This window comes from Flavimarina sp. Hel_I_48, assembly GCF_000733945.1.
Taxonomy (GTDB): domain Bacteria; phylum Bacteroidota; class Bacteroidia; order Flavobacteriales; family Flavobacteriaceae; genus Leeuwenhoekiella.
Map to the genome: position 1 here is coordinate 1,977,742 of NZ_JPOL01000002.1, position 57,671 is coordinate 2,035,412.

At 40.9% G+C, this 57,671-nt stretch carries 47 protein-coding genes and 2 tRNA genes (1 of these 49 running past the window's edge); 22 read left to right on the top strand and 27 right to left on the bottom strand.

The features are described 5' to 3' along the window. A protein-coding gene (locus tag P162_RS08750) for a hypothetical protein (protein ID WP_031426932.1) crosses the window boundary here: on the top strand, positions 1 to 361 show its end. Its footprint begins 3,056 nt before the window's first position; 361 of the gene's 3,417 nt are visible here — the last part of the coding sequence; its start codon lies beyond the left edge, outside the window; it ends in the stop codon at positions 359 to 361. 156 nt (positions 362 to 517) lie between these two features. Here the strand turns inward: P162_RS08750 and P162_RS17690 are convergent, their stop codons facing one another. The 4 genes from P162_RS17690 to P162_RS08770 form a co-directional block, all read right to left on the bottom strand. Continuing rightward, the gene (locus P162_RS17690) at positions 518 to 670 is read right to left on the bottom strand and encodes a hypothetical protein (protein WP_164076239.1); all 153 of its coding nucleotides are present in this window, start codon (positions 668 to 670) and stop codon (positions 518 to 520) included. A gap of 81 nt (positions 671 to 751) precedes the next feature. Further along, positions 752 to 3,748: a T9SS type A sorting domain-containing protein gene (locus P162_RS08755; RefSeq protein WP_051907836.1), complete on the bottom strand. Its 2,997-nt coding sequence runs from the start codon at positions 3,746 to 3,748 to the stop codon at positions 752 to 754. 614 nt (positions 3,749 to 4,362) lie between these two features. Beyond that, the gene (locus P162_RS08765; protein WP_031426935.1) at positions 4,363 to 5,898 is read right to left on the bottom strand and encodes a glycine--tRNA ligase; all 1,536 of its coding nucleotides are present in this window, start codon (positions 5,896 to 5,898) and stop codon (positions 4,363 to 4,365) included. 83 nt (positions 5,899 to 5,981) lie between these two features. After that, positions 5,982 to 6,863, bottom strand: a complete 882-nt coding sequence (locus P162_RS08770; protein WP_031426936.1) for a hypothetical protein — start codon at positions 6,861 to 6,863, stop codon at positions 5,982 to 5,984. A 39-nt stretch (positions 6,864 to 6,902) separates the two neighbouring features. Between P162_RS08770 and P162_RS08775 the strand changes: the two genes are divergently transcribed. Together P162_RS08775 and P162_RS08780 are read left to right on the top strand one after the other, a co-directional pair. Continuing rightward, positions 6,903 to 7,595, top strand: a complete 693-nt coding sequence (locus tag P162_RS08775) for a ComF family protein (protein WP_031426937.1) — start codon at positions 6,903 to 6,905, stop codon at positions 7,593 to 7,595. Between the two features lie 88 nt (positions 7,596 to 7,683). Then, positions 7,684 to 9,372, top strand: a complete 1,689-nt coding sequence (locus tag P162_RS08780; RefSeq protein ID WP_051907837.1) for an Ig-like domain-containing protein — start codon at positions 7,684 to 7,686, stop codon at positions 9,370 to 9,372. On the opposite strand, the gene P162_RS08785 is transcribed toward P162_RS08780, so the two are convergent. From P162_RS08785 to P162_RS08810, 6 genes are all read right to left on the bottom strand, one after another. Next, entirely contained in the window at positions 9,329 to 10,102 is a 774-nt protein-coding gene (locus tag P162_RS08785) for an amidohydrolase (RefSeq protein WP_031426940.1), read from the bottom strand. The two genes, P162_RS08780 and P162_RS08785, sit on opposite strands and share 44 nt — an antisense overlap. Before the next feature lie 91 nt (positions 10,103 to 10,193). After that, positions 10,194 to 10,391 (bottom strand): cold-shock protein, encoded by a 198-nt coding sequence (locus P162_RS08790; RefSeq protein WP_031426942.1) that lies wholly within the window; start codon positions 10,389 to 10,391, stop codon positions 10,194 to 10,196. Positions 10,392 to 10,478: 87 nt separating this feature from the next. Beyond that, entirely contained in the window at positions 10,479 to 10,739 is a 261-nt protein-coding gene (locus P162_RS08795) for a hypothetical protein (RefSeq protein WP_031426943.1), read from the bottom strand. Between the two features lie 41 nt (positions 10,740 to 10,780). Continuing rightward, on the bottom strand, positions 10,781 to 11,449 hold the full coding sequence (locus tag P162_RS08800) for a hypothetical protein (protein ID WP_031426944.1): 669 nt from the start codon (positions 11,447 to 11,449) through the stop codon (positions 10,781 to 10,783). Positions 11,450 to 11,453: 4 nt separating this feature from the next. Beyond that, positions 11,454 to 13,241: a chloride channel protein gene (locus P162_RS08805; RefSeq protein ID WP_031426946.1), complete on the bottom strand. Its 1,788-nt coding sequence runs from the start codon at positions 13,239 to 13,241 to the stop codon at positions 11,454 to 11,456. A gap of 141 nt (positions 13,242 to 13,382) precedes the next feature. Further along, positions 13,383 to 13,793 carry a BrxA/BrxB family bacilliredoxin gene (locus P162_RS08810; protein WP_031426947.1) on the bottom strand — a complete coding sequence of 137 codons (411 nt, stop codon included), beginning with the start codon at positions 13,791 to 13,793 and terminating at the stop codon, positions 13,383 to 13,385. 329 nt (positions 13,794 to 14,122) lie between these two features. Between P162_RS08810 and P162_RS08815 the strand changes: the two genes are divergently transcribed. Together P162_RS08815 and P162_RS08820 are read left to right on the top strand one after the other, a co-directional pair. Next, the gene (locus tag P162_RS08815; protein WP_031426949.1) at positions 14,123 to 14,863 is read left to right on the top strand and encodes a TerB family tellurite resistance protein; all 741 of its coding nucleotides are present in this window, start codon (positions 14,123 to 14,125) and stop codon (positions 14,861 to 14,863) included. A 309-nt stretch (positions 14,864 to 15,172) separates the two neighbouring features. Further along, a complete protein-coding gene (locus tag P162_RS08820; protein WP_031426951.1) occupies positions 15,173 to 19,336 on the top strand; it encodes a T9SS type B sorting domain-containing protein in 4,164 nt (1,387 codons plus the stop codon). Between the two features lie 115 nt (positions 19,337 to 19,451). Here P162_RS08820 and P162_RS08825 read toward each other — a convergent pair whose 3' ends face one another. The 4 genes from P162_RS08825 to P162_RS08835 all read right to left on the bottom strand — a co-directional run bounded on the left by P162_RS08825 (position 19,452) and on the right by P162_RS08835 (position 22,451). Next, positions 19,452 to 20,216: an SDR family NAD(P)-dependent oxidoreductase gene (locus P162_RS08825; RefSeq protein ID WP_031426952.1), complete on the bottom strand. Its 765-nt coding sequence runs from the start codon at positions 20,214 to 20,216 to the stop codon at positions 19,452 to 19,454. A 111-nt stretch (positions 20,217 to 20,327) separates the two neighbouring features. After that, positions 20,328 to 21,098, bottom strand: coding sequence for a helix-turn-helix transcriptional regulator (locus P162_RS08830; RefSeq protein WP_316931597.1), 771 nt, complete (start codon positions 21,096 to 21,098; stop codon positions 20,328 to 20,330). After that, on the bottom strand, positions 21,065 to 21,265 hold the full coding sequence (locus P162_RS17995) for a hypothetical protein (RefSeq protein WP_316931598.1): 201 nt from the start codon (positions 21,263 to 21,265) through the stop codon (positions 21,065 to 21,067). Before P162_RS17995 ends, P162_RS08830 begins: the two co-directional genes overlap by 34 nt. Positions 21,266 to 21,305: 40 nt before the next feature. After that, entirely contained in the window at positions 21,306 to 22,451 is a 1,146-nt protein-coding gene (locus tag P162_RS08835; RefSeq protein ID WP_031426954.1) for a lycopene cyclase family protein, read from the bottom strand. A 144-nt stretch (positions 22,452 to 22,595) separates the two neighbouring features. On the opposite strand from P162_RS08835, the gene P162_RS08840 reads away from it, so the two are divergent. After that, positions 22,596 to 23,372, top strand: coding sequence for a transporter (locus tag P162_RS08840; RefSeq protein ID WP_031426956.1), 777 nt, complete (start codon positions 22,596 to 22,598; stop codon positions 23,370 to 23,372). 28 nt (positions 23,373 to 23,400) lie between these two features. Here P162_RS08840 and P162_RS08845 read toward each other — a convergent pair whose 3' ends face one another. From P162_RS08845 to P162_RS08855, 3 genes are all read right to left on the bottom strand, one after another. Beyond that, positions 23,401 to 25,851, bottom strand: coding sequence for a glutaminase family protein (locus P162_RS08845; protein ID WP_031426958.1), 2,451 nt, complete (start codon positions 25,849 to 25,851; stop codon positions 23,401 to 23,403). Between the two features lie 204 nt (positions 25,852 to 26,055). Next, on the bottom strand, positions 26,056 to 26,526 hold the full coding sequence (locus P162_RS08850) for a thioredoxin family protein (RefSeq protein ID WP_031426960.1): 471 nt from the start codon (positions 26,524 to 26,526) through the stop codon (positions 26,056 to 26,058). Between the two features lie 9 nt (positions 26,527 to 26,535). Further along, positions 26,536 to 28,899 (bottom strand): TonB-dependent receptor, encoded by a 2,364-nt coding sequence (locus tag P162_RS08855; protein WP_031426962.1) that lies wholly within the window; start codon positions 28,897 to 28,899, stop codon positions 26,536 to 26,538. A gap of 88 nt (positions 28,900 to 28,987) precedes the next feature. Here P162_RS08855 and P162_RS08860 point away from each other — a divergent pair, with 88 nt between their 5' ends. From P162_RS08860 to P162_RS08870, 3 genes are read left to right on the top strand one after another with little or no spacing between them, the layout of a single operon-like run. Continuing rightward, positions 28,988 to 29,638, top strand: a complete 651-nt coding sequence (locus tag P162_RS08860) for a metal-dependent transcriptional regulator (RefSeq protein WP_031426964.1) — start codon at positions 28,988 to 28,990, stop codon at positions 29,636 to 29,638. A 57-nt stretch (positions 29,639 to 29,695) separates the two neighbouring features. After that, positions 29,696 to 31,579: an Nramp family divalent metal transporter gene (locus P162_RS08865; protein ID WP_031426965.1), complete on the top strand. Its 1,884-nt coding sequence runs from the start codon at positions 29,696 to 29,698 to the stop codon at positions 31,577 to 31,579. 12 nt (positions 31,580 to 31,591) lie between these two features. Continuing rightward, positions 31,592 to 32,413, top strand: coding sequence for a ZIP family metal transporter (locus P162_RS08870; protein ID WP_031426966.1), 822 nt, complete (start codon positions 31,592 to 31,594; stop codon positions 32,411 to 32,413). A gap of 1,504 nt (positions 32,414 to 33,917) precedes the next feature. Here the strand turns inward: P162_RS08870 and P162_RS08875 are convergent. From P162_RS08875 to P162_RS08890, 4 genes are all read right to left on the bottom strand, one after another. Next, the gene (locus P162_RS08875) at positions 33,918 to 34,064 is read right to left on the bottom strand and encodes a FeoB-associated Cys-rich membrane protein (RefSeq protein ID WP_117434199.1); all 147 of its coding nucleotides are present in this window, start codon (positions 34,062 to 34,064) and stop codon (positions 33,918 to 33,920) included. Between the two features lie 11 nt (positions 34,065 to 34,075). Beyond that, positions 34,076 to 36,178 (bottom strand): ferrous iron transport protein B, encoded by a 2,103-nt coding sequence (gene feoB, locus P162_RS08880; protein WP_031426967.1) that lies wholly within the window; start codon positions 36,176 to 36,178, stop codon positions 34,076 to 34,078. Then, the gene (locus P162_RS08885) at positions 36,171 to 36,407 is read right to left on the bottom strand and encodes a ferrous iron transport protein A (RefSeq protein ID WP_031426968.1); all 237 of its coding nucleotides are present in this window, start codon (positions 36,405 to 36,407) and stop codon (positions 36,171 to 36,173) included. The genes feoB and P162_RS08885 overlap by 8 nt, the downstream gene beginning before the upstream one ends. A 141-nt stretch (positions 36,408 to 36,548) precedes the next feature. Beyond that, positions 36,549 to 37,223 (bottom strand): SCO family protein, encoded by a 675-nt coding sequence (locus tag P162_RS08890; RefSeq protein ID WP_031426969.1) that lies wholly within the window; start codon positions 37,221 to 37,223, stop codon positions 36,549 to 36,551. A gap of 363 nt (positions 37,224 to 37,586) precedes the next feature. Between P162_RS08890 and rseP the strand changes: the two genes are divergently transcribed. The 6 genes from rseP to P162_RS08920 all read left to right on the top strand — a co-directional run bounded on the left by rseP (position 37,587) and on the right by P162_RS08920 (position 44,254). Further along, positions 37,587 to 38,921, top strand: a complete 1,335-nt coding sequence (gene rseP / locus P162_RS08895) for an RIP metalloprotease RseP (RefSeq protein ID WP_031426970.1) — start codon at positions 37,587 to 37,589, stop codon at positions 38,919 to 38,921. Between the two features lie 197 nt (positions 38,922 to 39,118). Further along, positions 39,119 to 39,192 (top strand) — tRNA-Asn (locus P162_RS08900). Positions 39,193 to 39,530: 338 nt separating this feature from the next. Continuing rightward, positions 39,531 to 40,361: a DNA adenine methylase gene (locus tag P162_RS08905; RefSeq protein WP_081868402.1), complete on the top strand. Its 831-nt coding sequence runs from the start codon at positions 39,531 to 39,533 to the stop codon at positions 40,359 to 40,361. Beyond that, positions 40,361 to 41,554, top strand: coding sequence for a metallophosphoesterase family protein (locus tag P162_RS08910; RefSeq protein ID WP_031426972.1), 1,194 nt, complete (start codon positions 40,361 to 40,363; stop codon positions 41,552 to 41,554). The genes P162_RS08905 and P162_RS08910 overlap by 1 nt, the downstream gene beginning before the upstream one ends. Then, positions 41,547 to 43,334 (top strand): hypothetical protein, encoded by a 1,788-nt coding sequence (locus P162_RS08915; RefSeq protein ID WP_031426973.1) that lies wholly within the window; start codon positions 41,547 to 41,549, stop codon positions 43,332 to 43,334. Before P162_RS08910 ends, P162_RS08915 begins: the two co-directional genes overlap by 8 nt. A gap of 8 nt (positions 43,335 to 43,342) precedes the next feature. Then, complete coding sequence (locus P162_RS08920) at positions 43,343 to 44,254, top strand: hypothetical protein (RefSeq protein WP_031426974.1); 912 nt, start codon at positions 43,343 to 43,345, stop codon at positions 44,252 to 44,254. A 511-nt stretch (positions 44,255 to 44,765) separates the two neighbouring features. On the opposite strand, the gene P162_RS08925 is transcribed toward P162_RS08920, so the two are convergent. Continuing rightward, a complete protein-coding gene (locus P162_RS08925; protein ID WP_031426975.1) occupies positions 44,766 to 45,467 on the bottom strand; it encodes a DUF481 domain-containing protein in 702 nt (233 codons plus the stop codon). A gap of 268 nt (positions 45,468 to 45,735) precedes the next feature. Here P162_RS08925 and P162_RS08930 point away from each other — a divergent pair, with 268 nt between their 5' ends. Together P162_RS08930 and P162_RS08935 are read left to right on the top strand one after the other, a co-directional pair. Continuing rightward, positions 45,736 to 46,425, top strand: coding sequence for a TVP38/TMEM64 family protein (locus P162_RS08930; protein ID WP_031426976.1), 690 nt, complete (start codon positions 45,736 to 45,738; stop codon positions 46,423 to 46,425). Positions 46,426 to 46,557: 132 nt separating this feature from the next. Continuing rightward, positions 46,558 to 47,877 (top strand): M20/M25/M40 family metallo-hydrolase, encoded by a 1,320-nt coding sequence (locus P162_RS08935; RefSeq protein WP_031426977.1) that lies wholly within the window; start codon positions 46,558 to 46,560, stop codon positions 47,875 to 47,877. 199 nt (positions 47,878 to 48,076) lie between these two features. Here P162_RS08935 and P162_RS08940 read toward each other — a convergent pair whose 3' ends face one another. Both P162_RS08940 and rbfA read right to left on the bottom strand, forming a co-directional pair. Next, positions 48,077 to 49,276 carry an ABC transporter permease gene (locus P162_RS08940; RefSeq protein WP_031426978.1) on the bottom strand — a complete coding sequence of 400 codons (1,200 nt, stop codon included), beginning with the start codon at positions 49,274 to 49,276 and terminating at the stop codon, positions 48,077 to 48,079. Between the two features lie 10 nt (positions 49,277 to 49,286). Further along, positions 49,287 to 49,679 carry a 30S ribosome-binding factor RbfA gene (rbfA, locus tag P162_RS08945; RefSeq protein ID WP_031426979.1) on the bottom strand — a complete coding sequence of 131 codons (393 nt, stop codon included), beginning with the start codon at positions 49,677 to 49,679 and terminating at the stop codon, positions 49,287 to 49,289. A 142-nt stretch (positions 49,680 to 49,821) separates the two neighbouring features. Between rbfA and mce the strand changes: the two genes are divergently transcribed. The 3 genes from mce to P162_RS08960 all read left to right on the top strand — a co-directional run bounded on the left by mce (position 49,822) and on the right by P162_RS08960 (position 51,877). Beyond that, positions 49,822 to 50,247: a methylmalonyl-CoA epimerase gene (gene mce / locus P162_RS08950; RefSeq protein WP_031426980.1), complete on the top strand. Its 426-nt coding sequence runs from the start codon at positions 49,822 to 49,824 to the stop codon at positions 50,245 to 50,247. 85 nt (positions 50,248 to 50,332) lie between these two features. Further along, a tRNA-Ile gene (locus tag P162_RS08955) sits at positions 50,333 to 50,406 on the top strand. A 310-nt stretch (positions 50,407 to 50,716) separates the two neighbouring features. Next, positions 50,717 to 51,877 carry a P1 family peptidase gene (locus P162_RS08960; protein WP_031426981.1) on the top strand — a complete coding sequence of 387 codons (1,161 nt, stop codon included), beginning with the start codon at positions 50,717 to 50,719 and terminating at the stop codon, positions 51,875 to 51,877. A 411-nt stretch (positions 51,878 to 52,288) separates the two neighbouring features. Here the strand turns inward: P162_RS08960 and P162_RS08965 are convergent, their stop codons facing one another. The 3 genes from P162_RS08965 to P162_RS08975 all read right to left on the bottom strand — a co-directional run bounded on the left by P162_RS08965 (position 52,289) and on the right by P162_RS08975 (position 55,639). Beyond that, complete coding sequence (locus P162_RS08965) at positions 52,289 to 53,017, bottom strand: FKBP-type peptidyl-prolyl cis-trans isomerase (protein WP_031426982.1); 729 nt, start codon at positions 53,015 to 53,017, stop codon at positions 52,289 to 52,291. Positions 53,018 to 53,100: 83 nt separating this feature from the next. Next, positions 53,101 to 54,465: an acyl-CoA dehydrogenase family protein gene (locus P162_RS08970; protein WP_031426983.1), complete on the bottom strand. Its 1,365-nt coding sequence runs from the start codon at positions 54,463 to 54,465 to the stop codon at positions 53,101 to 53,103. Positions 54,466 to 54,535: 70 nt separating this feature from the next. Further along, positions 54,536 to 55,639, bottom strand: coding sequence for a M23 family metallopeptidase (locus P162_RS08975; protein WP_051908044.1), 1,104 nt, complete (start codon positions 55,637 to 55,639; stop codon positions 54,536 to 54,538). A gap of 167 nt (positions 55,640 to 55,806) precedes the next feature. Here P162_RS08975 and P162_RS08980 point away from each other — a divergent pair, with 167 nt between their 5' ends. Both P162_RS08980 and P162_RS08985 read left to right on the top strand, forming a co-directional pair. Continuing rightward, the gene (locus tag P162_RS08980) at positions 55,807 to 56,298 is read left to right on the top strand and encodes a very short patch repair endonuclease (protein WP_031426985.1); all 492 of its coding nucleotides are present in this window, start codon (positions 55,807 to 55,809) and stop codon (positions 56,296 to 56,298) included. 345 nt (positions 56,299 to 56,643) lie between these two features. After that, a complete protein-coding gene (locus P162_RS08985; RefSeq protein ID WP_031426986.1) occupies positions 56,644 to 57,630 on the top strand; it encodes a ribonucleotide-diphosphate reductase subunit beta in 987 nt (328 codons plus the stop codon). Positions 57,631 to 57,671: the final 41 nt, after the last annotated feature.

Below are 57,671 nucleotides of genomic sequence, written 5' to 3' on the forward strand. Positions count from 1 at the left end.
CAATGAACAATCGCGTATTGAAGCTTTTTATGGTTTTGGAAAGAAAGAAAACCAGTTGGGCGATAGGGAACAGCTTACGCAGCAGGATCTGGGCGTTGCCTTTAGCGTTGCGAATGCCGCAAAACTTTCATTGAACGGTGAACTCAAATACATTAACAATGATTTTAGCGGAAGCGCTTTTTCACCCGTATCCTATCAAATGCTGGAAGGTTTGCAACCGGGCACGAATTTCACCTGGAACCTTATCGCCCAGCGCCGTTTGACACAATTTCTGGACTTGAATATTTCCTATTTTGGCCGAAAAAGCGAAACTACCCGAACGATTCATACGGGAACGGTACAGTTGCGGGCGTTTTTTTAAAAGCAAGTTTATAATTACTTTTATTGAACATGGAATAAGTAATCCCTAGTTCTAATAATAAAAAATTTGAGATTTACTTCAAAATCCTTCTAATTGGATTCAAGTTACGGCAGGTTTATTAATACTGGCTATAAAAAGCGACACTTTGTATCTAATTCACTTTTTATCTGGTAATTTACCAGTTTCAAGCATTTTATTTGCCTTTTCTAACTTTTTGGGAAACCTTATTTTATCGCGCAATTTGTTTAGATTTTCATCTATGACTACAAGTGGACGATTTTTGTTTGCTATGTTATCTACAGTTTTCATTATTGCTTTTCAGCAAATAAGATATGAAATTTGGTTTTAACAGTAGGTTTTTAAAAGCATAGTTTATTATTCAACTCCATATTACTTCACAAAAATCTTCCTGACAATACCTTCCTCATCAGTACCTATGCGCACGATATAAATTCCGGTAGCGGCGTAGGACATATCGAGATCGTATATAAAGTTTCCATTTATAGGTTCGATACGATTCTGAACCAGTTTTTGACCGGTAATAGTGAATACATTAACAATCATGTCCTCTTCAAAATCAGTATCGCGCAATAGGATTCCGTAGTTTTTGTTGTCTTCGGTAAGAATGACGAGTTCGCCTTCTTCCAGCGGGATACCACGTACGATCGAAGAATCAAATAAGGTAAGGGTAAAATCATTGGTACGGCCAAATTCTAAAAATCCACAGGGATCATTTAAGTTTCCGGGCTCGTTGACATCTTTTCCGCGTACGCGCATGCGGTACTTGCCCATAGCGACATTTTCAGGAAGGTCTAAAGTAAATGCTTCATCACTATTGGCCGCCCCCACCGATCCTGCTGCAACCCGTTCACCAGCTTCAAAAGCACCATTGTTGTTGAAATCCACAAAAATGATGTAAGCCGAATTTTCATAACCCATTTGCAGCGTACCGCTTCGTATATTTTCTTCGGCGAGATCAATGGCAAATTCCACTTCGGTATTATTAGCATAACCGTCTGGAGTGCATTCGGTTTGTATACTGATGTCAGCAAAATCGATTTGTATGACCCCGTCGTTATAATCACGACAGTTAGAGCCCGGGCTGCAATAAAAATTGCTCACCGTTTTGTATATGGAATCATTACCGGGAATGGCATCATTTTCAAGTGCGGTTGTAGTAAATAAGCGATAATCACCCAGCGCAGCAAGATCTGCCGTCTGATCAAATGTATAATTGATCGTTGCGGCCGGTTCTAATGTAACAGGTGCTACCTCTTCTACATTTTCACCATCATTTAAAGAAAACCGCACAGGAATATCCTGCTGCGGCAGCCCACCGTAATTGGTTATTGCAACGGTCACACTCTCACTACTGGTCTGTCCCCCTCTTGTTATGGGGGAAACAATTTCTGAGATACCTACATCGCGTCCGGGTATATGAAGCACCTCTACGGTTTGTAGATCATTATCAGGGTTCTCGTCGCCATTCAGTAGGGTGGTTGCAGTAATTTGGTAGGTTTGTCCCACCGTAGCGAGGTCTGCCGTCTTGGCAAAAGTGAATTCGGCAGTTTCATTGAAGGCGATTGTGCCCGTGAATGTTTCGGTAAAAAACTCGCCGTTGTCAATCTGGTAAGAAATATCAAAATTTCCCTGCGGAAGTAGGCCTGCGTTTCGAATTTCAACCCTGATTTCTTCGGTTGAGGTAAGGGTGCCCTCCTGCGGACTCAAAATTTCTGAAATCTGAACGTCTGTATTGACCCCGGGCTGCAGCTTAAAAACACCTACAACGTCAATCAATCCCGGCCCAAAATATTCTGACACAAACCACATGGTTTCCTGATCATTGGGATCAAGGGTCATGTGCGTGTAATCTGCATAACGCGAAAAAGGATTGTTTGCGGTGCTTTGCGCAATAAGTGTTTGCGGCACAGACATGGTGCCGCGTGCATCGTTAGGGTAACGGCCGGTATAGTTTATGGCAAGCATATTTTCTGTATCTACGGTAGTAAATCCCATACCTATATTGGCATTTTTGTCCTGCACCATACTTGCGGCAAATGCGTTCTGCCCGTCTGGCGAAACGTAGGTTCCCTCCTGAAAAATGCTCCACGGTTCTCCAGCCGAGCGTTGTCTCAGCTCGTACCAGCGCACGCCGGCCTGCTCTTCCGCGTCTGCGGAAACATCAACCACAAAATTAAAAACAGCGGAATTATAACCGGGAAATGCCCTAAACTGTGCCTGGTTCATGATCGTGGCCTGTAGTGCATCTATATCTGGGCCAGAGGGTTGCCTTAAATTTTCAAAACTTCCGCCGTCAAAAACACTTTTGAATGGTACTGTGGGGATGATTTGTGGTGCGGAAACGCTGGAATTTTCAGGCGTTTGCCAGTCAGTACTTACCGTCCATACTTTAAGATGGTCGTCAGCGATGCCCTGCCAGGCATCATCCTGCATAAAAACCAGTGAAGCGCCGCCGTTTTCCGGAAGTTCATCATAACCCACATTAAAAAACTGCGGACTGTAAAAGCTATTGCGCTGCAGGCCGGGTAGGGCAAAAGAGAGAAAACCGGGCGCGCCGCCCACTAGCATACTATCGCGCTGCATCACAAAAACATTGGCGCCAGTGGCATCAGGATCACGGTTGGGATTGGTCTCAATATTTGAGGTAATGTAATATCCATCCCGCCAAATGGAGTATTTGGGGTAATCTGGGAATGCGCCGGTCTCAAAACCTGCCGTATAAATATACCAACCACTATTGACCGGATCTGGCCCCATGGAAATGGCTACGTTAAGACCATCCTGAAAACCCTCTTTGTCGTCTTTATCTTCAAACTGGGTAATCATAAAGCGATCTGCGGCAGCATCGTATAAAACAATGGGATCACCAGCGGTATTGTCAGGAAACAAGGTAGAAAGGGAAGCGTCATCTATAAGCTTATTGCCGTTTTTATCAAAAATACTAAAAGCGGTATTCCAGGCGGCCACATAATGATTAGGGCCTACAGCACCCGTGGGATCTGAGGGCACGGGGTCTGAACTGGTAGAAACGTGTGCATCAAAAACCCGTATGGGGCTGGAGTCATACAAACGATTTACACTTTTCTTAGAAGGCTCTGCCAGAGGATCACCATTCTTAGGAAATCCTTTTCCGGGAATGGTTGTGTTCGCTCCGCGGCGTTTGGGATTTACTTCTTTTTTCTCACCTTGTGTATTGCTTTTTATAAATGTACCCTGCTTGATTTGTTGAGATAAGCTGGGAACTTTAGCTACAAACCTGAGTTTACTAATCCGGGAGGGAGCATTCTTTTCCTGGCCGTAAGAAAATTGACCAAAAAAGCTGAAAAACAGTAAAAAAACGATGAAAAATAAGGATGTAGGCTTCATGAACTATACAATCAGATAACTAAAAATGCTGTTTGAGGCGTATGTCTAAAAATACGTAAGCTTGTCAATTATAGTTCAAAAAGCACAGAAAACACGATGATTGACGTTAAAAATCGATTTTTAATTTATTTTTAGAAAATTACTAGGATTCTAGGAAAAGGGGAAATACTGGAATCTGTTCTTTATACTTAATAATTTCATATTTGATAACGATTGATCGTAAGAATTGATCCGATAGTTTTATTTAAGTAGTATCCTTAATGAAACAGTTCGTAAGTTCTAACTATAAAGTATAAAATATAAAATTTCTCTAAATATACACGTCATTTTTTGGGTTGGGAGTAGTGGTAATAAAACCAAAATCATGATCTGGAAACACATTTTGCGTTAGGGATTGAAGTGGAAATCCTTTTTGCGAGGCACGAGCAAAAAGATTACAGTGCAAAGCCCTACCCGTAGGGAAACGCCCCAGAAATAACTCAAATAGACAAAAAAGCCGAAAAATCATGCAATTCTCGTAACTCTTAAAGCTATTTATAGTTATGTTCTAACACTTTCTGGCCATTAAGCAAATTTAAACCATACCGCATCAAATCTCATTATTTACCTCAAAATCAGCTCATCCAGTGCTTAAAATCAACTTTTTCATGTAAAAACTGACTCAGTTTGTCAATTGGGATACGCACCTGTTCCATACTATCGCGATCCCTAACGGTCACCGCGTTATCCTCTTTTGTCTCATGGTCTACGGTGATACAAAAAGGAGTTCCTGCCGCATCCTGCCTGCGGTAACGACGGCCCACGGCGTCTTTCTCATCATAATCGACATTAAAATCCCATTTGAGGTCATCTACAATTTGCTGTGCGATTTCTGGAAGTCCGTCTTTTTTGAGCAAAGGAAACACTGCCGCCTTAAAAGGAGCAAGCACTGATGGGATTTTTAGCACGGTACGCGTACTGCCGTTCTCAAGTTCTTCTTCTTCCAGAGCCTTAGAGAATACAGCAAGGAACATGCGGTCCAGACCTATGGAAGTTTCCACCACATAAGGGACGTAGCTTTCATTGAGTTCATGGTCAAAAAACTGCAATTTCTTGCCAGAATGCTCTTCATGCGCTTTTAGGTCAAAATCGGTACGGCTGTGAATACCTTCCAGTTCTTTAAAGCCAAAAGGGAAATTAAATTCAATATCTGCCGCCGCGTTCGCATAATGTGCCATTTTCTCATGGTCGTGAAAACGGTAATTTTCTTCGCCCAGACCCAGGGAAAGATGCCATTTCATACGTGTTTCCTTCCAGTGCTCATACCATTTCAATTCCTCGCCGGGGCGAACGAAAAACTGCATTTCCATCTGTTCAAATTCCCGCATGCGGAAGATAAACTGCCTGGCGACGATCTCGTTTCTAAAGGCTTTTCCCGTCTGCGCGATACCAAATGGAATTTTCATCCTTCCGCTTTTCTGTACGTTGAGAAAGTTTACAAAGATACCCTGGGCGGTTTCTGGTCTTAAAAACAAATCTGTCGCATTTTCTGCGGAAGCGCCCAGTTTTGTGCCAAACATGAGGTTGAACTGGCGCACATCAGTCCAGTTCCTGGAGCCGGTATCAGGATCTGCGATTTCAAGTTCTTCAATAAGTGCTTTTACATCTGCAAGATCTTCGGCTTCCAGCGAGCGCGCCATACGTTTTATGACGCGATCCTGTTCTTCGCGGTAGCGTACCACGCGCGGGTTTGTATTTACAAATTCGTTTTCATCAAAGGCATCCCCAAAGCGTTTTTTGGCTTTTTCGATCTCTTTTTGGGCTTTTTGGTTCAGTTTTTCAGCATAATCTTCAATAAGCACATCAGCACGATAGCGCTTTTTAGAATCTTTATTGTCAATAAGGGGATCGTTAAAAGCATCAACGTGGCCAGAAGCCTTCCACGTGGTAGGGTGCATAAAAATGGAAGCATCAAGGCCCACGATATTTTCATGCAAGTGCACCATACTTTTCCACCAGTATTCCCTTATGTTTTTCTTGAGTTCTGCACCATTCTGGCCATAATCATACACGGCACTTAGCCCGTCATAGATCTCGCTGCTGCTAAAGATATAGCCGTATTCTTTTGCGTGGGAGATTACTCTTTTAAACTGATCATCTGGTTGTGCCATGTTGCTGTTGTGGTATTTATTGCGTAAAACGAAAGGCAAAAATAGCTAAAACAGCGTGAAGACCTGTAGATAATGAATAACTTTTAATCCAATTGCAATAAAGTGGTGGCCATAAGATGATCCCTCTGGAAAATATTGACACGGTAGATGCCTTCCTGAAATTTTGAATTATTCGGTTCAATGAGCAAACACTGGGAACTATTTGTTTGTACGCTTTGAGGATCAACCTTTTTTGTAGCACTATAGGTAAGTACTTTTTCATCAAAGGTGATCGTAGTCCGGTCGCCTATGACATTGTTTTGAGGATCTATAATCTGAATGTAAAGTGTTGACTCAGAAGTGTCCAGATCGCCATGCAGCAAGTAACAGACTTCAATGTTATCTATACGTTTTGCAAGATCATTGACCAGGTGTTTGCCACTGCGCCGTATAATTATACCGCTGGCATTCAGGCTATCTACACTAAGAACCACCTTTGCATTGAGCTCTTCCTTTAAAGCCTGGTTTTGCAAGCGCAGGGAATCGCGTTCCACTAAAGAGCTGTCAAAAGCCTTTTTAACTGCGGTCCTCTCGTTTTGAAGGTTCTGGGTAAGAATGGCAAGGCTGTCATTTTTTTGCAAAAGCAAATCCCGTTGATCGCGCAACTTGATGATCTCTATACGGTAATTGCGCAGTACCTCCCGTGTGTTTTTTGATGTAGCCAGGCTGTCAATAAGTTTTGTGATCCTTGTCTGGGCGCTGGCAAGTTGCTGACGCACCGCGCTCGTCGCTGCACTTTGTGCATCATATTTGCGCAGTATGTTGCGCAGTTCTACCTCAATCATTTCCTTTTCCCGTACAAGTTCAAGCTCGTTGTCCTGTACCGTATTGTAAAACTTAATGGTATAAATACCCAGCCCCAGAAGTAGGAATACGAGTACCGTTGTCAATACTTTAAGTGCTTTGTTGTTTCCTATTGTATTCAAACGTTTCTTTTAATTATCTTGTAAAAATCAAAATATTTTATGGCAAACCCACTGCAGCACCTCTTTAACCTGTTCTTTCCCGCGAGCTGTCTTGCCTGTGATGCCGTGCTTCAACCCGGTGAACGTTTAATATGTACGCAGTGCAGGCATGACCTACCTGTTACTGGATTGCATTATACAACGCAAAAACCTATTCACGAATTGCTTTATGGCCGTGTGGAAATTGAACATGCAAGTGCATTATTTTATTTTGATAAAAAAAGCAAGGTACAGCAGCTCATCCACAATCTAAAATATAGAAACTATGAGGAATTGAGTGGTTTTTTAGGAAAGTGGTTGGGTTTTGAACTGTCGGAATTAGAAGCGTATCAGGACATAGATTGCGTTATTCCCGTACCATTGCATAAATCCCGGTTGAGGGAAAGGGGCTATAATCAGGTTACCGGTTTTGGGCAGGCGATCGCAGACCTACTTGAAATCCCACTGGAAGCTGATACGCTCCTAAGGACTAAAAAAACCAAAACACAGGTTTTTATGACACGTGTGTCACGCAGTAAAGAAGTTATAGGTTCCTTTGAAGTGGCAACTACAAAAAAGCTCAGGGGAAAACATATTTTACTGGTAGATGACCTCATCACCACGGGCGGTACCATGGAAGGTTGTGCCATCGCATTACAGAAAATCCCGGATATAAAAATCAGTATCGCCGCGATGGCAATAGCGCATGGATGATCGCGTTAAAAGCTAAAGTACTTTTGCATTTCCGCCGGAGGGCGAAAATTCACCAGTTTAACTAAAATAGTTGTTACTTTGCGCCATTATGCTTAAAAAAATCTCCTATTTCCTGGCAAGTCTGTTTTTGCTGCTACTCGTTGTGCGCTGCGCCAAGCGTGGTTCTCCAGAAGGTGGGCCAAAAGATATGGACCCCCCGGTATTTGTAAGTGCAAATCCACCCAATTATTCCACAAATTTTGACGCTGAGGAGATCAGGATCAATTTCAACGAACTCATAAAACTTAAAGAGCTTCAGAAAAACCTAATCATTTCCCCACCTCTAAACCCACCTGCGCTCATTACCCCGTTAGGAGGAGCAGCGCCGTATATAAGGATAAGTATAGAAGATACGTTGTTGCCCAATACGACTTATGTATTTAATTTTGGTAATAGTGTGGTGGACAATAATGAAAACAATCCTTTCAGGTTTTTTAAATATGTAATGTCCACTGGCGACTATATTGATAGCCTGACCGTAAAAGGGGAAATCAGGGATGCTTTGCAACAACAGCCAGATGAATTTGTGACCGTCATGCTTTACGAGATAGACAGCACGTACAACGACTCCATCATTTACAAGTCTGTGCCCCGCTACGTGACCAATACGCTTGATAGTACTACCTCGTTCGAGCTTACCAATGTACGCGCAGGCAAGTATAGACTTGCCGCCTTAAAGGATGAGGCCTCTAATTATACCTTTCAACCAGATAAGGACAAGATCGCCTTTTATGATCAGGTTATTGAAGTGCCAAAAGATACCAGCTACGTGCTCACCCTGTTTATGGAAGATCCGCCGTTAAAAGCTGGGAGGCCGGTACAGACTAAACTGCAGCGTGTGGCATTTCCAATTGCCGGAAACAGAGACAGTATTTCAATTTCATTGATGAACGAAAAACCTTCAGGTTTTGAGTCGCTGGTTACCTTTAAAGAAGGGCAGGATTCACTGCGGTACTGGTACCGCCCAGAGCTTGAAAGAGACAGTCTCATTTTTGAAGTTGCTGCAGGTGCCAGTAAATTAGACACTTTTTATTTGCGCAAAAGGCCGCTTCGCCCTGATTCGCTTGCTTTTAATGCGCTTTCCCGCGGAACGATTAAAATAGGGGATGCGTTTAAGATTGAAACTACCATTCCCATAGTTTCCATAGACAGCAGCAAGATTTCGGTCATTAAATCAGATTCCTTAAATGTTGCTTTTAAGACCGGACTTTTTAAGGAAGAATCCTCTTTTCAGGTTAAGTTTAAGACGGAGGAATCGTCAAATTATCAAATCACCTTCTTGCCGGAAGCGTTAACCGATTTCTTCGGAACGACCAATGATACGCTATATTACGAAACCCAAACGAAGGTAATCGCAGACTATGGCGAATTAAAACTCACTTTACAGGAAGCAGAAAATTACCCTTATATCGTACAAATAGTAACCGAAAAAGGGGAAATTATAGAAGAGCGCTATGCCCAGGAAGGTAAAAAAGTATTTAACTTCGGCCTTGTGGAACCAGGATCGTATTATGCCCGATTGATCCTGGATGCAAATGCCAACCGAAAATACGATACCGGTAACTACCTAAAGCAAATGCAACCGGAAACGATCATTTACTATCCTAAATTACTCGATTTACGTTCGGGCTGGTCTTTGAATGAAACCTTTATACTCAGCCAGGCCGTTGATGCGATACCGGTTAAGGAAGAGGTCAATCCAGAAGATGAAACGAATCCCTATCAGCCAGAAAATTAAGTTTATGCCTGGTTTCTTGAAGATGCTCTTTTGTTAAAGTGGCGGTAACTGTGGTCTCTCTTTTTTCGGCGAAAGCCAGGGTTGCCCCCAGGCAGTCATAAATCCCGCTATGGCCATCGTATTCATTGTTGTTGTCATCTGTACCTACGCGGTTTATACCCACGCAATAACTCATGTTTTCTATCGCACGTGCCTTTAGAAGTGTGTCCCAGGCAAAAACCCGTGTCTTTGGCCAGTTGGCCACATAAAGTAAAACATCATAATCTTGAGTATTCCTGGAAAAAACCGGAAATCTCAAGTCATAGCACACTTGCAGGGCAATTTTCCATCCTTTATAGGTTACGATTTTTGGTGTTTTACCTCGTGCATATACCTCATGTTCACCGGCCAGGGTAAAACGGTGTCGTTTATCATAATGATCTACCGTTCCCTCTGGCGTCACAAAATAAAACCGATTGTAATACGTCCCGTCATCTACCACCATCAGGCTTCCGGCAATGGCAGACTTAGTCTGTAGCGCCTGTTTTTTCATCCATTGCAGGGTATCGCCGCTATCTGCTATATTTTCGGGTTGCATGCTAAAACCGGTCGCAAACATTTCGGGCAGCACAATGAGATCAAGATCTTCATCCAGGCCTTCAATTATTTTATTGAAATGCGCTGTATTGGATTTAGGGTCGTGCCAGGCTAAATCTGCCTGTAAACCGGCAATTTTTAATGTTTTTTGCATGATTTAGAATAGGATTTTGAATATTGTAACCAAATAAAAACCCCCTGCCTGGCAGGGGGTTTTGAAAAACTCTAAAAATACTTTATATATTTTAGTCGTGTAATACGCGTACTTGCGCAGCCACCATGCCTTTTCTTCCTTCTTCCTCGATGAATTCTACTTGGTCTCCTTCTTCTAATACTTCACCGTTAAGACCGGTTGCATGTACGAAGATATCTTTACCTGTATCATCATTGGTTATGAATCCGTAACCTTTGGACTCATTGAAAAATTTAACTGTACCTTTCATTGTAAAAATGTAAAAAATTAATATTGTGGTAAAGTTAAGGGAATTAATAAGATAAAAGTAATTCAAAAGTGATTTTATTTGCAAAAATTACTTCTTTTTCCGTTTTTTTCCTTCAGAGAACTCCCTCATTTTGTTGATGTTGTCTTTGGTAAGCATGTAATCGTGAACATTTCTGTTCTTCCAGCGATGGTACAAAAACAGCGGCATAAGTACAAAGATAACAGCAAGGATGGTGACACCAATAAATCGGTCACCTAGGACGATATCATCGCTATAATACCGAAAGTAAAAACCCACAAACAAGGTAATTACCAATAAAAAGAACAGGAATATGATTAATTTTTTCATGATTTAAGGCTGTTTTCTGGTCAAAATTACCTGTTTTCTGGTTACCAGGGTTTATATTCTATCATAAATCCCAGGCCCAGAGTTTCTGTACTTTCATACGCACGCAGGTTTGTTTGTTCAAAATCCAGACTTTTAAAACCACCTTTTAAATCCATTGTCGTATAAGAGAGAAAAACGGATGCAGATAATTTTTCTGCATCATCTATATATCCCGAAAACCCCAGGGAAAAATCGATATAAGATTCAAAATCGTTGTCTTTCACGATTTCTTTATATACCAGATCCCTATTATTATCGCGCTTTAAAAATTCCCCGTGAAATTTGAAATTACCAGCATAATAACGCGGCCAGAAAAACACCCAGAAATCTTCTTGTTTGGTCAATCTTATTTCTGCTCCTATTCCAAACAAGTTGGCGCTATAATAGGTCCGTAATTCTTCTTTAACCCGCAAGGGTGCCGTATCTTCCTCAAAAACAATATTGTCATTCAATCGACCGCCACTATGTTTATAGCTGATTTTTGGAGTAATCCAAAAGGAAGATGCTGCAGAAAGGCCAATTTCAAAATCTGTAAAAAGATTGTCTTCGAAACCGGTATGCCTAAAGCCGGATAAGGAAGCAAAAACTGCCGGTCTGATTTCTTGTCCATAAACTGAAGCAAAGCCCCATAAAAACAAAAACAGACTGGTGACATGGCAGCTCCTGGACATAGTTCTATTTTCTGGAGAAACTAACCAATTTACGGCGGTAAACACTTAGTAATTTCGATTTAGATATAAACCCGTAATATTTGCCATCTTTGATTACCGGTAAGTTCCAGGCGGCACTCTCCTGAAATTTGCGCATTACGATTTTTGCGGTATCGGTTTCCAGATATATATATTCCGGGGCTGCGTGCATTAGATTTTTTATGAGCGTGGTGTCGTACAGAGTCGCGTCAAACATGATATCGCGAATGTCATCAAGGGTAATTACGCCCATAAGTTCGTTATCTGCATTAACCACGGGAAACAGGTTCCGGGCAGATTTTGCCACGGCATTACGCGCCATTTCGCCTAGGGTCATTTCTGGCCTCACGGCAATAAAATTGCGTTCTATCACGTCGTTGAGGTTGAGCAGGGTAAGCACCGCCTGGTCCTTGTCATGCGTAATGAGTTCGCCGCGCAGTCCCAGTTCCATCCCATAAACCGAATGCGGCAGGAAGTATTTATTTATTCCGTAGGCAATCGCTGCCGTGACCATAAGTGGGATAAAAAGGCCATAGCCACCGGTGATTTCGGCAATGAGAAATATGGCGGTAAGGGGCGCATGCAGCACGCCGGCCAAAAGGCCCGTCATTCCCACCAGCGTAAAATTGCTTTCTGAGACCTGATGTCCCAGACCTATATTATTGAGGATTTTTGCCAGGCAATTCCCCATGACGCTCCCCATAAAAAGGGTAGTGGCAAAGATACCACCTACACCACCACCGGTAAACGTGATCGCGGTTGCAATGATTTTAAAAATTACGAGTCCGGCAAGCAGGGCAATTACCACCCACACATTTTCAAGATAATTACTAAAATAGGTTTCACCCAGCGCTTCAACGGCATTTCCCGCGAGCAGGCTGTTGATCATCTCAAAACCTTCCCCGTACAGCGGTGGGATAAAAAAGATCAACGTACCCAGGGCAAGTCCAGAAATGAGAAGCCGCATCAGGGTAGAATCCCACCGGTCAAAATATTTTAAAACGGCAAAATAAGTGTTGCTAAAATAGACAGAAACCAGGCCAGCGACCAAACCCAGTATCATATAAAACGGAAAATCTGAGATCACAAAGGCATCTTTTAAGGTAAACGGAAGAATAGTTCCTGAACCAAAAAAGAAATAGGATGTGAGAATACCAGAAAGCGAAGCCAGCAGGAGTGGCATTAGGGATAATAACGTAAGGTCCAGGCCAAACACCTCAACCGCAAATATGATTGCGGCAATGGGCGCCTTAAAAATACAGGACATCGCACCAGAAGCCGCACAGCCCAGCAGGAGCATACGATTGGCCTGGTTCATGTGAAAGATGCGGGACAGGTAGGAACTAAAAGCCGCGCCCGTAACCACCGTAGGGCTTTCGAGACCTACAGAACCACCAAAACCAACTGTAATGGGAGCCGTAATGGCAGAGGCAAATATCTGATAGCGTTTTAGAATTCCCTGCCGCCTGGAAATCGCGGCCAGTGTGCTTGATACACCGTGATTCACGGGCCGGCGTATAATAAATTTGACAATTCCCGTAGTAAGCACCAGACCTACCACCGGAAACACAAAATAAAAACCGTAATAATAATTACCTACTATTTTACCCTGGAGTAAATCCTGAATAAGAAAAGTAAAGTTTTTTATAAGTACTGCTCCCAGCCCGGCACCCAGTCCGGTAATGATACTGAGGATGTAGATAAATGTTGTGCCTGAGATATTTTTGTACCTCCAGCTATGAAAACGGTGCAGCAGTGGCTTTTTACCCGGCATGTGTTTAGTGATTTTGGCACTTCAAAAGTAAAGGGTTCTGGCAGTTATTTTAAATAAAATTTCAATATCATTTAGAATAAAATAAAAAACAAAAAAAACCCGCATAAGCAGCGGGTTTTCAATTCTATAGAAAACTAATTTTTAGCAATGCTCGTTAAAAGCATCTGCAAGATTTTCTGCGATCATCTCAGCGGGACGCCCTTCAATGTGGTGACGCTCTAACATGTGAACCAACTCACCATCTTTGAACAAAGCCATTGAAGGTGAAGAAGGAGGAAAAGGTACCATAAAACCACGGGCAAGATCTGTTGCCTCACGGTCTACTCCTGCAAAAACGGTGTATAAATTGTCTGGTGTCTTGGCATTTTGAAGCGCCATACGTGCGCCGGGACGCGCGTTTGCCGCTGCACAACCACAAACCGAATTCACCACTACAAGGGAGGTGCCTTCTTTTTTCATGGCCGCTTCTACGTCTGCTGTTGTATGTAATTCGGTGAAGCCTACCTTCGTAAGGTCTTCCCGCATTGGTTTTACTAATTCTGCTGGATACATAATATCGATGTTTTTAATTCGTGCAAAGTTACAAAATTCTAGTCGGTATCCACTTGGGATGCTTACTTGCTTTTTCAAATAAACCGAATAGAATATCTTATAAAAAGATGCTATTTGAGAGTAATTAATCATCAAAAAATGTGCAAAACTGTTGATTTGGCTTAAAAATGTCCCGAAAACGTCTAAAAATTTGGCCCGTGGCAAGATAATTTCCAATTCTATCCATACTTCAGGACAAAGACTTTATTTTTGCAACTTATTTTCCGAAAAGGAATTACCACGGTGCCTACTACCCGTGTCAATCGTAGTGAAACTAATAAAGATAGAGCATGATTAAATGGCTGGGTGCCATCGCAGGATTTGCATACCGTGGGATCTTAGGGGCCATAGGAGGTTATCTTATAGGGTCGCTTATAGATAGTATGTTTTTTGGCAAGAAAACGAGTGGAAACGGGAGTACCATTTTTACCCAACAGGGGAAAACGGTCTCTCCGGGCGATTTTGAACTTAATTTATTGTCGCTTTGCTCAATTGTGATCAAAGCAGACGGGAGCGTAAGTCAGGGGGAACTTGATTATGTGCGCAGGTATTTTGTTCAATCTTATGGCAAAGAACGCGCAAATGCCACCTTTCGCACTTTTAATGATGTTATTAAAAACAGAGAAGTAAATGCACAGCGCATCTGCGAGTATTTGCAGCAGCGTACGCGTCGTGAAGTACGATTGCAGATCGTTCATTTTCTCTTTGGGATCGCACAGGCAGATGGTAGGGTTTCTGAAAAAGAAGTAGATCAGATTGCTCAGATCGCCGGTTATTTACGGCTGAGCCGTGGCGAATTTGAGAGCCTTAAGGCCATGTTTTTTGAAAGTGCAGAAAGTGCGTACACGATCCTTGAAATCGAAAAAACGGCAACTGATGCCGAGGTAAAAAAAGCCTACCGCGATATGGCAAAAAAATACCATCCAGACAAATTGCAGCATATGGACGAGGCCTACCGCCAGGGCGCCGAAGAGAAGTTCAAAAACGTTCAGAAAGCATATGAAACCATTCAAAAAGAACGCGGACTTTAAATTTGAGTTTACCATTGCGAGCTAATTTTAGCTTCTGTAGCCTATTTTACATCTGAAACTGTTGATTTATTGCGTTTTGCGGTCTAATTAAGAGCTATTTTAGGGGTTAATTCAATTTATATACCGCCAAAAGAAATACAATATCCCGGCGTTTATGCGTTATCTATAGCGCAATTGAAAAGCACAAAACGCTTAGAATAAATTATGTATAATTTTAAATGGATTCAATCGCAATTAAATTCTTAATTTGCGCCCTCTAATTCATAAATTGATAGTTTGTGAAAAAGTCTACTCCAAATCACATCTTTAATGCAAAATTATAATGTTGTAAATCAGCAGATAGGGGCTTTGAAAGTTGCTTTTACGGTACTGCTTTTTTTATGTACTACTTTAGGTTTTTCTCAGACCGTAAGTGTTGACAATTCACAAAGTGCGCCTAGTTTAGTAAATATGTTGCTCAACGATGCCTGTGCAGAGATTTCAAATATCTCTTCCTCTTCCATAGAAGCCACGGGTTCCTTCACTAATAATGGAGGTGCATTTCCCATAGCCGATGGGGTGATTATACGTACCGGTAATGCAGGACTTACAGCGGGTGGTTATACCGGGAATAATTTGGATAGCCAACTCAATAACGATACCGATCCCTTTTTGCAGCAACTTTTAGATGAATCAGGACGTGCTGCTGTAATAGAAGAGATTGCATTTCTGGAATTTGACTTTGTTCCGGTTTCTAATTTTTTGAGCTTTGACTTTCTTCTTGCTTCTAATGAATATGGCGATGAGCAATGTAACTCCAGTGATGTACTGGCCTTTATTCTTACAGATTTAGAGAATGGCACAGAGACAAACCTGGGCGTTATACCCGGTGGGACTACACCGGTCTCTGTTCAAAACATAAAAGATGCCGCCTTTAATCCTACGTGTCCCTCTGTAAATGCTGATTTGTTCGCCAGTTATGAAGTAGATAACAATGAGTCTACCATCAATATGAACGGGTATACTTCCGTACTTACAGCGTCCAGTTCTAATGTAGTCCCTGGCCGTAGGTATAAAATGCGTATCGTCATTGGCGATGCCAATGATACGCGATTTGATTCTGCTATTTTTCTTTCTGCAGGAAGTTTTAATACAGGTATTAACCTGGGCGAAACTTTTAGTCTTTGCGGTGGGGACTCTACCGTGCTGGAGTCTGGCCTTGCTGGTGAAGGCTACACGTTTGAGTGGTTTAGGAACGGAGTGCTTCTGCCCGGGGAAATAGAAACAAACCTTACTATAGACCAGTCTGGCACATATAAAGTGGAAGTTACCAGAGGCAATAGTTCATGTCTGCTTGAGGATGAAGTCGTGGTAAGCGATCTTCAGGTTACTGAACCCGTAGATGTGGGAGCTTGTTTCAGCAATAGTGGTAGTAGTCTTTTTGATCTTACCGAAAACAATGCAGAAACATTGGGAATTACCGGATTGGGTTATGAGATTTTATATTATGCTTCCCAGGAGGATTTAGATAATGGAATTGCCATCCCCACAAATGAAATAACCTCTTACGCCAGCGCGGGTAACCAAACTATTTTTATTAAACTCCGCAATATCGAAAACGGCAGTTTTTGTGATGCACAATACGATTTTGAGCTGAGTGTGGCAGATCCCATTGATGTAAACCCGCCAGCTCCCATAGAAATTTGTCTGCTTCCCGGGGAAAGTGGTAGTATTGACCTGAGTACGATCCTTCCTGTTTTCCCGAATGGTGAAGATCCAAATGGGTATGCTATTACCTACCACAATACGCTCAGTGATGCAGAAAACGCGGTTAGCCCTATAGATACGACTGCGACCTATACCATTCCCCCTGGCATCGCTTCGCGTTCGGTATATATTCGGGTAGCACTTGTTGATGAGCCAACATGCTACGTTGTGGTAACGCTTCTTATAGAAGTTGGCGATCTTCCCCCTGTTGATGTAAGGGAGGATGTGGTTACGTGTGGCAGCTATATATTACCAGAAATTACCGATGGAACATACTATTTGCTTCCGGGTGGAGAAGGTACTGCGTTGAGTCCAGGAGATGAAATAAATACCCAATTCACACAGACCATTTACATTTATAACGAATCTGCGGAGGGTTGTCCCAACGAAACTTCTAGCTTTACGGTTACCCTGCCAGATAAATTTGAATTGGATGACACGCGTGGTTGTGCCGGTGAATATGTTCTCCCTTTATTACCAGAAGGTGCAGGCGCTTTTTATACCGCGGCAGATGGTCCTAATGGCGGTGGTTCTGAATACGATTCTGAACAATCAATAACTACGTCGCGAACTGTTTATTACTATGCAGAAGTTGACGGAAGTGTTTGTATAAATCAAGGGTATGATTTAACCATCGATCCCCTTCCAGCGCTAAGCAAACCAGAGGATGAAATCGTATGTGGATCCTATACATTGCCTGCTCTTGCAAATGGTGAATACAATACTCAGGCAGACGGTCAGGGAACGACTTTGCAAGCCGGCGATGTCATAACCACGAGTCAGACCATATATACCTATAGTGAGAATGCGCGTTGTAACGATGCCTCTGAGTTCAATATCTTTATAGTTCCTACTCTGGCATATTTTGAAGCAGCAAACAGTGATTTGCCCCATTGTGGTTCTTTCGATCTTCCTGAAATTGAGGTAGGTGCTTATTATACTGAAGCCAACGGTCAGGGCATTGAGATTCCCAAAAACAACCCTCTTACCGTTTCACGACCCGTGTATTACTACGCGGAGGTTACGACAGGGGACAACTGCACCGAAGACTTATCTTTTGATGTTGTAATCACTCCCATACCTAAAGTTGACAATCCTGTGGATGTATCAATTTGTGTAAATGACGCACCGTATATACTTCCCAAGACTACAAATGGACAATATTTTACAGAATCTGACCGTGGCGGCACACAACTTCCGGCAGGAAGTGAAATCAATGCTACTCAGACGATTTATGTAAACAATGAGGTAGATGGTTGTACTAACGAAAATGAGTTCTCGGTCACGCTTCGGCCTAAACCACCCATAGATAATTTTGTCCCTGTCTACGCCTGTGATACCTATGAATTGCCTGTTTTGACAAATGGTGTGTATTATACTGAAGCAGGCGGACCTAATGGTACAGGGGAATTGCTAGAGGCAGGGACCGTATTTTCAGAAAATACAACGCTATGGATCTATAACGCTTATGATGACCTGTTAGGCTGTTTCAATGATAAATCTTTTGATATTACTATTTTAGGAGTTGAGGTAGGGGAATTTGAGGATGTGGTATCCTGTGATGCTTATGTTTTGCCAGAACTGGTCAATGGAAATTATTACACCGCTCCCCGCGGAAGAGGTACGCGCCTTAATGCTGGCGATCGTATTGTGGAAACGCAGCAGATCTATGTCTACTCCCGCAAAGGCACCCGGTTTATCTGTGAAGATTTTGATGACTTTACGGTGACTATTTCAGAAACGCCCCTTATTGAACCCATAAATGATATAGAAGCGTGTGGTTCATTTACCCTTCCGGCATTAGATCAAACCGTTTTTGATATAGCATATTATCGCGCACCTAACGGTCAGGATCCTATCGCGTCTTCAGACCTTACGTTAGACCAGCCCGGTACGTATACCATTTATCGTTATGCTACCGCTAAAAACAATACAGATTGTTTTGACGAAGATCTCTTTCAGGTCACGATCTATCCGTTACTGGATTTCAGTGTTGAAGGTGGGACGGTATGTACAGATCCGGAAACCGGCGAGGTGCTTGAGAGCCTGACCCTGGAATCTGGCCTAGATCCAGCTGAATTTGAGGTTACCTGGTCAATAAACAACGAAGTTGTATCTGTAGGGCCTACACATGAAGCCACCGCAGTAGGAACCTATACCGTTTCAACTACAAAGATAAATCCCGAAGTTGGGGCGGACTGTAACTATAACCCTACAACCGTAGAAGTTTTGGCCTCCAGTGAGCCCATTATTGAAGCCGAAGTAAATCAGTCTTTTGCAGATGTTTCGATAATCACTGTCATTGTGGTAAGTGGCGATGGGGATTATGAATATCAAATTGACGGTGGTGAATTCCAGGCCAGTAATGAATTTTACGATGTTACTTCTGGTAAGCATGAGGTTACGGCAAGAGGTATTACGGGTAATTGTGCCGCAACAACGATCATCGTAAATGTGGTGAATTACCAAAAATTCTTTACGCCAAATGCTGACGGTATCAATGATACATGGAATATTGAATCACTAAGAGGTTATGCCGATGGACAGATCGAAATATTTGACCGTTATGGTAAACTGCTGAAAACCATATTCCCTGACGGAAACGGCTGGGACGGTACTTTCCGTGGAGAGAATATGCCTTCTGATGATTATTGGTTCAAGGTTCGCTTTGTTGATGAAGAAGGGATGCCCGTGGAGTTTAAGGCACATTTCACCTTGAAAAGATAAAAATTCGCTATTTAGCTTAAATAGCGAATTTTTAGGCACGATAATTTTAGGTTTAGTAACTTTATTATAAATAAAAACAGCGATTTAGATGGTAAACCGCTGTTTCTTTGTAAAATTAGAGATTCATTCCTCCCGAAACTTCAATGCGCTGGCCATTTACCCATCTAGCATCGTCAGAGCACAAAAAGGCCACTACGCCGCCTATGTCTTCGGGTTGACCCGCACGGCCCAGAGCTGTCAGGTTTGCAATCATAGTATTGGTTTTCTCATCGTCTCTTACGTGACCGTTTCCAAAATCGGTTTCTATCGCTCCCGGTGCTATTACATTAGCAGTAATTTTTCGGCTCCCCAGCTCTCTGGCAAGGTATCGTGTAAGCACTTCTAAAGCGCCTTTCATAGAAGCATAAGCAGAAGAACCAGGTATGCTGAAACGCGCCAAACCTGATGAAATATTCACAATGCGACCCCCATCATTCATAAGAGGAAGTAATTTTTGGGTAAGAAAAAACACACCTTTGTAGTGTATATTGAGCATCTCATCAAACTGCTCTTCCGTGGTCTCCATGAAAGGAGTATATAAAGCTGTACCTGCATTATTGATTAGAAAATCAAAATTAGGATAGCCGGTTTCCTCCTTTAAATAATTTGTAAACGTGCTTATAAAAGTATCAAAACCGCCAATTTTTGATGTGTCCAACTGTAAAGCAATAGCTTTTTGCCCCAGGTCGTTAATCTGACTCGCTACCGCATCTGCTGCCTTTTTATTGGTATGATAGGTAAATATGATATCAGTCCCGTTTCTGGCCAGGCTAAGTGCCATATCTTTACCTAAACCGCGGCTTCCGCCGGTAATTATTGCAACTTTGTTTTTAGTTTCCATTTGCTTTTTTTAAGATTAATAATAATGCAAATTTGAAGGGAATTGAGCAACAACGTGTTACAAATATCAAAGACTTTGTTGTAAAATTCAAATTTTTACTGATGGCGTAAATTAAGATCTGAATGTAACAGGAGAAAAACTGGTTTGTTTTTTAAAGAAATTAGAAAAATGTGCCACCTCTTCAAAGCCAAGGCTATAGGCTATTTCAGAAACGCTCCAATTGGTTTGTTTCAATAAGATTTTAGCTTCCTGGAGAATGCGGCGGGTAATAATTTCGGTTGTGGTGTTTCCTAAATTTTCTTTTAAAACTTTGTTGAGGTGATTTACGTGAATAGCCAGTCGCTCTGCATATTCTGTTGCAGAGCGCATGCTTAGCCGCTGGCCGGGAGATTCTATAGGGAATTGTCGCTCAAGTAATTCTATAAAAAGAGAGATAATACGTTTTGCTGCATTTTTACCCTCGTTCACCTTATGGCAGGGTTTCAATTTTTGACCATAATGTATAAGTTCTATTAAATACGTACGCAGCAAATCATATTTATACTCATAATCTGAAATAATTTCATTTTTCATTTTTTCAAAAAGAAAAGCAATTTCTTCGGCCTGATCATCATTAATTTCAAATACCGGAATGCTGCCCGGCTGAAACAAAGGTAATTTGTCAAGCTGGAGTCCGCTTTTGTTTTTCCCTAAAAAGGTATCCGTGAAAATACAAAAAGTGCCCTGCTGATTTTCATCTAGCGGAACCCAGTGATAGGGTACCTTTGGGGTGGCAAAAAGAAGCGCATTATGCTCAATTTCAATAATTTTATCGGCGTATTCTGCCCTGTTTTTTCCGCGTATCAGACTTATTTTATAATAAGCGCGGCGGTTATAGGGCATTTGGTTTTTTGTTTGCTTTCCCTTATGGTTTCCGCAATGTCAAAGAGGTTAAAATGCCCTATTTCTTTATGAATTTCTGGAGGTAATATGTCGTTAATGTCCTTACCGGTAAAAGCAGCAGCTTCTTTGTAAAATTCTTCCAGAGTGGTATTTTTGATTTCCATCATGATTTAAGTTGTAAAATTCAAAGATAAGCTATGCCCTTTTTCATTTTAGTCCTAAAACAGATTTTATAAATTCTTTTTTAGGTAGGCTCCAGATGATTTTAAAATCTTCTGCGATAGAGCTTTCCCCATCCAGAAACCTGAAAATACGGTCAGTGGGGTTGTTTTTGAACATGGCCTCAAAAATACGGCTACCCTGTTCGTTTTTGCGGTAAAGCACATCCAGAAAAATACGGTCGTACCACCGGTAGCGGTCATTAATTTTGAATTTTCTTAAGTCATTTTCCTGCTTTAAAAAAGCAACCAACTCTTCGGTGCGCTTTTGTGTGTAGGTGAAGGTGAAACCTGTACTGGCCCGCGTCCACCCGCCTGCCGTGCCTATGTTTATGACATGTTTTGAGTTCCTTTTTTCAAACGTGAAAACGGTCATAGGGATACAGCCCTGTTCTTTTTCAGTAATGGTATAATGGTCAATTTTATGCTGTTCTAGGTAGTTTTTGATACCATTTTCATAGGTTTCGTCAGGCAATAATTTTTCCGAAAAGAGCGTGTACTCTACCAGTGCTTCTGTAGGTGAAGTGGGCATTACATACATAAAACGCGTATTTCCCTCCTGCGGAATGCTAAAATCCATAAAAACGGCCGTTTCCGGATCAAAAACAGGTTTTGAGGTGGTTATAAACCAACCTATGAAATGCTGGTTCAAGATGATATCATTGTGCTGTTTCTTTAAAACCTCTGGGGGAAGAATGCTATTGAAGAGTTTTTTTGATGTGTAGGTCTGTGCTTTCGTATGTACTCTAACGCCAGCCGCAGTTTCTTCAAAAGATTCAAAGGCTTCGGTTTTAAAAGATATCCGGTTATTTTTTTTGAGTTGCTCAAAGCAGTATGTATAAAAATCCAAACCTGTTATTTTGTTATAGCTATAAGGAGAAATCGGGATTTTAGCATCAAAATCGGTGGTTTTAAAGCCTATTTTATACCATTTTTTGCTTATTATATTCTCCCAGCGACTCTTTCCCTGATGCCAGAAACACCAGGTGCGGTCGTTTTCTATTTTTTCCTTTCGGTCTAAAATGAGTATTTCCTTATCCTTAAAAAAGGGGTCCTCAGTAATTCTCAAGGCAAGCGTAAGACCTGAAAGTCCGGCACCCAGAATAATATAATCGTATGCTGTTTTTTTGATCATTATGCTTAAATAGAGGAGAACCCACTGATAATATGACACTGTCAAGTGGCTTTTTATGCATGAACGTTAAATTATGTAGTGTGACAAGATTGCCACCGTTCCTGTCATAGCTTTGCTTTACCAAACTTAATCATAAAACCTAGTATGAAAAAAATTATATTATCTGCCCTAAGCCTTTTGTGTTGCGCAACACTTTTTGCCCAGGAAGTTGAAGAACCCATTTTTACAGAACGGCCGGGCGCCAGCTTTGGTACGGGTGTGCTTCAAAAAGGTGTATTTCAGGTGGAAACCGGATCACAATATCAGGAACTTAAATACGGCAACGTAAGGGAAAAATTTTGGACCTATAACAACACTTATTTGCGTTATGGATTGCTCGATAATTTTGAAGTACGTCTTTCATGGGATGCGCAGGAAATTACAACAGAAGTATCTGGTGTGGAAATCAATGATAAAATGGCTGGTTTTACACCATTGATAGCAAGTTTTAAAGTAGGCATTGCACAAGAAAATGGAATTCTGCCACAAATGGCCGTTATAGGAAATCTCTTCCTTCCCTTCGCAGCCGGGAACGATTTTAAAAGCGATTATACAGGTGGTCAAATGCTATTGACTTTTTCAAATACCTTAGATGCGGAGTCCAGTATCACGTATAACGTGGGTGTGCAATGGGACGGCGATGCTCCACAGCCATCGTATTCCTATACTTTATCTTATGGACGTACCATCATAGGCGATCTTTCTGGATTTGCAGAGGTTTACGGCTCACTGCCCGAAGGCGATCAAGGTGAAAATTCCTGGGATGCCGGTTTTTCCTATCTTATAAATCCAGACTTTCAGTTAGATTTAAGTACGGGTACCGGTTTTGATACAGATCAGGAATACTTTGTACAGGCGGGTGTAAGTTATCGCTTCAACTGATTCTAAATTCGGTTTTTACAGCGGAGTTTTATTTCCATTCCTGCTCCAGTAGTTTGATAAAATAACCTCCCACCACGCTGCGCGCCTTAAAGCCGCGCTGTTTACCACTGGTTGTAAAGTGCCAGTCGCTCATGGGCACGCGATCAGGCGTTTCAATGGCGAATTTATAGACGGGGTGGGCCAGTTTTTTAAAGGTAACATCCTCATCTGAGAGCGTGGCCGTCCATAAGATCCAGTCAGATTTGGTATAATCCGCACGGTTATCCAGCGGGAGTCCATATTCATTCTGTTTAGTTAAATAAAAATCGATCTCCTTTTTGAAAACAGATTTCGGGAAAATATTGAGCTTTAAAAGTTTGTCCCAAACCAGATTGTATTTCTGGCTCCATGTGTTTTTGTCATCATAGGTCAGGGCATAATGATCGCCGGCGTCTGCGAGTTTTGTCCATTCTTCCCCCATACTTCTGGCCATTTGGGTATATTTTTTAGCTTCCTCATCCTTCCCGGCCATTTTTGCCATATAGCCATAACCGCCCACACCCACGATCGCTTTTACCGCCAGGTTTGCATTACGCGCCAGATGACCGGAGAAATCGTCTGTTGAGAGTTGGTTTGCAGGATCAAGCCCCGCTTCTGAAAGGTAGTTTGCCCATTTGCTAAGGCTTTCCCAGTGTTTTTTGGCATAGTCAGCATTTCCATCTACTTTAGTAATTGCCGCACTAAGCACAACCATATTTCCGGCCTCTTCCACCGGCATATCTTCACCGTAGGTTTGTCCGGTTGCAATGGGATAGGTGCCTAAATCGTGTGCCGGAAAAGGTTTTTTCCACTTTCCGCTTTCCGAATAATAGAAGATGCCGTTCATCATTCCCTTTAACAAATCAGGATTATAAACAAGATAAAGTGGCGCGGAAGGATAGGTAATATCCACCGTATTTATGGAGCCATTGCTGTTATTTTCTTTGGAAAGAAAAAGGATTTCCCCTTGTGGACTCTTGGTCAGTTTATGCGCAGCGATACTCTGGCGGTAGCCTATTTCAAGCAATTCGGCGTACTTCTCGCCACCGGCTTTCACGCCATCCTCATAAAGTTTTTTATCAAAAGCCTGGCACTTTTTAATAATTTCTGCATATCCAGAATAGGCCAGTTCCATCTCGTTTTCGATAGTGTTTTTTCCGTTCAGGTTCCACCAGGGACGAAGTTGTTCCCCAAAATAATTGATGGAATAAACATCATCATAGGCCAGCATGATCAGATGTTCTTTGGCTTCTGAAAGTTTTTCCTTCGGAAACAGGGTATTGAGCATCAAATTCTTCCCAGAATCAACCGATTTTGAGGCATTTTCACTTGAAAATATCCCAGAAACTCCCGAAGCTTCGGTAATACTTTGGGTGGTTTTTGCTTCTTTCGGCGCAGCCAAGTACATGTAGCCCCAGTCTATACGAATATCATCCCCTTTTTTCTCTAAAATGGGCTGTGACTCGGTTCCTGATTTTAGGAAAGATAGGTTCGCCGTACTGCCAGAAGTTGCGGTCATCTCCTGACTTGCGGTATTAGAAGCGATACGGGAAGAAGCTCCCAAGTACACTTGGACATCATGCGTTTTGTTATCATTAGGAGCCGTTTCTACCGAAATATAGGAAACCGGCCGTGCCATAAGATCCAGATCGTCCATAAGCAATGGCGAAGTAAAAGTGAGGGTTACATCTACACCGCCGCACGTCAAACTGTAGGTGGTTTGTGTGGCAGTAAAGTCCAGTCCTGTCTGTGTGGCGGCAGTGACCGTATTTTTCATTGGTTCTTCATTTACGATCCCCGCATCAAGATAGCGGCCGCCAGCAGTGTTTTTTACATGAATAGCCAAAATATTTCCGGTAGCTTTAAGGTTTTTGCCTACGCTCTCGGGAATGGCAAAATAATCGAACTCACTGTTCCAACCTTCTTTTTCATAAATGGGGGCGCCATTGAGAAACACCTCGACATTATCATCGTGGTGCAGTTTGAGGAAAAGCGAGTTAAAATGTGTTGAATCAAGGTCAAAACTGCGGCGGTACCAGAGGTCATCACTCTGCCACTGGGTTGCCACATCGCCATTATCACCAAAGGGAGGAGAGGCCATTTTCCATCCAGAATCATCAAAATCTACCTTTTCCCAGCCATTTTTAGGCTGTTTTTCGGTGATTTTAACGGCGTATTCCTGGTTTTCGGCAGTTGGCAAAACTTCTGTGTAGCTTTTGGTTTCATTTCCTAAAAAGCGGTATACTTTCCCATCAACCTCTATCATTCCTAGCAGGGACTGGTCTGTTCCCGTCCAGTGCGAAGTAGGTTGTGCGTTTATGGTATCGCCCAGGGACCAGATACTAAAATAGGGATCATGGGTTACCAGAGGATACGCCGGGGCCTGTCGTTGCTGGGCGTTTGCAGAAAATTGATAGACTAAACAGTATAAACAAAAAATCCAAAATAATAGTTTTTTCATCTGGTGCATTTACATTATTGAAGTTGGCTAAAACGATTAAGTTATCAATTTTACAAAATTCTGGAGATATTTAGAGCATAATTGCATCCTATAAATCTTAAAAAACAACCGAATATGTAATTGCACTTGTTTTTAACATCTTTAGGACACTAATTTCAAGCAGTGAGAATTATTTTTTACGCGTTTCGTTTAAAATTCCAATAGTCATTGAAGAAGCTCCAGCAAGCGTGAAGACGTATAATATTCAAAAACACGTTGTTGTACATTAAAACTTTTGTCGAGAAGAAGTGTTGCGGGAAGACTAAAAGCTTTTCCCTCCCGTGATGCCAGTAACAAGGGGAGTTGGTGCACGCCATGGCGTTGGGTCTTGGCTTGTTCATTAGTAAAGGTCATACCATCAAAGTAAATAGTATCCCTGCTTTCCACATTCATTTTTACCGAATAGTACGCGCTGTTGAATTTTGCAATAACCTCCTTTTTTGTGAATATCTCCCGCTTAATCTTTTTGCAGTACACGCACCAGTCTGCCTCAAAAAACAGGAACACAGGTTTTGGTTCTTTTTTTAGGGATGCTTCTAATTCAGACCAGGTTTGCCAATTGATTTTATCTTTTTGTGCTGTCACAGGAGACATTCCGTAGTAGAAAAAAATGCTGAAAAGAAGGATATTTTTCATGAATTAAGCTTAAAAATCACCAAATTTTACCCCAAAAAATGCCGTTCTTGGGCGATTGGGACCATATATGTAATCTGAATCCCGAAGTGCGCCGCTATCAAAATCATTTTGATAACTATCAAATACATTCTGAACGCCACCACTTAGTTCTACGTGCAAGGTTTCGGTCAGATCAAAATGATAGGTAAGCTTAGTTGTGAGGTCAAAAAAAGCTTCGGTATTCACAAGATCTATAAAACCTGAAGCTGGATTGATTACATGCGGTACGATCATGGGGCCGGTGTAGCTTCCGGTAACGTCAAGGCCAACCGTTTCACTGACCTGCCAATTTGAATTTAAAAAACCATATACATTGGGGGAGCGTTCAAAATCTTTCAGCAATACATCCTGTTCACCGGCAAAAATTTCGTCTGCCTCAAAAAGAAGCTGAGCTTCCTTATAAACCGACTGCTGAAACGTTGCACCAGCTCGAAAAAAAAGCTTTGAACTGGGCGATATACTTAATTCCAAATTCAATCCGGTAACCCGTGCGCCGGCGCCATTGCGTGATTCTTCAAGTATAGAACCTTTGGGCAGGGAAGCACCGGTACTTACGATCGTAAAAGGATCCTGTAAAGTCGTATGAAAGCCTTCCACAAGCAAATTGGTCTGGAGCTTATTATATTCTTTCGTAAAATTTAGGGAAGCGGTATACGCATTTGAAAATTCGCTCTTGAGGTTATCTGCAAGTATCACAAAGCGCTGTTCGCCTCCCACAGATGAAATATGCAGTTCTTCATTAAAAGCCTGCGGAGCCCGAAATCCACGAGCATAACCTCCCCGGAACTGCAAGGCATCGGTAATATTGTACAAAAGCGTCAACCGCGGACTCAAGACTGTTTGCTTCACCTGAGATTGACGTTTAATATTTTGAACCGTGTAGAAACCGTTTACATCAACATGATCCAGTCTCGCGCCCACTAACGCGGTGAATTTTTCTGTGGGTTTCCACTCGTATTGACCATAAAGTCCGTACGTGTGTACTTTTTGATCTACCACGCGGTTGTACCCCGGTATGGCGTCATCTGTATCGTTCAATTGAAATTCGACTCCCGTTGTAAGTATGTCGTCGTTTTTATAGGTGTGGGTGTATTTTGTTCCGGCTACAAAAGCAAGATCTTTAGTAGTGCCAAAGGCATTATTTGCCGCGGAAGAATCTGCCGCGGTTCGGCCTCCTCCCAGGCCACCATAATAACTCCCGCGACCTGTATGCTGCACTGATGCATAAATATTAAGATCATTGGTATGGGCATCGTTGTAAAGCGCGTAATCAATACCTGTAAAAATCGTGTTGTGGTCAAGTTCTTCGGTAATATCAGTAAACTGCGGGGCAAATTCTAAATGGTCCCCGCCACGGCGGAATTCCCGAATTGCGGTAAAATCTACGCCTATCCTGCTATTGTCATTGGGGCGGTAGAAAGCCTTTGCGCCCAGCGAATTGTTGATGAGCTTTGTGATCTCGCTAAAACCATCGCTGTTTGCATCATACGCATTTCTGTCCCTGAACATACCATATAAGGTTACCCCACTTGTTAGGTCTTCACTTACGATAGAACCGTTGATATTCACGCTACGATCTGGTATTTTGCCGTCAATAAAACCAAAATTAGAGTTCACTTCCCAGCTATCATTCACCGGTTCTTTGGTAATCACGTTAATGGTTCCCGCAATGGCATTAGAACCAAAAAGCGCCGAACCACCACTGCGCACGACTTCTACACGATCTATGATACTTACCGGAATTTGCTCCAGGCCATAAACACCGTTCAGGGCACTAAAAACCGGTTTGCTGTTGACTAAAATCTGCGTGTATTGCCCACCCAGCCCATTAAGGCGAACTTGTGTAAAACCGCAATTCTGGCAGTTTGTTTCCACCCGTACGCCAGGTTGATAATTGAGCCCATCAGCAAGGGATATGGACTGGGTGGCCCTAAAAAGTTTTGGTGCGAGCACGTTAACGATCACGGGTGCTTTTTTCTTGCTTAAGCGGTTTCGGGTCGCGCTTATTACCACTTCTTCAAGACCGAGTAAATCTTCCACAAGGTCAAACTGCAAACGCCCATCGCCCAGCTCTTTCTGGTTCAGTTCTTTTTTAAGGCTCTTAAATCCTACCGCCTGTATAAGTAGGGTAAACTTTTCCTGAGATAGAGCTAATTCAAAATTACCCTCCTGATCTGCCGCAACACCCTGATCACTACCTGAAATCTGAATGCTTGCAAAGGGAACTGCTTGCCCGCTATTGACAACCTGACCTTTTAAAATAGGTTGTTTTTGGCTAAAAACGCCTCCAAAAACGCTAAAAGTCAGTATAAATAGGAGTTTTCTAAATTTCATGCAGGACAAATTAAAAATAATATTTAGGCAAACCTAAAAAATATATTTAAATATTTTAGCGTATTTTTACGGAATAATTAAAAATAGAATGACGCTTTCCGAAGAAAATTATTTAAAATCCATTTATATCCTGCAAAAAGAGCACACTACGGGCGTGAGCACGACCGCACTGGCGCAGCATCTGGAAACAAAACCAGCTTCCACCACAGAAATGATCAAAAAGCTGCATGAGAAAAAGTTGGTACGCTACAAACCGTATCAAGGGGTGCTGCTGAATGAAAACGGAGAGAAACTGGCCTTGAGCGTCATACGCAAACACCGGCTGTGGGAAACTTTTCTTGCAGAAAAATTGAATTTTAGCTGGGACGAGATTCACGATGTCGCAGAGCAATTAGAACATATTCATTCTGAAAAACTCGTGCGTGAACTTGATAGGTTTCTGGGCTATCCCAAGCAGGATCCACACGGTGATCCCATACCTGATGCACAGGGAAAGATGCTGGCGATGGAAAAGAAGCGTATTTCCCAGTTAAAAAGTGGCGATCAGGGAAAATGTATAGGTGTGAATGACACCTCTTCTTCGTTTCTTCAATTTCTGGATAAGCAGCAGATAAAACTGGGAAGTGCCATTGAAATTTTGGGTATTGAAGAATTTGACCAGAGCATGACCGTCAAAGTGGATGGAAAAGAACTGCTCCTTTCTAAAATTGCCACAGAGAATATTTATGTTCGTTTTTAAAATATAGGTTGAAACAGCACATTTTTTTTGCAATGATCCACATAATGTCATTTTTTGATGAGTAACGACAAATCCAGAAAATCACTGGGAGAAGTCCATGGTTCGGTTAATACCTCAGGGAAAAAGACGGGATGGAAACGTATTCTTTCCTTTCTGGGTCCGGCCTATCTGGTGAGCGTGGGATATATGGATCCCGGTAACTGGGCGACTGATATTGCGGGGGGCAGTGCCTTTGGCTATTCTTTGTTGTGGGTATTACTGATGTCAAATATAATGGCGCTCCTGCTACAAAGTCTTTGTAGCCGGCTGGGGATTGTGCGGGGAGTAGACCTGGCGCAGGCTTCACGGGAGATTTACCCGCGTTTTGTAAATTTTGTGCTGTGGATCCTTGCTGAAATCGCGATTGCAGCCTGTGACCTCGCCGAGGTAATTGGTATGGCCATAGGTCTTAACCTGCTTTTTGGGCTGCCCATCATATGGGGCGTGTGCATTACCGTTCTAGATAGTTTTTTGCTCCTTTTTCTGCTGAACAAAGGCATCAGGAAAATGGAAGCGTTTATCGTTTGCCTTATTTTTATAATTGCTGTTTCGTTCTTTCTGGAACTCTTTTTCTCTAAGCCAGACGTAAGCGAACTCATGGCTGGTTTTGTTCCCTCAATGCCCAGTAATGCGGCGTTGTATATTGCCATTGGGATCATAGGCGCCACGGTCATGCCGCATAATTTGTACCTGCATTCTTCGCTTGTACAAACACGGGAAATTGAAAATAACCCGAAGGGAATAAAAAGGGCGCTTCGGCTTAATTTTTTGGATTCCGCGATAGCGCTGAACCTTGCTTTTCTTGTTAATGCAGCCATTCTGATCCTTGCCGCGTCGGTATTTTTTAAAAACGGACTTTATGAAGTGGCAGATATTACTGATGCGCATAAATTATTACAGGGATTGCTGGGCACGCAATGGGCCCCCATACTTTTTGCTGTCGCGCTGATCGCCGCTGGGCAAAGTTCTACCCTTACCGGTACGCTCGCCGGTCAGGTCGTTATGGAAGGCTACCTTAATTTAAGGATTCAGCCCTGGGTACGCCGTCTGGCAACGCGGCTTATAGCAATTGTACCCGCGCTTATTACCGTGTTTTATTACGGCGAAAAAGGCCTTGGTGAACTCCTGGTGCTCAGTCAGGTGGTTTTGAGTTTACAGTTGGGCTTTGCCATGATTCCGCTTATTCACTTCGTGAGCGATAAAAAAACCATGAAGGGCCATCACATCAAATGGCCCATGCGTATTTTATCGTGGATCATAACTGTGGTTATCGTAGGGCTAAATGCCAAATTAGTCATTGACGAGGTCAAAGAATGGATCGCTTTGAGCGAAAACACACTTTACATTTATATGCTGGTGTTACCGTTCATACTGGGAGCCGTGCTACTGCTCATCTACATCACCGTAAAACCAATTTTAATAAAAGGGGCGATAGGACAGCGCGCTATGGTACCACACGTAGAAAAAGGCAGTTTGAACGATATTGCGAGCGTAGCAGGGTACTTTAACATTGGTATTGCGGTGGATTTTTCTACTGCAGACCGAAAGACGATTGCCGCAGCACTGCAAATGGGCGGATTACAGGCAAAATATACGCTTATTCATAGCGTGGAAACACCGGGGGCATTGCTCTACGGAAAAGATATTAGAGATTTAGAAACCGAAAGCGATAAAAATGTGCTGGAATCTTATAGAAAAGAATTGGAAAAACAAGGCTACTCCATAAACGTTGCCTTAGGTTTTGGTTCTCCTAAAAAGAGTATTCCGCAGATTATAAACACGGGTTCCTTTGATCTGCTCGTACTGGGCGGTCACGGCCATACCTTATTTAAGGATATCGTTTTTGGAACAACGGTGGACACCGTTCGGCACCGCGTGAGTATACCCGTATTTATTGCTTAAAAACAGACCATTATGAATGAAGTTATCACCTTTTTTGAAGAAATTGACCCTATCTGGGCCGCATTGTATGCCACGCTTTTTACCTGGGGCGTTACCGCGCTGGGGGCGAGCCTGGTCTTCTTTTTTAAAGATATGAACCGTGCACTTTTTGATGCCATGCTTGGTTTTACCGGCGGAGTTATGGTGGCTGCAAGTTTTTGGAGTTTACTGGCCCCGGGAATAGAGATGAGTCCGGGGGAGGGTTTTGAAAAAGTGCTTCCCGCAGTGGTAGGATTTAGTATGGGCGCTGCCTTTTTGTTTGGGCTGGATAAAATCTTACCGCACCTGCACGTCAATTTTAAGATGGAAGACAAAGAAGGGATCAAAACCCCCTGGCACCGCTCTATATTACTAACCCTGGCGATCACATTGCACAATATCCCTGAGGGGCTTGCGGTAGGCGTACTTTTTGGCGGCGTGGCTGCAGGTTTTGATGGAGCAAGCATAGGCGGGGCGGTAGCACTGGCGATCGGGATAGGATTACAGAACTTTCCGGAAGGTTTTGCGGTAGCGATGCCACTGCGCAGGCAGGGCCTAAGCCGATGGAAAAGTTTCAATTATGGCCAACTTTCGGCTATTGTGGAGCCCGTGGCGGCGGTTTTAGGGGCATGGGCGGTCCTTACCTTTCAGCCTATTTTACCGTATGCGCTCTGTTTTGCGGCTGGAGCGATGATTTTTGTTGTGATAGAAGAAGTAGTGCCCGAAGCGCAACAGGGAAAGCACACCGATTTATCAACACTGGGTTTTGTGGGCGGTTTTGTGCTAATGATGACTTTAGATGTAGGATTGGGGTAATACTTGATTTTTCGGTTTATGGTTAATTATTGAGCATTTTAATCTGGTTTTGGGCGTTTCCCTGCGGGTCGGGCTTTACGCTGCAATCTTTTTGCTTGTTCCTCACAAAAAGGATTTTCACTGCAATCCCTAACGCATAAGTAAGTGGATTTTGAATGTGATTTGTAGCCTAAAACGGATAGTTTTGAGTTGTTTTTGGGCGTTTCCCTGCGGGTCGGGGGTTGCGTTGCAATCTTTTTGCTCGTGCCTCGCAAAAAGGATTTACACTGCAATCCCTAACGCATAAGTAAGTGGGTTTTACGGCGGATTTTGGAAGTGATTTATACCTTAAATAGGTTATTTTTTGAGTTTTATGGTCAATTTTTGGGGTGTTTTAGGCTGTTTTTTTGGCGTTTCCCTGCGGGTCGGGGGTTGCGTTGCAATCTTTTTGCTCGTGCCTTACAAAAAGGATTTTCACTGCAATCCCTAACGCATAAGGAAGTGGATTTTACGGCGAATTTCGGAAGTGATTTATACCTTAAATAGACAATTTTTTGAATTTTATGGTCAATTTTTGGGGTGTTTTGAGTTGTTTTTGGGCGTTTCCCTGCGGGTCGGGCTTTGCGTTGCAATCTTTTTGCTCGTTCCTTTCAAAAAGGATTTTCACTTCAATCCCTAACGCATAATTGAGTGGATTTTTTGAAAGTGATTTTTTACCTTAAACCGTTTATTTTTTCGGTTTTATAGTCAGTTTTGGGGTGTTTTGAGTTGGTTTTGGGCGTTTCCCTGCGGGTCGGGCTTTGCGCTGCAATCTTTTTGCTCGTGCCTTACAAAAAGGATTTTCACTGCAATCCCTAACGCATAAGGAAGTGGATTTTTTGGATGTGATTTTTTATCTTAAATAGGTTATTTTTTGGGTTTTATGGTCAATTTTTTGGGTGTTTAGGCTGTTTTTTGGGCGTTACCCTGCGGGTCGGGCTTTGCGTTGCAATCTTTTTGCTCGTTCCTTGCAAAAAGGATTTTCACTTCAATCCCTAACGCATAAGTAATTGGATTTTTTGGATGTGATTTTTTATCTTAAATAGGTTATTTTTTGGGTTTTATGGTCAATTTTTTGGGTGTTTAGGCTGTTTTTTGGGCGTTACCCTGCGGGTCGGGCTTTGCGTTGCAATCTTTTTGCTCGTGCCTCACAAAAAGGATTTTCACTTCAATCCCTAACGCATAAGGAAGTGGATTTTTTGAAAGTGATTTTTTACCTTAAACCGTTTATTTTTTCGGTTTTATAGTTAGTTTTGGGTTGTTTTGAGTTGGTTTTGGGCGTTACACTGCGGGTCGGGCTTTACATTGCAATCTTTTTGCTTGTTCCTCACAAAAAGGATTTCCGCTGCAATCCCTAACGCGGTTTCCATAGATTTTTAGGAACATAGCTTATAAGAAATTTTCTACTGAAAAGGACAATGTGGTTTAAGTAGCTTTAAAACCATTTCTGGATCAAAAATGAGAACGAATTTATATTTTATGCTTCTCAATGGCAGCCGCAATCATCTTTTCCGCAGGCTTTAGTGTCTGATTTTCCGCCTAAAAAGGCAGGTTTCCAGATAAATTTGGTCACCAGATAGCCCACGGCTACTAGAAATATAGCGAGTACGAGTATATTTTGAAGAAGTTCCATAATCATTGCTTTTATTTCAGGATTTGAAAGGCAGCCAGAGCTACAATATACGCAAATCCAGACATTATTACCAGTTGGAGGACGGGCCATTTCCAGGTGTTGGTTTCCCGTTTTACAATGGCCAGTGTGCTCATACATTGCATGGCAAAGGCATAAAAAAGTAATAGCGATACCCCGCTGGCCAGGTTAAAAAGTGGTCCGCCAAGAATGGGGTTTACCTCACCGGCCATTCGGCTTTTTATTGTTTTTTCATCATCTGCACCCACGCTGTAAATCGTGGCGAGCGTACCCACAAAAACCTCGCGGGCCGCAAAAGAGCTTACGATGGCAATGCCTATTTTCCAGTCATACCCTAAAGGTTGTACCAGCGGCTCGATACCTTTGCCCATATACCCTATGTAGCTATTTTCAAGCTTTTGCGCTGCAACAAGCTTATCAAATTCTTCAGTAGATACATCCTGACCAGCAGTTTGCTCCTGCACGATTTCTTCCGCCTGCGCAAAATCTGTTCCTGGTCCGTTAGAGGCGAGAACCCAAAGGATGATAGAAATCGCCAGAATAATTTTACCTGCACCAAAAACGAAAGATTTCGTTTTTTCGATCACATTATAGGCCACATTCTTGAATAGTGGCAATTTATAGTTGGGCATTTCAATGACAAAAAAGGTTCGGTTTTTAATATCCAATATTGCATTGAGCAGCCATGCCGAAGCAATGGCGGTACCAAAACCAAGCAGGTATAACGCCATGAGCGTAAGGCTCTGATAATTGAAAATATACAATACTTGTTTGTCTGGGATCACAAGTGAAATAATGATCAAATATACCGGTAAGCGTGCAGAACAGGTCGTAAATGGGGTGACCAGGATGGTGATAAGACGCTCTTTCCAACTTTCGATATTTCGGGTGGCCATTATTGCCGGGATCGCACACGCGGTACCCGAAACGAGGGGGACCACACTTTTTCCGCTAAGGCCAAAACGCCGCATGATTCGATCCATTAAAAAGACGACGCGGCTCATATAACCGGTCTCTTCCAGAATGGAGATAAAAAAGAACAGAAAGGCGATTTGAGGTATGAAAATCACGATCCCTCCCAGACCGGGAATAATACCTTCGGCAAGGAGATTTGTAAATGCGCCCGCCGGCATGGTGGTTTTGATCCATTCTGCCATAGAGGCAAACGCAAGATCTATGAGGTCCATGGGATAGGCAGACCAGTCGTAAATCGCCTGGAAAATGAGCAGTAAAATGGCAAAAAAGATCAAATACCCCCAGATTTTGTGCGTGAGCACGCGATCTAGCCGGCTGCGCAGATCTTTTGCAGCGAGATGGTCAATGGTCAGGGTTTCTTTTAAAACACCATTTATAAATTGATACCTTACGATCGTTTCTTTTTGCTGTAAACGCTTCAGGTTACTTTTACTTTCTGTCTGAAAAGAGGCAATATTCTGAATTTCCTGTCGGTTGAGCTTTCCAAAATTGACATCCTGAGTGATGACCAACCATAATTTATAGAGATCCTGTTTAGGGAATGCTTTGCGCAACCTGTCAAAATAATCTGGAGCAATCACCGAAGCATTCACGCACGGTTCTACAGAAAGGGAGCGGTATTCGGTAATAAGTTCTTTGACATGGTCAAAACCAATATTCTTACGTGAACTTACGAGTGCAATTTTTGTATTTAGGCGTTCTTCAAGCGCTTCTACATCAAGAGTAATGGCTTTGCGCTTCATACGGTCTGCCATATTAATGACCAGAATAGTTGGGATTTTAAGGTCCTTGATCTGGGTAAAGAGCAAAAGGTTACGCTTAAGATTTTCGATATCGCTGATTACAACAGCAACATCTGGGTAATCTTTATCATTCTTATTGAGCAAAAGCTCAATGACCAGGTTTTCATCAAGCGAACTCGCGTTAAGGCTATACGTACCCGGGAGGTCAAGAATATGTGCCTTAACGCCCCGCGGCAATTTACAGACCCCTTCTTTCTTTTCTACCGTGATACCGGGGTAATTGCCCACTTTCTGATTGAGCCCGGTAAGACGGTTAAATACTGAAGTTTTCCCTGTATTGGGATTCCCTATAAGCGCGACGTTGAGCTGTTTACTCATCCTTTATTTTTTCTACCTTGATATGTGCTGCGGTCTCGCGGCGTATGGCAAGATGGCTTCCATTTATATTAAGGTACATGGGGTCTTTAAATGGAGCAATTTGTACCAGTTCAACCTCATTGCCCGGCAGGCAGCCCATCTCCAGTAGTTTGAGTGGAACATCTTCTACCTCAAATTCCTTGATTATGGCTTTTTCACCGCGTTTTAAGTCTGCGAGAGTGATTATCAATGTTTATTTAGATTGAATTTAAACAAGGCAAAAGTAAGGGAAATGAAGGTATTCAGAAAGGAAATTAATGGAAAATCGCCCCTAAATCGTGAGTAGGAACGCTCATTTGGTTGAGAACTGCTCAAAACCACGCAAACCCGTTCAGCGTGCCTCAATTTTTTCAAGCGTTTCAATATCTTCCATTAGTTTCTCTATGGCTTCGGGATCTGTACCATCATAAAAACCACGTATTTGCTTTTTACTATCTATGAGCATAAAGTTTTCGGTATGTATCATATCGTATTTGCCGCCATCTCCAGCGGTTTTTACGGCAAGGTAACTTTTACGGGCAAGGTCGTAGATTTCTTTTTTAGGACCGGTGACCAAGTCCCATTTTGAATCTATCACCCCTTTTTCTTCCGCGTAGCGCTTGAGTTGGGCGACGGTATCCACCTCGGGGATTACCGTGTGGGACAGCAATTTTACTTTATCGTCATTTTTTATTTTTTGCTGAATCTGTACCATGTGGTCTGTCATGATGGGGCAAATGGTCTGGCAGGTGGTAAAGAAAAAATCTGCAACGTAAATTTTATCCTCATAATCCTCTTGCGTAATGGTGTCACCGTTCTGGTTTACCAGTTTAAAATCTGCGATACGATGAAATTTTTTTTCAAATTGCTTGCTGCTATCCACAAGCGTGGCATCAACCATAGTAGGCTGAAAAACGGGCAATGATGGTGGCGGCGAGAGTAGCGTGTAGATGATATAGAGGATGATCGCCGAGAAAATGGCCAGGAAGATGGCAAACTTTTTATATTTAGCAAAAAAATGGAGCATAATACGGGTTATTTGATCAATTTTTGACCTTTACTGGGCAGATTTAGACCTTTTATAGGTCATTTTGCAGTACAAAATTACGATGCATGCCGTAACTAAAGGAATGCTTATTGCCAAAAGATTTTCAAATAGAGGCGAGGGTAGGGTTTTTCTTTTAGGTACCGTGTGAAAAGCGTACTTTTGTGCACTTTTTAGCAAGGTAGATATTGATGTTTTAGGTAATTAAAACGGCATCCTATTTGCTTACGAAGTTTGAACTAGTATAATAATCCTTCCGCAAAGCGGAAAAAAGACCGCCCTGGAGTCGGTTTTTGGCCTTTATAACAGGAAAATCACCTGCAAAAGCGCCCTAAATTTAAGTTAATGGATCCATTTTTTGTAAAAGCCATACAATTTATTTTAAGTCTGTCCCTATTGATCGTTTTACACGAATTTGGACATTTTATCCCCGCCCGAATTTTCAAAATCAAGGTTGAAAAGTTTTTCCTCTTTTTTGATGTAAAATTTGCCCTTTTTAAGAAAAAAATAGGGGACACGGTGTACGGTATCGGCTGGCTTCCGCTGGGAGGTTATGTAAAGATTGCCGGTATGATTGACGAAAGCATGGATACCGAGGCCATGGCCGAGGAGCCCAAACCCTGGGAATTCCGCAGTAGGCCGGCATGGCAGCGACTTATTGTAATGATAGGCGGGGTAACGGTAAATATCGTACTTGCACTGGTTATCTACAGTTGCATCATAGGATTTTATGGCGAGCCTTTTACCAGTAAAGAAGATTTAAAAAATGGCTTTGGATTTACTCCCACAATGGAGCAATATGGCTTTGAGCAGGGGGACAAGATCGTATCAATAAACGGAGAACCTCTCAAGGATCAATTAGAGTTTCCCACGTATGTAATGATGCGGGACCTGGATGAAGTCACTGTTCTGCATGAAAATGGTTCAGAAGAAGTTCTTACCCCGCCAGAAGATCTTGCTATGGAATTGTTTAAAAAAGGGGAAATGTTTGGGGTTAATTTTCCCAGAACCCCTATAAAGCTGGATTCCGTTTTTGCATCTGCCAAAGAAGCGGGTGTGCTGGGTACTGATGAACTCGTAAGCCTCAACGGGGTGCCTTTAAAATATCAATCAGATTTTAAGTATGCACTTCAAGTGAACAGGGATTCTATTGCTAAGCTTGAAGTGTTGCGTGGTGGTAGTACCATGAGTTTTGACTTAAAGAAGAATGAAGACGGAATGCTAGGTATAGGTTTTGGCTTTACTGATCCTCAAAACAGAATTCCCAAAAGACAGAAAGAGTTTTATGGTATAGGAACCAGTATAAGTAAAGGAGTTTCTTACGGGTACTGGAAACTTCACGATTATGTGGCACAGTTTAAATTTGTCTTCACGGCAAAAGGGGCCACTCAGGTGGGTGGTTTTGGAGCGATTGCAGGCCTTTTTCCAGACACCTGGGACTGGCTTACTTTTTGGGAAACTACCGCGTTTATATCCATCGCACTGGCGTTTATGAATATTTTGCCTATTCCTGCCTTAGATGGTGGTCACGTAATGTTCTTGCTTTATGAAATGATAACGGGCAGGACGCCAAGTGATAAGTTTTTAGAGTATGCTCAGATCATAGGTTTCTTCTTAATTCTTGCGCTAGTGTTGTTTGCAAATGGAAACGATGTGTATCGCTGGCTGACAGGAAGTTAGATGAATGAAGGTTCTTTTAGCCGCAAGAATTTCAAAAAAAGCAGGTAAAGAATTTTGTTTTTTGTTTTGTCACTTTCAAAAATTGGGTATATTTGCATCCGCTTAGAACAAAAAGCAACGTTCATACTTTAAGAAAACACCTTATTTCGATCAATAACCGGCATATTGGTTTGTAGTTATCAAAATTAAAAATATATTCCTCCTTAGCTCAGTTGGTTAGAGCATTTGACTGTTAATCAAAGGGTCCTTGGTTCGAGCCCAAGAGGGGGAGCAAATTAAGCCTGTAAGCATTTAGTTTACAGGCTTTTTTGTTTTATAATATTATATGCAGTTTATAAGTACGGCTTAAGAAGTGATATATCTCTATTTTATATGAGTCTTCTGCATTCAAGCTAAATTACAATAGAAAGTCATTCATTATCATCAAAGAGTTTAAAAGAGCTAATTTTGATAGAGATGCCTAAGCAAGACTTGACAATCTATTGTATGTTATAAATATGAGTAAAATTAAGGGTGTTATTGGGGATGTATTAATAAATAATTACAGAGTGATTTGATAGTCGCTCTTTTTTTGTTTAGGTTAGCAGGTTAATTATCTTTTCTTAAATTTTGAGCTCTATCACAAACAAAAATATTGTTGCTAAACCTTTCCTGCGCTGGACAGGTTCAAAGTCGTGGTTAGTGAAAGATGGATTAGATAAATTTATTCCTAAAACATTTAAAAATTATCATGAACCTTTTTTGGGGGGTGGATCAGTCTTTTTCAGTTTTGAAGATAATCGAGCTGCCTACCTTTATGATTTAAACGAAGAGCTTATTAATACGTATCAGCAAATTAAAGACAATGTTGATTTGGTTATTAATTCGCTTAAAAGATTGAAGAACTCTGAAGATGAATACTATAGGATACGTAGTGCTAAAACAACAACCCCTCATACAAGTGCTGCACGATTTATTTATTTAAACAGAACTTCTTTTAATGGTATTTATAGAGTGAACAGCAAGGGCCTTTATAATGTTCCTTATGGTAGAAGGAAAAATGTAGATATAATAACAGATTCAAATTTAAAAGCAGTGAGCTCAAGATTAAAAAATGTAGAGCTAATGTTTTCAGACTTCGAAGAGGTTTTAACTAAAAGTAAAAGAGGGGATTTGGTTTTTTTAGACCCCCCTTATACTGTAGCTCACGAGAATAATGGTTTCATTGCATACAACCAAAAGCTTTTTTCTTGGTCAGATCAAGAAAGGCTTGCTATGGTTGTCAAAAAGCTTTCTGATATGGGGTGTTATTTTATATTAACGAATGCATCACATCCATCAATAGTTCAAACGTATTCTGGTTTAGGGGAAATCTATAAAGTATCGAGACACTCAAAGGTTGGAGGTAGAAACAAAACTCGAGGAGATTTTAATGAACTTATTATTACAAATATTATTTAATGAGCGATTACAAGTTGAGTATTGCTGTTGTTAGTGACTTACATTGTCATTCTAGTCGTGCCTCATCACGTGATAATAACACTTATTTGCTTTCGGATAAGCTTCGGTTACCAAAAAGTGACCACCCTGTAGAAGCTCTTTTGGAGCTTATAGATGATGAAGGTATTACTTCTGACTTGACTTTATGTCCTGGGGATTTTACAGACCAACATAATATTCAGGGTTTTTTAAGTGGATGGGGATTTGCCTTGGAGATTCATAATAAGCTCGATTCTGACGATATAGTTGCTACTCTAGGCAATCATGATGTAGATAGTAGAAACAATGATACACTTTTTAGTTTTACTACAGCACGGAGCATAGGTCTGGATTTTCCGATTAAGGAAGAAACAAATAGTGACGAGTTTTGGAGCAAAGGCTTTACTTTTTTAGAACGACAGAGTTATCAATTATTAGTAATAAATACTTGCCACTATCATCAAAATATAGACTCAGCTGTTAAAGGTCAAATGGAGTTAAGTCAAATTGAAAAAATTAAAAAATATCTAAACAAGAATAATACAGATAAAATTAAAATAGCCTGTTGCCATCATCACCCTGTGCAGCACGCTAGATTAGGTCTCGGGGAAGCAGACTTTGTAATGAATGGTGAAGAGTTAGTACGATTACTTGGTGATTATAATTATGACTTAATCATACATGGTCATAAACATGACGCATTACTTAGAGAACATGTTACTGAGTCAGGAAAAAAAATAACCATTTTTGGATCTGGAAGTTTTTCATCTACTTCTAATATGTTACTTACTAGTAAAAGAAACAGTTTTCATTTTTTAAATATTAACAAAAATGCGGGAGATTTAGCCGCAATGGGAACCATAAAAACTTGGACTTACTTACCTCAAAAAGGTTGGAATTTTCTTGATGATCCTAGTGGATTTAGCAGGTTGACTGGTTTTGGGAATCAAAAAAGTCCAAAAGATTTAGCTAAGGAAATTTATGATCTTATATTAAACGATTTGAAAACAGAGTGGAAGGATCTATTATCTATTAAGGGAGAGCTTTGTTTTTTAAATCAGAATCAACTTGAGGAAGTAATAATAGAGTTGAAAAATTTTAATGTGCTAGTTACTCCTGCCCTCCCAAGTCAGCCGACTCAAGTTTTCAATTTAAACAAAATAAATAATGTCTGAATTTTACTCTTCATATAACGCTAGGCATTTAGAGCCAAAGGAAGTAGCAAAGACATTTATTTGGTCAAAAAATTACGATGATTTAATTCAAAATAATCATTCCGTAATTTTGGGAGCTAGAGGTTGTGGAAAAACTACCCTAATGAAAATGCTGACCCTGCCAGCGCTTTATGCCTGGGAAAATGAGAAAGCGAAATCACTAAAGTCAGGTTTTGGTTTTTATGCGGTTTATATTTCAACAGATATTTACTGGAATGTTAAGAACTTAGCTTATCTAAAACAACTTGAAAAATTCGGAAGCTTTTCAGATAGGATCTCAAGATTTTCAGTTACGAGTAGTATATTTTTAGCTATATGTGAAACTTTTAAGAATATTATTGAGTATGAACTTAGCTCAGAAGGGGAACAAAAAGAAATAGAGCTATCTTTAGAATTAGCTAAAATTTGGAAGCTAGAAATTAAAATACCACAACTCGATTTTGTTAAAGAAGCGATAAATATTAGAATTGACACATTTAATCAGTTTATTCAAAATGCGCTGTTTAATTATAATTCGGAAGAAGAAATACATTATGATAGTTTATTATTTTTAAACTTAAATTACTCTAGTTCAGCCAATTTAGCATTTGAAATTTTTGAAAGAATTTATTCCGTCAGCGGGAAGAAATGGGCATTATGTTTTGATGAGCTTGAACTAGCTCCCGGCTGGTTGCAGGAAGACCTATTTAGATCTCTTAGAAGCACAAATCAAAAATTACTTTTTAAGCTTAGTGCTAGTCCTATTTTATCTATTAAGGAGCAGGAGCTTAGTGCTACATCTGGAAATGATTTGTCTTTGATTAGTATGTGGGATGCTCCAGATAATAATAGTTTTGCACGAGAATTAATACTTAATGAGTTAAATAAGAAATTAGGGGATAATTACAGTTTAGAAGAATTTTTTGGAACTAACGATGTCTACAATAGATCAAATAAGGATACTTATCAAGAAAACAGTAGATTCATAAATTTGATGAGCGAACTTGCTCAAAAAGATATTTCATTCAATAATTTTTTAAGAAAGAATAGTCTCAATCCTTCAAAACCAACTCCTATATCTTCTAGTCAAAAAGACACACTTCACAGGAAAGTAAAATCTATAGTTTACTTTAGGAATTATTATATTAAAAATGTTTTTCTAGATGAAGATATAGATCAGCTTAAAGTTAATTTGCGTCCCAGAAAAAGCGATACGCTTTATTCTGGAATCGAAGTACTTTGTAAAATATGTGATGGAAACCCAAGGTGGTTAAAAGGAATACTTAATTCTTTATTGGGTGGTGAACTAAAAATGAAGCCTTCAGAAGAAATGCAGTCATTGGTATTGCATACTGTGGCAAAGAGGTTTATGAATGTTATATCAAACATCCCAATTGATAATTTTAGTGGTACTACATTAGAAACCCTTATTTATAAAATTGGTAATAAATTTCAAGACGAAATTTTAGGTCCTAAGTTTTTACTTGATCCCAAAGGTACTTTTAGGGTAGATGAATCTGAGGTTGCTGTTCCAAAAGAGATAGTGAATTTATTGGAAAAAGCGGCTTATCAAGGAGCTATCATACTTGTAGACAATAATGAGGATGCATTTGATTTTAGTGTTAGAGGGAAACGTTTTAGGCTTACCTACTTGTTAGCTCCAATTTTTAAGCTACCTCTAAGGACTTTTAATGAACTCAAGCTCAGCGAATGTTTTGTCAAAAACAATCTTTCAGGAGACCAAATGTCTATTTTTGATTAAACGAACCTATGGAAATTGACTACGCACATCAAATAGATTTTGAAGACTTAACCTCAATAAATTTTGACATTGTAATAATTGCCAAAAATCACGAGGCAAGATGGGATTATTTGGTCAATTCGTTGTCAAAGAGTTTAAAATTAGGGAATTCACGAAATATAATATTAAGTTATGACCAGAATGATAATTTTAAGAAAAAACATTTTGAAGTATATAGCCCTCATAGTGACAATATAAAAGATCTTATTAAAATTTTAGAAAATGAATTTTCTAAAGTTAATAAAAAAGAGATAAAGGTTTTAGTAGATTACTCTTGTATGACTAAAACCTGGTACTATACTATAATGCTGTTTATAAAGCAAAGAAATTTAAATTTTGAGGAAATCAGCGTGTTTTTTTCCTATACTCCATCGCAATTTTCAAAACCAAAAAAACCTAAGCATAATTTAAAAATAGAACCACTTCCGGGTAAATATCGAATTCCTAATGATAAACCCAAAGCATTAATAGTTTGCTTGGGCTATGAAGAAAAGAAGGCAGAGGGTATAATCGACTATTTAGATCCAAAAGAGACTATAATTATATATTCCAAACCTGCAATTGACGAAAATTTCGTAGAGCAAATTGAGAGTAGTAATAAATCTCTAATATCTAAATTTAAAAGTGTTAATACTTTTGACATGTCAAATTTAAAGTCAATTGAAGAAATATTACAGTCGTTATTTTTAACACTTAATAAAGATTTTAGTGTAATTATAGCTCCTTTAGGACCAAAGCCCTTTACATTTGTTGCTATGTTATTGTCTTTGAAGTATGAAAATATTGATATTTGGAGAGTTAGCTCTGGTAGCAATATAAATATTTACAAAAGAAAACCTATAGAAAATACGTTTATAATATCAAAAGTAGTTTTTAATTAAAAGATTTACAACTCGGTTGTTTAAAATTTGACAAATTTATAAAGGCTTAAATATAAACGATATAAACTCCTTGGTTCGAGCCAAAGAGGGGGAGCAAAGTAAGTCTAATCTTTAATTAGGTTGGGCTTTTTTGTTTTAATAAATATATCTTATCTGTGTACTCACTAGTAGTACGAAACATTATTTTAATTCTACCGAGTGGATCATGTTGCTTCCAAATATGACCATAATTAAGTACGCCAAACACACGGTTTTCATTTTCTAAAAACAATTCTTGCGTTAGGGATTGAAGTGAATTTGTTTGTCCCTCCGGGAGGAAGCCTTTTTTTTGAGGCACGAGCAAAAAGATTGCAACGTAAAGCTCGACCCGCAGGGAAACGCCCAAAACAAAAAAAGAATAAGAGAAACATCTACTGGATATGCTAATATTCCCTTCTTTAAAATAACCAGAAAGTTATCTCGGTTTAAAAAGCGTTATTCCACTAAAGTTTATTGATAATAAACTTAAATCCTAAAAACTCAAACCAATCCCCACTTGCAACTGTGAGGTGTATTCCATGGTGTTTAAAGGGGTTTTGCTGTCAAAGTAATAATCGTAGATCACAAAAACCTTGAACCATTCGTATAAAGGCACATCTAGCCGAAACTGCTCTAAAATACGATAATCTTGCAAGTCTCTGTATAATGGCTGGTAGTACACGGTATTTGTTATAGAAAAGGTTTCGCTTATAGGGAAATAGGATAAGCTAAAGTATGTACTGTTTCTATGATTATAGTTGGTCGTACCCGCACGGTCGCTATATTCTACCTCGTACATATAACTATTGCCCGCATAGCCTGTAAAATGCTCCTTGTTCATCCATTTTATTCGGAGCCCTGCACCTATAAGATTGCGCTGTTCTACAACCAGGAGCTGGTTGTACTGCCCTTGAACAAATGCTTCCAGGCGCAACAGGTCGTTCACTTTATAGTTGAACCGTGAATGTAGAAACCACGAATTCTGTAGGTTGCCTTCATCAGAATCTATTAATTTATAATTCCCCAGAAACAGGTAGATTTTCTTTAAATCCTTAGACTTGAGCTGGGTGGTAAGCGTTCCATTTATTTGATTTACCGAGGTCCCATCATTATTGGTGTGGTTGAAGGCAAAATCAGCATTGAGCACAAAACGATTAGAATCGGTCTGGATGCGGCGCGTTTCTATATTTACCAATTGAGCGTTTGCCCAACTGGGAAGTAGTACGAGAAGTAAGAGAATTTTCTGGATAACCTATAAATTTAGCCGGTAAATATAAGCACTGCGGCTATTTCTGAAAAAATTGTTTAATCCGCTACTTCGATGAAATACAATATTAAAGGTATCTATAAAAGTCAGATCAATTTTTTGAGAAAACCGAAAAGTACTTTAAGAGGTCATTCAACCCAGTAATTAGGTCGGCCATTTTGATTTTATTACTTTTGCCGACTTATAAATTAGTTCTATGGCTCAACAGGAAGCGCCCAGTAAAAGTAAATTGCCACTCTATATATCCATAGGGCTGGTGGTCGCCATTGTCCTGAGCTACTTTTTTATTCCGTCAGTACATGAGTTTTTAAATGAAGCCTGGGATGTGCTTACCAGTGACGATAAAACAAGAATCAAAGAGTGGGTGTCTGATTTTGGTTGGTTAGGACCCCTGGTCATCATATTGGCAATGATACTCCAGATGTTCCTGCTCGTGATCCCTTCTGTGTTGCTTATGGTGGTGGCTATTTTAGCGTACGGCCCGTTGTGGGGAAGTCTCATCATATTAGCGGCGGTTTTTGCCGCCTCAAGCGTGGGTTATGTACTGGGTCTTTACTTTGGGCAATTCTTTGTAGATAAGATCCTGGGACGTAAAAGCGAACAGAAAATCGAGGATTTCCTGGATGATTATGGCTTCTGGGCCATCGCGATTACCCGTTTTAATCCTTTTTTATCTAACGACGCGATCAGTTTTGTGGCCGGCGTCCTGCGTATGGGATATTGGAAATTTATCCTGGCCACAATGGTGGGAATCGTCCCGCTTACATTGTATATCGCCTTTATAGGACAAAGTATTGATCAGCTTAAAAGCGGACTCTTATGGGGTTCCCTTGCGAGTCTTGTACTATTTGGCGCATATATTTATTGGGATAAAAAGCTGAGGTAGGGAATCAATTCTATTTATTCTAAAGTTTTGCGGAAACTGTTTCTTCAATTATTTCTACAACATATTTTGATGTAGGTTTTTGCCGTTATAGACGTAAAACTCTTTGTATATTTCTGGCTCAAACCACTTCACATGACACAAAATCTACTCTCAAAAAACTATTTTCTTCTTTTCGTACTCAGCGCATTGCTCATTTTTCCGCTACGGGCTCAAAAATTGACCAAAAAGGAGCGAAAAATTGGCAATCAGGTCGAAAAAAACAATGCTGAAGCTATTCAGTTTTTAGAAAAAGTAGTCAATATTAACAGCGGTACGATGAATGCCGCGGGCGTCAAAGCTACCGGCGATGAATTTAGCGCAGCCTTTGACGCCATAGGTTTTAAAACCCAATGGATAGACATGCCTGCGGAAATGAACCGCGCCGGTCATCTTTTCGCCTCCATTGAAGGCGATAAGGGCAAGCGCCTGTTGCTTATAGGCCATCTGGATACCGTATTTGAGGAAGATAGTGATTTTCAGAAATTTGAACCGGTCAATGATAGTATTGCAAAAGGTCCCGGCGCCAATGATATGAAGGGCGGTGATGTAATCATTCTTTATGTTCTCAAAGCCTTGCGCGAAGCGGGACTTTTGAAGAATTCACAGATTATTGTCGCCTTGCACGGGGATGAAGAAAGTACCGGGAAACCGCTAAGCATCAGCAGAAAATCAATTATTGATGCCGCAAAACGGAGTGATATAGCGCTTGGTTTTGAAACTTCTACCGGTTATGATAATGCAACGGTGGCCCGCCGCGGTTCTTCAAACTGGAAGGTGGAAGTTACCGGAAAACGCGCCCATTCTTCCGGAATATTCAATGAGAAAACCGGCGCCGGGGCAAACTTTGAACTGGCGCGCATACTGCACCAGTTTTACACAGACGTTAAAGGGGAAGATCTGCTAACTTTTAACCCGGGAATGATGCTGGGAGGGACCACGATTAATGTGGAAGAGGAAAAGAGCCGGGGCACCGTTTTCGGAAAAGGAAATGTGGTCGCGCAGACCGCTTTTGCAGACGGCGGACTTCGATTTATCTCTGAAGAACAAAAGGAAAGAGCACGTACAAAAATGAGGGAAATTGTTGCCAATAACCTACCGCAAACCAGTGCTAAAGTCACTTTTCAAGACAGTTATCCCGCTATGGTACCCACAGAAGCGAATTATGCGCTGCTCAAGAAACTGGATCAGGTAAGCCGCGATTTGGGTCAACCCGCCGTTGAGGCCTATGATCCCGGAAAACGGGGCGCTGCAGATGTTTCTTTTATAGCGGAATATGTTGCCGCACTGGATGGCCTGGGAACCATGGGCGATGGTGCGCATACCCCTTCGGAAACCGTAAACCTCAACACTATTGAAGCGCTGACTAAACGTACCGCTATTCTTATCTATAGGTTGATCAACGAAAAAAGATAGAAATCCCCTCCCAGCCTCTCCAAAGGGGAGGGGTTGAAAAACTTCGGTTTTAGGTTAATTAATTAGTGTTTTTAGTCTGTTTTGAGGGGTTTTTGGGTGATTTTAGGAATAATTTTTCAGCCTTTGACGGAAAAGATTCTGTAGGAATCTCACATCCTAATAAACAGCTCCCCTCCTTTGGAGGGGCCGGGGGAGGACTTTATTCACCCAACTTCGGGGAAACCCTGCTGGCGGCTGCTTTAGAAGCCAGAATCCCTAAAGTGGAAATGGTAAGCAGCACCACCACAATATTTACAAGGGTGAGTTGCATAGGGTAGGCGAGTTGGGGTGTGATCATTACAAGGTCAAACTGCAATTGTGCGGCTACCACCGCAATCCCGATCAGCAGTCCAAAAAGACCACCAAAAAAGGTCATCATCGCTCCCTGAAGAAAGAAAACCTGCTTAATTTCCTTATAATTGGCTCCCAGGCTGTGCAGCGTTTTGATATTTTCCCTCTTATCAAGGATAATCATGATAATACTTCCCACGAGGTTAAAAAGCGCAATGATCAATACCAGCGTAAAAATGAGATAGACCGCCAGATTTTCGGTATTTAGCATCTTATAGAGCTTGTCGTTCAGCTGAATACGGGTTTTTACCTCTATAGTATCACCCAGTAATTTCTGCACTGCTGTGGCCGCTTCATCGGGATTTATATTTGGTTTCAGTTTTATTTCTAGCGAACTTAACTGGTCGGCCTCATAATTAAGCAGGCTACGCGCAAATTTTAATGAAGTGAAGACATAGTTGTCGTCAAGGTCTTCATTGACCTGATACATTCCCGTAACCAGTACTTTTGAGGTGCTAAAAGCCTGGGAGGGATCTGTAATTTGACCCGTACCTGGTTTAGGCACCATAATCTGCAAGAGATCATTAAAATTATTGATGCCCACAGATAAAACGCGATTGATGCCCACACCTATGACACTAACCGGCTCTTCCTGACTCACCCAACTGCCAAAAATCAGCGTACTGTCCACAGGGTTGACCTTTGGGTAATTGCCATCAACACCTTTGATGTAGGCCATGTGGTTTTTCCCTTTAAATTCTAAAAAAGCACGTTCTTCAATAATTTCAGAAAATTGCGCTACCGAAGCAAGATTTTCCAGTTTTTGGGCTTCCGCCGAAGAAAAAGAAAAGGTTTTTCCGCTTGCCGGAAGCACTTTGAGATCTGGATCAAAAACAGAAGAAAAAGAAAGACTGAATTCCTTGAGTCCGGAAAACCCGGAAAGCACTATAAAAAGCGCGGCAGAACCCGCTATAATGCTCAGTGCAGAAATAATCGTGATGATGTTTATAGCATTATTGCTGCTGCGCGAAAACAAGTACCTTTTTGCTATAAACTGGGGAAATTTCAAAAGCAGGAATTTATGATTTTTTACGTCTGGGCAACAGTTCAGGATTTTCTATGGGGTCATTGCCGCCTTTTAGGGATTTATCGATACCATCAATATATTCCAGCGAGTCGTCCAGAAAAAACTGAAGTTCTGGCATGCGTCGCAGCTGGTGTCGCGTACGCTGTGCGATCTCATGTTTTATAAAAGGCTTTAGTTGTTTAAGTTCGGCAAGTATTTCATTTCCACGCTTGTTTGGGAACACGCTCACGTAAACTTTTGCCTGTGACAAATCTGTCGTGGTGCTCACTTTACTTACGGAGATGATCATATCTTTTACGCCTGCTTCAAGCATCGCTTTTTGTAGCACATCTACAAGATCTTTTTGTAGCACACCGGCTACTTTTTTCTGTCTATTTGTTTCCATAGTGCAAAAATACGGTTTTATTATGGAGGTTACTTCACAGGTTTGCCTTGCTGAAGGCTGAAAAATTATGCTTTCTTAATTTTCTGCCAGAAAGATGCAAGTTGGGCAATTTTCAGTTAAATTCGATCAAAAAATTTAAACTGTGGAAAGAATAGACCATATAGGCATTGCCGTTAAAGACCTGAAGAAAGCAAACCTGTTTTATAAAAAATTACTGGGGACTGCACATTACAAGATCGAATTTGTGGAAAGTGAGCATGTAAATACCTCATTTTTTAAAATGGGCGAGAACAAAATAGAGCTTCTCGAGGCAACCTCAGACGACAGTCCCATTGCCAAATTTATTGCAAAATATGGAGAGGGCATGCACCATGTGGCCTATGCCGTAGATGATATCAAAGGGGAGCTCAAGCGCCTAAAAGAAGAAGGTTTTGACCTTATCAATGAAACTCCTAAGCGGGGCGCAGACAATAAATGGGTTGCTTTTGTACATCCTAAAAGTGCTGGCGGCATACTCATGGAACTTTGCCAGGACGTGCTTACCCCAGACTTGCCAGAAAGGGATTAAAGAAGATAGGCGTGAATTATTTGCAGCCTTAAAAAAATAGGCTTATTTTTGCGCCCGCAATGTTTGTTAATGATAAACATGTGCCGGTCCCATAGCTCAGCTGGTTAGAGCATCTGACTCATAATCAGAGGGTCCTTGGTTCGAGCCCAAGTGGGACCACATTTAACACTTGAAAACCCCTATAAACAGTACGTTTATAGGGGTTTTTGTTTTTTTCCTTTAACTCTTAAGAGTCTCTAGATTTCTTCGTTTTTTTTATTAATAGAGTTATTAAGTTTTAAAATTAGTAAAATCTATTTTAGAAGGTTTTACAGTTTATATGCAATTATTAAAAGATACTACTATCAATTACTTTAATACGAAACGAGTACTTCCGCAATTTTAATAAGATGCTTAAGATTATATTCGTAGAACATTAATAAAAGGAACTTTACTCTTATCTGGTTATTGCTTCTTTAAAACAAAGATTTTGAAAAACATTTTAACGATAATATTTCTTACCCTTTCAATTTCAATTTATTCTCAAGAACCAAGAGCACGAGATTTAGGAATTCAATTTGAGGGAACTACAGGAAAATTTAATGCAATAACTGATGTTGAAGGTGTTTCTGTGGGGCATTCAACCATTATTTCAGGAAGCGGAAAAAACGAATTAGAAAAAGGACCTATTCGAACTGGAGTAACCGCAATATTTCCAAGTGGAAAAAAGAAAAAACCTTTATATGCAAACTGGTATAGTTTAAATGGAAACGGAGAAATGACTGGAACGACTTGGATTACAGAATCCGGTTTTTTAGAAACACCTATAATGTTGACTAATACATTTAGCGTAGGAACAGTAAGACAAGCAACTTTGAAATGGATGGTGGATACAGTCTGGAGTGATGAAGATTGGTGGTGGGCATTTCCAGTTGTTGCAGAAACTTATGACGGATTTTTGAATGATATCTACGGATTTCAAGTGCAAGAAAAAAATGTTTTAGAAGCTATCGAAAATACCACCAACAAGGAAGTTGAAGAAGGTAATGTGGGTGGTGGAACTGGAATGATGAGTTTTGGATTCAAAAGCGGTATTGGAACGTCTTCTCGAATTTTAAAATTTCCAGATACGACGTATACAGTTGGAGTTTTAGTGCAGTCAAATTTTGGCGATAAAAAACGATTTAGAATAGATGGCGTCCCAATTGGAAAGGAATTAAAAGACACATTGGATATCGAATACAAAGAACAACCTGAATCAAGAAGGCAAAATGGAGATGGTTCTATAATAGTTATTGTCGCTACTGATGTGCCATTACTTCCTTATCAGTTAAAAAGAGTTTCGCAACGAGTACCAATTGGAATTGGAAAATTAGGAGGAATTGGAGCAAATGGTTCAGGAGACATTTTCATCTCTTTTTCTACCGCAAATCAAGGAGCGTACATTCGAGAGGGAAAGACTTCTGTAGTAACAATCTCAAACGATTGGATGAATGATGTGTTTGAAGCTACAATTCAAGCAGTAGAAGAAGATGTAATTAATGCTATGGTTGCAGCCGAAACAATGGATGGGAATAATGGAAATAAAGTTTATGCATTACCACACGATAAGCTTATTGAAATAATGAAAAAATATAATCGAATAAAATAAAGGGGTGCCACAATTGCTATCAGTAATTTTTTGTTCTCGATTATTTCTAAAATCCTCGCGGATGTTTAGTCTTGTATGTACTTGCTAAGTTAAAGACTAACTTACGAAACTCCTTAACGCTGAGTCGTTGTAGATTTACAACAATACGATCACTCGAAGAAAACCTATAAAAATAAAGTCTAGCATACCATACTTGTCAAATAAATGAAAAAAACTCACAAAACAGGGATCAACGATTATAGTAAATCCTTAATAGGGAAGTTCGGGATTTGACAATAAGAAGATATAAATAAAAAGGCTCTACCTGCCAAAGCAAGTGAGCCCTTTTTATTTTTGTAAATTACCATTAGAAGCCTAAAGTGTTAATAGCTGGCATCTTAATGGCCGCAAAGATCAATTTGAGATTAATCCTTATTCTGAATCTTTAATATCTATTAATTCTACAGTAAACATAAGTGGTTCACCGGGACCAATTTTAGGGGCAGATCCTTGCTGACCATACGCAAGATCAGAAGGAATGTAGAATTCATATTTAGCACCTTCTTTCATTAACTGAAGACCTTCTGTCCAACCCTTGATTACTTGATTCACACCAAAAGTAGCCGACTGGCCACGCTCGTAAGAACTGTCAAAAACAGAACCGTCTATTAACTTACCTTCGTAGTTCACTTCCACTTGATCTGTTGCTGATGGAGTGGCGCCGGTTCCTTCTTCAAGAACTTTGTATTGTAAACCACTATCTGTAGTTTGAACACCTTCTTTAGTTGCATTTTCTTTCAAGAAAGCTTCTTCTTTGCCTTTATTTTCTTCGGCTTTTGCTTGCTGTTCTTTTTGTTGTCTTTCGCGCAATTGTGTATCAAACTTTTGCATCACTTGCTGCATTGCTGCTGGTGGGATATCCACGCTGTCAGTAAGTGCAGTGCGCACGCCCTGAACGTAGACATCTACATCAAAAAACTGTTCTGGGTTGTCCCCTAAAGCTTGTTTAAATTGTGCTCCTGTGTTAGCACCTATGATATAGGAAACAGAATCCTTGAACGTTTTTAAGTCGGCATCGCCGCTTGATTGCATTTTAGAATCATTGCAATTCACTAAGGTAAGCGCTACGGGTAACGCTAAAAATAATTTATTAAATTTCATTTTATATTTTTATGATTTTCACATGCAAATAACGGCATATTAAAACACCTATAAAAATCTTTTACAATCAATTGTAATTAGGATTAGCTAACAAATGCACTATATCCTGTAATTGCCCGTCCTACAATAAGCGTATTGATCTCTTTAGTCCCTTCGTACGAGTAGATTGCTTCGGCATCAGCGACAAAGCGGGCCACATCATATTCAAGCAGGATCCCGTTGCCGCCCATTACTTCCCGTGCGCGACTTACAACGTCACGGGTGCGCATAGAGCAGAACACTTTAGCAAGGGAGGCATGCTCATCTTTGAGAATATCGCCATCCTGCATTTCTGAAAGCCGAAAGCAAAGTGTTTCCATAGCCGTAAGGTTTGCCACCATTTCCACGAGATGGTTTTGAATAAGCTGAAAACTGGCAATAGGCCTGCCAAACTGCTCCCTTTTCTTTGTGTATTTTAGTGCAGCTTCATAAGCGCCCCGAGCACAGCCCACCGCTTGCCAGGCAACGCCCGCGCGTGTCATGCGCAATACTTTTGCAGTGTCCTTAAAGGAGTTCGCATTCTGTAGGCGGTCTGTTTCCGGTACGCGGCAATCGGTTAAGGTGATGATGGCATTTTGCACGGTGCGCAACGCCATTTTATCTGGCATTTTTTCGGCTTTAAAGCCGGGATTTTCCTTGCGTACAATAAATCCTTTCACGCGGTCAGAATCCACATCGCGGGCCCAGATAACCGTCAGGTCAGAAAAAGTGGCGTTTCCTATCCATTTTTTCTGGCCATTAAGTACCCATTCCTCACCTTCTTTTTTACAGGTCGTGCCCATGCCGCCGGCCACGCCAGATCCCACTTCGGGTTCTGTAAGGCCAAAAGCACCAATTTTTTCAAACTTCTGCATCTTCGGAAGCCATTCCTGTTTTTGTTCCTCACTTCCACAGAGATAAATAGAACCCATGGCAAGCCCGCTATGTACTCCAAAAAAGGTAGAGATCGATACGTCAACCCGGGCAAGTTCCATCGCGAGAATCCCTTCCATCAGAAATGATTGATCAGGGCAGCCATATCCTTTATAGGCGATACCACAAACGTTGAGTTTTGCCATTTTAGGGATTATATGGTGCGGAAATTCTGCTTTGTTCCAGTATTCATTTGCAATAGGCTTAACTTCTTCTTCCATGAAATTGCGCATTTTCATCTGTATTTCGCGCTGTTCTGGAGTTAATTTGAGTTCCAGATTATAAAAATCGCCGTCTATGGGAGGTAATTTATGCTGCCCTTTTTTTGACTGTGTCTTTAGCATTTTCATGAGTCCGCCCAGCTGACGATCGTCCAGGTTGCCTACTGCAGCCATCACCTCAGAAAGGTCTACCTTTTTGGAAAGTTTGGTCAGGGCATCAAGATCTACATGCTTGAGCAGATTTATGGTATTTTTTACTTTTGAAAATAGCGACATCGATTGAATATTTTGAGATAAATTTTATTAAATATAGGCAGTTTTGAGAAACCCTTTGACCAAAACAATGTTAATTGGTCAGATCCCTCAATAGGCTCTGGTGAATATAGGCACTTTGATCTTGCCGAGTGCGTATATGATACCAGTCGGTTGTCTTTCCTAAAATTTTTAAAGTATCGTCCCGTTTGGCCTGTCCCAATTTTTCCGCTTTGGCGAAAGCAGAAGCCCTAATATTAGCAATGGAGGAAGTAACCACACAAAATTGCTTTGTAGTTTCATTTTTTGCTGAAGGCACGGGGGCGATCCCTTCAAAAACGTATGGCAACGGATTAATAGCGCCACGCCCACGCCGATAAATACCAAAATGTAAATGCGGCGGCGTGGTACGCGCATTGCCGGTATTGCCTACGAGACCAAGCGTGTCACCTCTTTTTACACGCTGACCGGGTGAAGCAATAATGCTGTCCAGATGGGCGTAATAGAGCGAATTGCCAAAAATGCCAGAGCGCAACCACACTTGTTTGCCGCCCAGCCCGCGGTTGCCCGTAGAACTCACCCTGCCATCACAGGCGGCAAGAACCGGCGTACCACGATCTGCAAAAATATCAAGCCCTTCATGGCTACGCCTGCCACCATCGCGGTTTGCCCCCCAGAAGCTCTGTATGGCCGCGTTCCCTTTTTCCGCTACGGGAAAACTATAGAGCGGCGTGCGATAGAGGAGAAGGTTGAACGTGGTAGAAGCTTGAATTTCTGGCTGAACCACGAGTTTATAATCTCCGGTTTCTTTTACTGTAAACTGAATTTGATTTTCATTGGGCAGGTTTTCGAGTTCCAGTTTTAAAGGATTAAGAGAATCTCCTACGGAACGAAAAAGTGCCAAAAACACCTTATTTTTAACCGAATCTGCCTGAATTTCGGCAGAAAAGCGCTCTCCCTGCTGCAAATGCAAATTATATCCCGCAGCGGTAAAATTATTTTGCCAAAAATGACCAGACTCCACGTAAGGCAGTTTTACTAAAACACTGTCTTTTTTTGCCAATTCAAACGCCCGTTCCCAGCGATCAGATTGTGTGGAGTCGTTTTCGAGTTCGCGTTTGTAGACTTCCCTGGCGGAAGGATTGGTAATAAAATCCTTCGCTTTGGTAATTTCCTTACATGCTAAAAAGGTCAGCATAAGAAAAAAAATAAAAAATAGATTTTTAAAATTCAAGGCGGTTTTTCATCAAAAACTGCACGAATTATGCCAGTTCCTGGCTAAAATTAGGCGAATTAGGAGCCTTTTTTACCGGTTTTAACGATTTGTTGACAGCCATTATAGTGCGAACCAGGTTATTTTTAAACATGGCAAAAGAATATGATGAAAAACCTATAAAAGTCCCGCGCTTCAACGAAGCGGGTGGTTTCTACACCACACCGCGGCGCTCTAAACTGATGAGCAAAATAAAGGGCAAAAATACAAAGCCAGAGTTACAACTGCGAAAGGCGCTGTGGGCGGCAGGTTTTCGGTATCGTGTGAACAGTAAATATTTGATCGGTAAACCGGATATTTCGATCAAAAAATACAAGACTGCAATTTTTATTGATGGGGAATTTTGGCATGGCTACGACTGGGAGAATAAAAAATTGAAGATCAAAAGCAACCGGGATTTCTGGATCCCAAAAATTGAACGCAACATGCAACGCGACCGGGAGGTCAATGCAAAACTTGAGGAAATGGGCTACACTGTTTTTAGATTTTGGGCTAAAGATTTAAAAGATGATCTTGAAGCCTGCGTCAATCAGGTCATTACACATTTTGAGAAAAGCACCAGGCTTGTAAACGGTACAAAGTAGACTATAAATTGTCTTTTTTTACAAAATTTTTAATTTATATAATACACATTCTACACGCCATAAAACCAGCTACAAGGCACTTACAAACCACCTTATTTCCTACTGTTGAAAAGTTCGCTCGCAGCCCATTGAGATTGACTTTTTGGGGAACTTTTCATTTTTTTTGAAAGTACAAAATATTAATAATCAATAAATTAAATAAATTTTTTGGTTAAGTAGGAATTGCCCTATGTTGAAAACTTTGTTGAAAACGAAAAGGCTTTTACCCTCTGATTGGTCTTATTTTTTTCCATATTTGTTAGTCCCAAATAACACCAAATTAACCACACGTAAACCCCTAAGACTATGAGTAATGCAGTAGAGCCCATTTTGCAGGAAAACAAAAACCGGTTTGTAATTTTCCCTATTCAACACCATGACATCTGGGAATGGTACAAAAAATCTGAAGCAAGTTTCTGGACCGCAGAAGAAATTGACCTTCATCAGGACCTTACCGACTGGAAGAATAAACTTAATGCAGATGAGCGCTATTTTGTAAAGCATATTCTTGCTTTTTTTGCCGCTTCAGACGGTATCGTAAATGAAAATCTTGCCGAAAACTTCGTGAACGAAGTACAATATTCCGAAGCTAAGTTTTTCTACGGTTTCCAGATCATGATGGAAAATATTCATTCAGAAACGTATTCGCTACTTATTGATACGTACGTTAAAAACGATGAAGAAAAAGACGGTCTTTTTAATGCCATTGAAACTTTCCCGGCCATAAAGAAAAAGGCAGATTGGGCTTTAAAATGGATTGAAAGCCCCAGTTTTGCTGAGCGTTTGATCGCTTTTGCCGCTGTGGAAGGTATTTTCTTTTCTGGCGCATTTTGCTCTATTTTCTGGTTAAAGAAACGTGGTCTTATGCCTGGTCTTACCTTTTCTAATGAATTGATCTCAAGAGACGAAGGTGTACACTGTGATTTTGCGGTTCATTTGCATAACCACCACCTGATCAATAAAGTACCTAAAGACCGCATTCGTGAAATTATAGTGGATGCGCTTAATATTGAGCGTGAATTCATTACGGAGTCACTTCCCAGCAGTCTTATAGGCATGAATTCTAAACTGATGACCCAGTACCTGGAATTCGTTACAGACAGGCTTCTTGTTGAGCTTGAATGTGAGAAAGAATACAACGCGACAAATCCATTTGACTTTATGGATATGATTTCCCTGCAAGGAAAAACCAACTTCTTTGAAAAACGTGTAGGAGAGTATCAAAAAGCGGGTGTTGCCAGTGGTAGCGGTGGTCAGGAAGGTCAGAAAATCAGTTTTGATGCCGATTTTTAAGTTGAAAATTTGGATGAAAATGCCTTAAAATTGACTGTTTT

What these genes read in the sequence shown, in the direction of transcription:
- P162_RS17690 (WP_164076239.1), bottom strand. Translation starts at nt 670, where the DNA reads ATGAAAACTGTAGATAACATAGCAAACAAAAATCGTCCACTTGTAGTC.
- P162_RS08755 (WP_051907836.1), bottom strand. Translation starts at nt 3,748, where the DNA reads ATGAAGCCTACATCCTTATTTTTCATCGTTTTTTTACTGTTTTTCAGC.
- P162_RS08765 (WP_031426935.1), bottom strand. Translation starts at nt 5,898, where the DNA reads ATGGCACAACCAGATGATCAGTTTAAAAGAGTAATCTCCCACGCAAAA.
- P162_RS08775 (WP_031426937.1), top strand. Translation starts at nt 6,903, where the DNA reads ATGGCAAACCCACTGCAGCACCTCTTTAACCTGTTCTTTCCCGCGAGC.
- P162_RS08780 (WP_051907837.1), top strand. Translation starts at nt 7,684, where the DNA reads ATGCTTAAAAAAATCTCCTATTTCCTGGCAAGTCTGTTTTTGCTGCTA.
- P162_RS08785 (WP_031426940.1), bottom strand. Translation starts at nt 10,102, where the DNA reads ATGCAAAAAACATTAAAAATTGCCGGTTTACAGGCAGATTTAGCCTGG.
- P162_RS08790 (WP_031426942.1), bottom strand. Translation starts at nt 10,391, where the DNA reads ATGAAAGGTACAGTTAAATTTTTCAATGAGTCCAAAGGTTACGGATTC.
- P162_RS08795 (WP_031426943.1), bottom strand. Translation starts at nt 10,739, where the DNA reads ATGAAAAAATTAATCATATTCCTGTTCTTTTTATTGGTAATTACCTTG.
- P162_RS08800 (WP_031426944.1), bottom strand. Translation starts at nt 11,449, where the DNA reads ATGTCCAGGAGCTGCCATGTCACCAGTCTGTTTTTGTTTTTATGGGGC.
- P162_RS08805 (WP_031426946.1), bottom strand. Translation starts at nt 13,241, where the DNA reads ATGCCGGGTAAAAAGCCACTGCTGCACCGTTTTCATAGCTGGAGGTAC.
- P162_RS08810 (WP_031426947.1), bottom strand. Translation starts at nt 13,793, where the DNA reads ATGTATCCAGCAGAATTAGTAAAACCAATGCGGGAAGACCTTACGAAG.
- P162_RS08815 (WP_031426949.1), top strand. Translation starts at nt 14,123, where the DNA reads ATGATTAAATGGCTGGGTGCCATCGCAGGATTTGCATACCGTGGGATC.
- P162_RS08820 (WP_031426951.1), top strand. Translation starts at nt 15,173, where the DNA reads ATGCAAAATTATAATGTTGTAAATCAGCAGATAGGGGCTTTGAAAGTT.
- P162_RS08825 (WP_031426952.1), bottom strand. Translation starts at nt 20,216, where the DNA reads ATGGAAACTAAAAACAAAGTTGCAATAATTACCGGCGGAAGCCGCGGT.
- P162_RS08830 (WP_316931597.1), bottom strand. Translation starts at nt 21,098, where the DNA reads ATGCCCTATAACCGCCGCGCTTATTATAAAATAAGTCTGATACGCGGA.
- P162_RS17995 (WP_316931598.1), bottom strand. Translation starts at nt 21,265, where the DNA reads ATGATGGAAATCAAAAATACCACTCTGGAAGAATTTTACAAAGAAGCT.
- P162_RS08835 (WP_031426954.1), bottom strand. Translation starts at nt 22,451, where the DNA reads ATGATCAAAAAAACAGCATACGATTATATTATTCTGGGTGCCGGACTT.
- P162_RS08840 (WP_031426956.1), top strand. Translation starts at nt 22,596, where the DNA reads ATGAAAAAAATTATATTATCTGCCCTAAGCCTTTTGTGTTGCGCAACA.
- P162_RS08845 (WP_031426958.1), bottom strand. Translation starts at nt 25,851, where the DNA reads ATGAAAAAACTATTATTTTGGATTTTTTGTTTATACTGTTTAGTCTAT.
- P162_RS08850 (WP_031426960.1), bottom strand. Translation starts at nt 26,526, where the DNA reads ATGAAAAATATCCTTCTTTTCAGCATTTTTTTCTACTACGGAATGTCT.
- P162_RS08855 (WP_031426962.1), bottom strand. Translation starts at nt 28,899, where the DNA reads ATGAAATTTAGAAAACTCCTATTTATACTGACTTTTAGCGTTTTTGGA.
- P162_RS08860 (WP_031426964.1), top strand. Translation starts at nt 28,988, where the DNA reads ATGACGCTTTCCGAAGAAAATTATTTAAAATCCATTTATATCCTGCAA.
- P162_RS08865 (WP_031426965.1), top strand. Translation starts at nt 29,696, where the DNA reads ATGAGTAACGACAAATCCAGAAAATCACTGGGAGAAGTCCATGGTTCG.
- P162_RS08870 (WP_031426966.1), top strand. Translation starts at nt 31,592, where the DNA reads ATGAATGAAGTTATCACCTTTTTTGAAGAAATTGACCCTATCTGGGCC.
- P162_RS08875 (WP_117434199.1), bottom strand. Translation starts at nt 34,064, where the DNA reads ATGGAACTTCTTCAAAATATACTCGTACTCGCTATATTTCTAGTAGCC.
- feoB (WP_031426967.1), bottom strand. Translation starts at nt 36,178, where the DNA reads ATGAGTAAACAGCTCAACGTCGCGCTTATAGGGAATCCCAATACAGGG.
- P162_RS08890 (WP_031426969.1), bottom strand. Translation starts at nt 37,223, where the DNA reads ATGCTCCATTTTTTTGCTAAATATAAAAAGTTTGCCATCTTCCTGGCC.
- rseP (WP_031426970.1), top strand. Translation starts at nt 37,587, where the DNA reads ATGGATCCATTTTTTGTAAAAGCCATACAATTTATTTTAAGTCTGTCC.
- P162_RS08910 (WP_031426972.1), top strand. Translation starts at nt 40,361, where the DNA reads ATGAGCGATTACAAGTTGAGTATTGCTGTTGTTAGTGACTTACATTGT.
- P162_RS08915 (WP_031426973.1), top strand. Translation starts at nt 41,547, where the DNA reads ATGTCTGAATTTTACTCTTCATATAACGCTAGGCATTTAGAGCCAAAG.
- P162_RS08920 (WP_031426974.1), top strand. Translation starts at nt 43,343, where the DNA reads ATGGAAATTGACTACGCACATCAAATAGATTTTGAAGACTTAACCTCA.
- P162_RS08930 (WP_031426976.1), top strand. Translation starts at nt 45,736, where the DNA reads ATGGCTCAACAGGAAGCGCCCAGTAAAAGTAAATTGCCACTCTATATA.
- P162_RS08935 (WP_031426977.1), top strand. Translation starts at nt 46,558, where the DNA reads ATGACACAAAATCTACTCTCAAAAAACTATTTTCTTCTTTTCGTACTC.
- rbfA (WP_031426979.1), bottom strand. Translation starts at nt 49,679, where the DNA reads ATGGAAACAAATAGACAGAAAAAAGTAGCCGGTGTGCTACAAAAAGAT.
- P162_RS08965 (WP_031426982.1), bottom strand. Translation starts at nt 53,017, where the DNA reads ATGAAATTTAATAAATTATTTTTAGCGTTACCCGTAGCGCTTACCTTA.
- P162_RS08970 (WP_031426983.1), bottom strand. Translation starts at nt 54,465, where the DNA reads ATGTCGCTATTTTCAAAAGTAAAAAATACCATAAATCTGCTCAAGCAT.
- P162_RS08975 (WP_051908044.1), bottom strand. Translation starts at nt 55,639, where the DNA reads ATGCTGACCTTTTTAGCATGTAAGGAAATTACCAAAGCGAAGGATTTT.
- P162_RS08980 (WP_031426985.1), top strand. Translation starts at nt 55,807, where the DNA reads ATGGCAAAAGAATATGATGAAAAACCTATAAAAGTCCCGCGCTTCAAC.
- P162_RS08985 (WP_031426986.1), top strand. Translation starts at nt 56,644, where the DNA reads ATGAGTAATGCAGTAGAGCCCATTTTGCAGGAAAACAAAAACCGGTTT.